51 protein-coding genes and 1 pseudogene are annotated in these 54100 nt (G+C 71.3%); 23 read left to right on the top strand and 29 right to left on the bottom strand.

Annotation, left to right across the window (positions count from 1 at the left end):
• The 4 genes and pseudogenes from ACZ55A_RS30970 to ACZ55A_RS30955 all read right to left on the bottom strand — a co-directional run.
• Positions 1-240, bottom strand: a pseudogene (locus ACZ55A_RS30970) (sugar ABC transporter substrate-binding protein); the annotation flags it as partial.
• 83 nt (positions 241-323) lie between these two features.
• Entirely contained in the window at positions 324-1274 is a 951-nt protein-coding gene (locus ACZ55A_RS30965) for a sugar-binding transcriptional regulator (protein WP_468847023.1), read from the bottom strand.
• Between the two features lie 181 nt (positions 1275-1455).
• On the bottom strand, positions 1456-1638 hold the full coding sequence (locus ACZ55A_RS30960; protein WP_468847021.1) for a hypothetical protein: 183 nt from the start codon (positions 1636-1638) through the stop codon (positions 1456-1458).
• Positions 1638-2081 carry an MFS transporter gene (locus ACZ55A_RS30955; protein ID WP_468847018.1) on the bottom strand — a complete coding sequence of 148 codons (444 nt, stop codon included), beginning with the start codon at positions 2079-2081 and terminating at the stop codon, positions 1638-1640. The genes ACZ55A_RS30960 and ACZ55A_RS30955 overlap by 1 nt, the downstream gene beginning before the upstream one ends.
• Between ACZ55A_RS30955 and ACZ55A_RS30950 the strand changes: the two genes are divergently transcribed.
• The 8 genes from ACZ55A_RS30950 (at position 2019) to ACZ55A_RS30915 (ending at position 13683) form a co-directional block, all read left to right on the top strand.
• Positions 2019-2882 (top strand): DeoR/GlpR family DNA-binding transcription regulator, encoded by an 864-nt coding sequence (locus tag ACZ55A_RS30950; protein WP_468847015.1) that lies wholly within the window; start codon positions 2019-2021, stop codon positions 2880-2882. The two genes, ACZ55A_RS30955 and ACZ55A_RS30950, sit on opposite strands and share 63 nt — an antisense overlap.
• 27 nt (positions 2883-2909) lie before the next feature.
• Positions 2910-3908, top strand: a complete 999-nt coding sequence (locus tag ACZ55A_RS30945) for a zinc-dependent alcohol dehydrogenase family protein (protein WP_468847012.1) — start codon at positions 2910-2912, stop codon at positions 3906-3908.
• Positions 3909-3957: 49 nt separating this feature from the next.
• Positions 3958-5361: a xylulokinase gene (xylB, locus tag ACZ55A_RS30940; RefSeq protein ID WP_468847010.1), complete on the top strand. Its 1404-nt coding sequence runs from the start codon at positions 3958-3960 to the stop codon at positions 5359-5361.
• A gap of 273 nt (positions 5362-5634) precedes the next feature.
• On the top strand, positions 5635-6618 hold the full coding sequence (locus tag ACZ55A_RS30935) for a cyclase family protein (protein ID WP_468847008.1): 984 nt from the start codon (positions 5635-5637) through the stop codon (positions 6616-6618).
• A gap of 254 nt (positions 6619-6872) precedes the next feature.
• Entirely contained in the window at positions 6873-9725 is a 2853-nt protein-coding gene (locus ACZ55A_RS30930) for a SpoIIE family protein phosphatase (RefSeq protein ID WP_468847006.1), read from the top strand.
• A 181-nt stretch (positions 9726-9906) separates the two neighbouring features.
• The gene (locus tag ACZ55A_RS30925) at positions 9907-11436 is read left to right on the top strand and encodes a sugar ABC transporter ATP-binding protein (protein ID WP_468847004.1); all 1530 of its coding nucleotides are present in this window, start codon (positions 9907-9909) and stop codon (positions 11434-11436) included.
• Positions 11433-12485, top strand: coding sequence for an ABC transporter permease (locus tag ACZ55A_RS30920; RefSeq protein WP_468847002.1), 1053 nt, complete (start codon positions 11433-11435; stop codon positions 12483-12485). The genes ACZ55A_RS30925 and ACZ55A_RS30920 overlap by 4 nt, the downstream gene beginning before the upstream one ends.
• A 46-nt stretch (positions 12486-12531) precedes the next feature.
• On the top strand, positions 12532-13683 hold the full coding sequence (locus tag ACZ55A_RS30915) for a substrate-binding domain-containing protein (RefSeq protein ID WP_468846999.1): 1152 nt from the start codon (positions 12532-12534) through the stop codon (positions 13681-13683).
• 11 nt (positions 13684-13694) lie between these two features.
• Here the strand turns inward: ACZ55A_RS30915 and ACZ55A_RS30910 are convergent, their stop codons facing one another.
• From ACZ55A_RS30910 to ACZ55A_RS30895, 4 genes are all read right to left on the bottom strand, one after another.
• On the bottom strand, positions 13695-14405 hold the full coding sequence (locus ACZ55A_RS30910; RefSeq protein ID WP_468846996.1) for a trypsin-like peptidase domain-containing protein: 711 nt from the start codon (positions 14403-14405) through the stop codon (positions 13695-13697).
• A 246-nt stretch (positions 14406-14651) separates the two neighbouring features.
• A complete protein-coding gene (locus tag ACZ55A_RS30905) occupies positions 14652-15377 on the bottom strand; it encodes a hypothetical protein (RefSeq protein WP_468846994.1) in 726 nt (241 codons plus the stop codon).
• A 65-nt stretch (positions 15378-15442) separates the two neighbouring features.
• A complete protein-coding gene (locus ACZ55A_RS30900; protein WP_468846991.1) occupies positions 15443-16555 on the bottom strand; it encodes an NAD(P)/FAD-dependent oxidoreductase in 1113 nt (370 codons plus the stop codon).
• Positions 16552-18570 (bottom strand): LodA/GoxA family CTQ-dependent oxidase, encoded by a 2019-nt coding sequence (locus ACZ55A_RS30895; protein ID WP_468846988.1) that lies wholly within the window; start codon positions 18568-18570, stop codon positions 16552-16554. The genes ACZ55A_RS30900 and ACZ55A_RS30895 overlap by 4 nt, the downstream gene beginning before the upstream one ends.
• A 275-nt stretch (positions 18571-18845) precedes the next feature.
• Here ACZ55A_RS30895 and ACZ55A_RS30890 point away from each other — a divergent pair, with 275 nt between their 5' ends.
• The 3 genes from ACZ55A_RS30890 (at position 18846) to ACZ55A_RS30880 (ending at position 22651) form a co-directional block, all read left to right on the top strand.
• On the top strand, positions 18846-19853 hold the full coding sequence (locus ACZ55A_RS30890; protein ID WP_468846986.1) for a DUF2278 family protein: 1008 nt from the start codon (positions 18846-18848) through the stop codon (positions 19851-19853).
• A 604-nt stretch (positions 19854-20457) separates the two neighbouring features.
• A complete protein-coding gene (locus tag ACZ55A_RS30885; protein WP_468846984.1) occupies positions 20458-21210 on the top strand; it encodes an IPT/TIG domain-containing protein in 753 nt (250 codons plus the stop codon).
• 133 nt (positions 21211-21343) lie between these two features.
• Positions 21344-22651: an IPT/TIG domain-containing protein gene (locus tag ACZ55A_RS30880; RefSeq protein WP_468846981.1), complete on the top strand. Its 1308-nt coding sequence runs from the start codon at positions 21344-21346 to the stop codon at positions 22649-22651.
• A gap of 41 nt (positions 22652-22692) precedes the next feature.
• Here ACZ55A_RS30880 and ACZ55A_RS30875 read toward each other — a convergent pair whose 3' ends face one another.
• On the bottom strand, positions 22693-23889 hold the full coding sequence (locus tag ACZ55A_RS30875) for an MFS transporter (RefSeq protein WP_468846979.1): 1197 nt from the start codon (positions 23887-23889) through the stop codon (positions 22693-22695).
• Between the two features lie 74 nt (positions 23890-23963).
• Between ACZ55A_RS30875 and ACZ55A_RS30870 the strand changes: the two genes are divergently transcribed.
• Positions 23964-24722: a DeoR/GlpR family DNA-binding transcription regulator gene (locus ACZ55A_RS30870; protein WP_468846976.1), complete on the top strand. Its 759-nt coding sequence runs from the start codon at positions 23964-23966 to the stop codon at positions 24720-24722.
• A gap of 58 nt (positions 24723-24780) precedes the next feature.
• Here the strand turns inward: ACZ55A_RS30870 and ACZ55A_RS30865 are convergent, their stop codons facing one another.
• Positions 24781-25350: a TetR/AcrR family transcriptional regulator gene (locus tag ACZ55A_RS30865; protein ID WP_468846974.1), complete on the bottom strand. Its 570-nt coding sequence runs from the start codon at positions 25348-25350 to the stop codon at positions 24781-24783.
• A 146-nt stretch (positions 25351-25496) separates the two neighbouring features.
• Between ACZ55A_RS30865 and ACZ55A_RS30860 the strand changes: the two genes are divergently transcribed.
• Positions 25497-26450, top strand: a complete 954-nt coding sequence (locus ACZ55A_RS30860) for an MBL fold metallo-hydrolase (RefSeq protein WP_468846971.1) — start codon at positions 25497-25499, stop codon at positions 26448-26450.
• Positions 26451-26467: 17 nt separating this feature from the next.
• Here the strand turns inward: ACZ55A_RS30860 and ACZ55A_RS30855 are convergent, their stop codons facing one another.
• Entirely contained in the window at positions 26468-28252 is a 1785-nt protein-coding gene (locus tag ACZ55A_RS30855) for an alkaline phosphatase family protein (protein WP_468846968.1), read from the bottom strand.
• Positions 28253-28612: 360 nt separating this feature from the next.
• Here ACZ55A_RS30855 and ACZ55A_RS30850 point away from each other — a divergent pair, with 360 nt between their 5' ends.
• On the top strand, positions 28613-29695 hold the full coding sequence (locus tag ACZ55A_RS30850) for a S1 family peptidase (RefSeq protein ID WP_468846965.1): 1083 nt from the start codon (positions 28613-28615) through the stop codon (positions 29693-29695).
• Between the two features lie 42 nt (positions 29696-29737).
• Here the strand turns inward: ACZ55A_RS30850 and ACZ55A_RS30845 are convergent, their stop codons facing one another.
• The 4 genes from ACZ55A_RS30845 to ACZ55A_RS30830 all read right to left on the bottom strand — a co-directional run bounded on the left by ACZ55A_RS30845 (position 29738) and on the right by ACZ55A_RS30830 (position 32691).
• A complete protein-coding gene (locus ACZ55A_RS30845) occupies positions 29738-30259 on the bottom strand; it encodes a SixA phosphatase family protein (protein WP_468846963.1) in 522 nt (173 codons plus the stop codon).
• 218 nt (positions 30260-30477) lie between these two features.
• A complete protein-coding gene (locus tag ACZ55A_RS30840; protein ID WP_468846961.1) occupies positions 30478-31479 on the bottom strand; it encodes an Acg family FMN-binding oxidoreductase in 1002 nt (333 codons plus the stop codon).
• A gap of 219 nt (positions 31480-31698) precedes the next feature.
• Positions 31699-32175, bottom strand: a complete 477-nt coding sequence (locus ACZ55A_RS30835) for a CBS domain-containing protein (RefSeq protein ID WP_468846958.1) — start codon at positions 32173-32175, stop codon at positions 31699-31701.
• A gap of 54 nt (positions 32176-32229) precedes the next feature.
• Positions 32230-32691: a cyclic nucleotide-binding domain-containing protein gene (locus ACZ55A_RS30830; RefSeq protein ID WP_468846956.1), complete on the bottom strand. Its 462-nt coding sequence runs from the start codon at positions 32689-32691 to the stop codon at positions 32230-32232.
• Positions 32692-32994: 303 nt separating this feature from the next.
• Here ACZ55A_RS30830 and ACZ55A_RS30825 point away from each other — a divergent pair, with 303 nt between their 5' ends.
• Positions 32995-33813, top strand: coding sequence for a universal stress protein (locus ACZ55A_RS30825; protein ID WP_468846953.1), 819 nt, complete (start codon positions 32995-32997; stop codon positions 33811-33813).
• Between the two features lie 66 nt (positions 33814-33879).
• Here ACZ55A_RS30825 and ACZ55A_RS30820 read toward each other — a convergent pair whose 3' ends face one another.
• Both ACZ55A_RS30820 and ACZ55A_RS30815 read right to left on the bottom strand, forming a co-directional pair.
• Positions 33880-34776 (bottom strand): universal stress protein, encoded by an 897-nt coding sequence (locus ACZ55A_RS30820; protein ID WP_468846951.1) that lies wholly within the window; start codon positions 34774-34776, stop codon positions 33880-33882.
• A 79-nt stretch (positions 34777-34855) separates the two neighbouring features.
• Entirely contained in the window at positions 34856-35284 is a 429-nt protein-coding gene (locus ACZ55A_RS30815; protein WP_468846949.1) for an Hsp20/alpha crystallin family protein, read from the bottom strand.
• A gap of 224 nt (positions 35285-35508) precedes the next feature.
• Here ACZ55A_RS30815 and ACZ55A_RS30810 point away from each other — a divergent pair, with 224 nt between their 5' ends.
• Positions 35509-37215 carry a sensor histidine kinase gene (locus tag ACZ55A_RS30810; RefSeq protein ID WP_468846946.1) on the top strand — a complete coding sequence of 569 codons (1707 nt, stop codon included), beginning with the start codon at positions 35509-35511 and terminating at the stop codon, positions 37213-37215.
• A gap of 61 nt (positions 37216-37276) precedes the next feature.
• On the opposite strand, the gene ACZ55A_RS30805 is transcribed toward ACZ55A_RS30810, so the two are convergent.
• Positions 37277-37984, bottom strand: coding sequence for a response regulator (locus ACZ55A_RS30805; RefSeq protein ID WP_468846944.1), 708 nt, complete (start codon positions 37982-37984; stop codon positions 37277-37279).
• Positions 37985-38173: 189 nt separating this feature from the next.
• Between ACZ55A_RS30805 and ACZ55A_RS30800 the strand changes: the two genes are divergently transcribed.
• Entirely contained in the window at positions 38174-38749 is a 576-nt protein-coding gene (locus ACZ55A_RS30800) for an Rv1733c family protein (RefSeq protein ID WP_468846941.1), read from the top strand.
• 93 nt (positions 38750-38842) lie between these two features.
• Here ACZ55A_RS30800 and ACZ55A_RS30795 read toward each other — a convergent pair whose 3' ends face one another.
• Both ACZ55A_RS30795 and ACZ55A_RS30790 read right to left on the bottom strand, forming a co-directional pair.
• On the bottom strand, positions 38843-39460 hold the full coding sequence (locus tag ACZ55A_RS30795) for a CBS domain-containing protein (protein WP_468846939.1): 618 nt from the start codon (positions 39458-39460) through the stop codon (positions 38843-38845).
• Positions 39461-39485: 25 nt separating this feature from the next.
• Positions 39486-40172, bottom strand: coding sequence for a CBS domain-containing protein (locus ACZ55A_RS30790; RefSeq protein WP_468846937.1), 687 nt, complete (start codon positions 40170-40172; stop codon positions 39486-39488).
• Positions 40173-40379: 207 nt separating this feature from the next.
• Between ACZ55A_RS30790 and ppk2 the strand changes: the two genes are divergently transcribed.
• A complete protein-coding gene (ppk2, locus tag ACZ55A_RS30785) occupies positions 40380-41198 on the top strand; it encodes a polyphosphate kinase 2 (RefSeq protein WP_468846935.1) in 819 nt (272 codons plus the stop codon).
• Positions 41199-41205: 7 nt separating this feature from the next.
• On the opposite strand, the gene ACZ55A_RS30780 is transcribed toward ppk2, so the two are convergent.
• The 6 genes from ACZ55A_RS30780 to ACZ55A_RS30755 all read right to left on the bottom strand — a co-directional run bounded on the left by ACZ55A_RS30780 (position 41206) and on the right by ACZ55A_RS30755 (position 45887).
• Positions 41206-41889: a CBS domain-containing protein gene (locus ACZ55A_RS30780; protein ID WP_468846932.1), complete on the bottom strand. Its 684-nt coding sequence runs from the start codon at positions 41887-41889 to the stop codon at positions 41206-41208.
• Positions 41890-42006: 117 nt separating this feature from the next.
• Entirely contained in the window at positions 42007-43293 is a 1287-nt protein-coding gene (locus tag ACZ55A_RS30775; RefSeq protein ID WP_468846929.1) for an ATP-binding protein, read from the bottom strand.
• Between the two features lie 18 nt (positions 43294-43311).
• The gene (locus tag ACZ55A_RS30770; protein ID WP_468846926.1) at positions 43312-43608 is read right to left on the bottom strand and encodes an SHOCT domain-containing protein; all 297 of its coding nucleotides are present in this window, start codon (positions 43606-43608) and stop codon (positions 43312-43314) included.
• Positions 43609-43659: 51 nt separating this feature from the next.
• Positions 43660-44583 (bottom strand): SDR family oxidoreductase, encoded by a 924-nt coding sequence (locus ACZ55A_RS30765; RefSeq protein WP_468846924.1) that lies wholly within the window; start codon positions 44581-44583, stop codon positions 43660-43662.
• A 16-nt stretch (positions 44584-44599) separates the two neighbouring features.
• Positions 44600-45490 carry an SDR family oxidoreductase gene (locus ACZ55A_RS30760; RefSeq protein ID WP_468846921.1) on the bottom strand — a complete coding sequence of 297 codons (891 nt, stop codon included), beginning with the start codon at positions 45488-45490 and terminating at the stop codon, positions 44600-44602.
• A gap of 25 nt (positions 45491-45515) precedes the next feature.
• A complete protein-coding gene (locus ACZ55A_RS30755) occupies positions 45516-45887 on the bottom strand; it encodes a hypothetical protein (RefSeq protein ID WP_468846918.1) in 372 nt (123 codons plus the stop codon).
• Positions 45888-46198: 311 nt separating this feature from the next.
• On the opposite strand from ACZ55A_RS30755, the gene ACZ55A_RS30750 reads away from it, so the two are divergent.
• The 4 genes from ACZ55A_RS30750 (at position 46199) to ACZ55A_RS30735 (ending at position 48946) form a co-directional block, all read left to right on the top strand.
• Complete coding sequence (locus tag ACZ55A_RS30750) at positions 46199-46879, top strand: HemK2/MTQ2 family protein methyltransferase (protein ID WP_468846915.1); 681 nt, start codon at positions 46199-46201, stop codon at positions 46877-46879.
• Entirely contained in the window at positions 46863-47114 is a 252-nt protein-coding gene (locus ACZ55A_RS30745) for a CDGSH iron-sulfur domain-containing protein (protein ID WP_468846913.1), read from the top strand. Before ACZ55A_RS30750 ends, ACZ55A_RS30745 begins: the two co-directional genes overlap by 17 nt.
• Positions 47111-48130 (top strand): iron-containing redox enzyme family protein, encoded by a 1020-nt coding sequence (locus ACZ55A_RS30740; protein WP_468846910.1) that lies wholly within the window; start codon positions 47111-47113, stop codon positions 48128-48130. The genes ACZ55A_RS30745 and ACZ55A_RS30740 overlap by 4 nt, the downstream gene beginning before the upstream one ends.
• Before the next feature lie 63 nt (positions 48131-48193).
• Positions 48194-48946: a 2OG-Fe dioxygenase family protein gene (locus ACZ55A_RS30735; RefSeq protein WP_468846907.1), complete on the top strand. Its 753-nt coding sequence runs from the start codon at positions 48194-48196 to the stop codon at positions 48944-48946.
• Between the two features lie 4 nt (positions 48947-48950).
• Here the strand turns inward: ACZ55A_RS30735 and ACZ55A_RS30730 are convergent, their stop codons facing one another.
• Positions 48951-49844 (bottom strand): SigB/SigF/SigG family RNA polymerase sigma factor, encoded by an 894-nt coding sequence (locus tag ACZ55A_RS30730; RefSeq protein WP_468846904.1) that lies wholly within the window; start codon positions 49842-49844, stop codon positions 48951-48953.
• A gap of 356 nt (positions 49845-50200) precedes the next feature.
• Between ACZ55A_RS30730 and qcrB the strand changes: the two genes are divergently transcribed.
• Positions 50201-51838 carry a cytochrome bc1 complex cytochrome b subunit gene (gene qcrB, locus ACZ55A_RS30725; protein WP_468846901.1) on the top strand — a complete coding sequence of 546 codons (1638 nt, stop codon included), beginning with the start codon at positions 50201-50203 and terminating at the stop codon, positions 51836-51838.
• Positions 51839-51840: 2 nt separating this feature from the next.
• Here the strand turns inward: qcrB and ctaF are convergent, their stop codons facing one another.
• Positions 51841-52233 (bottom strand): aa3-type cytochrome oxidase subunit IV, encoded by a 393-nt coding sequence (gene ctaF / locus ACZ55A_RS30720; protein WP_468846898.1) that lies wholly within the window; start codon positions 52231-52233, stop codon positions 51841-51843.
• 4 nt (positions 52234-52237) lie between these two features.
• Positions 52238-53962, bottom strand: a complete 1725-nt coding sequence (ctaD, locus tag ACZ55A_RS30715) for an aa3-type cytochrome oxidase subunit I (RefSeq protein WP_468846895.1) — start codon at positions 53960-53962, stop codon at positions 52238-52240.
• Positions 53963-54100 lie beyond the last annotated feature (138 nt).

Raw genomic sequence — 54100 nt, 5'->3', positions numbered from 1 at the left:
GAAATTCACCTTGATACCGGTCTCCTTGGTGAAATGCTCCGCGGTCAGCCGCTGAAGATCCACCATCTGCGGATTGTTGACCATCAGCACATTGAGGGTGTTCTTTCCGCTGCGGCCGATATCGCCGGCACCGTGATAGCACCCACCGGCCGCCAGGGCCATGACCAGGGCGACGGACATCCGGCGAACGGCGCGGCTGGGGCGGCCCCGGGCGGTCTTCCTACGGCGTCGAGCTCTCACAGCTGGCACCTTTCACCACACCCCCGGCGAGAATGCCCGATTCCTTCCGCGCTCCCTCCGATGGAGCAAGGAACCGCGTGGTCTCAGAGCAGGCTCTGGGCAACCCCGGCGTCGGTGACCAGGCCGTTGAAGAGGCCGGTCTTCATGGCCGCCGAGGCAGCCGTGGCCCGTTCGACACCGTCGGCCAGCAGAATCACCTCGGGCACCTTGCGCAATTCGTCAAAGCTGATGGCGATGACCCGTTCGGTGAGTTCGGGGGCGATTTCCCGGCCTTCCGCATCGAGCAACCGGCCGACGACTTCGGCGCACACTCCTCGGCTCCGGTACTCCTCACGTTCGGCCTCGCTGAGCGCGTCGTAGACGGTGGAGAGCCCCGGCCCCCATCCGCCGACGGTGACCACGGCCTTGGTCACCTGGCCGAAGCGGCTGACCGCATCGACGATGCCGGGCTGTTCACGCAGCATCCGGGCCGCCGTGGCATCGGGCAGCAGCAGGGGGGCGTAGATGGGGTGGACCACGCCCCGCGAGACGGTGGCGGCCCGGCGCACCGCCTCCACCGCGGTCTCGTTCACGGGGCGCAGCGGTGTCACGCCGCACAGCTGGACGACCGTGCACCGGGCGAGCGTGGTCAGGCCGAGCCCGACGGCCTCCATCTCCGGACCCCAAACGAGCCCGAGGACGTCGTTCTCGGTGACGATCTCGGCGAGCAGATCGGCCGTGACCGCGCCGAGCCGGCGGGTGGCCTGCACCGTGTCGTTCAGGACCTCCTGCCGCGAGTCGATGACGATGGCGTGTTGGAGGCCGTACCGCGTGCGCAGGGCGTCGGAGAGTCCGGCGTCGAGTTCGGCGGGCAGCCGTATCTCCAGGCGGATCAGGCCGTCGCGGAGGGCGGTCTCCAGGGTCCGGGCCACCTTGAACCGGCTGATACCGAATTCCTCGGCGATCTCCATCTTGGATTTGCCTTCGAGGTAGAACCTCCGGGCCATCGCAGCCGTCTGCACCAGGTACTCCGGCCCGGTGTGGTGTGTGCGCATATCCGCCCTGGCCTTCCTGCCCAGCCGCTGCGATGCAGTGCTCGAATGAGCCGGTACGTCTCATTTGCACCTTTTCTTCATTAAAGCTCCCCGGAGGGTGCTGTCAACGCGCCCACCGCCTGGCGCTCCGGCCGGTGCGCGACGGCGGCGACGGCGGGTTCCGTGTGCGGCTCGGGGGTTTTCATGCACAGCACGAGGACGGTGCTGAGCAGATGCAGGGCGGCGTAGACCACATGACTCCGCCGATGCCGAGCACACCGATGAAGACCGTGCCGATGAGCGGGCCGAAGGCCATGCTGGCGCCGGCGCCCAGCGTGTAGGCCGACATGATCTGCCCCTTGCGCTCCGGATCCTGCGAGGTCATCAGCGGCGGCAAGGGCGCGTACCCGGCCATGCCGACGCCCAGCGCACCCGCGGCGATCGCGACGGCCAGGTAGTCGCGGCCTGCGGTCTCGGGTAGCTGCTGTGCGCGGAAGCCGTGGCGTGGCAGACCGCCCAGCAGGCCGCGCCGGCCATCATCACCCGGCGCGGCCCCCACAGGTCGGAGAGCCCGCCCGCCAGGAAGGCACCCACCGCGGCGGTGACGCCGTACACCGTGAAGATGACGCCGACGCCCGCCTCCGCGAAGCCGAGGTCGATCTTGAATCTCACAGAGAATTTCAAGCACTTCACATAAAGTGTGTGATGTTCTAGGGTGAGAGCACGCCGGAGGACCGTCGCGGAAACGAACGGGGGATGCCCACGATGAGAGCGAGTCGCGGCTCCGAGGCCGAGGTGGAGGAGCGCCGTCAGGCGGTGCTGCGCCATGTCGCCCAGGAAGGCGAGATCCGCATCGCCGACCTCGCGGAGCGCATGCACGTCAGCGTGATGACCATGCACCGGGACCTCGACAACCTCCATGAGCGGCAGCTGCTGCGCAAGGGCCGCGGCGTGGCGACGGCCTTCTCCAACGTCGCCATGGAGAGCGCGCTGCGCTTCCGCGAGAACGCCAACGTCGAGGTCAAGACCGCCATCGCGGACGCCCTCGCGCAAGAGGTCGCCCCCGGGGACACGGTGCTGATCGACTGCGGCTCCACGCTCTTCCCGCTCGCCCGCCGGCTCGCCACCGTCGAGGGAATCCGCGTGATCACCAACTCGCTGCGCATCACCTACCTGCTGGCGGCGTCACCGGCCGAAGTGACGCTGCTGGGCGACCGGTTCTACGAGGACTTCGAGTCCTGCGCCGGCCCGCAGACCCGGCGTCAGCTCCAGGACATCCGCGCCACCGTCGCCTTCGTCACCGCCACCTCGGTCCGCGACGGCCGGCTCTTCCATCCGGTGCGGGAGTACGCGGAGACCAAGCAGGCGTATCTCCAGGCCGCCGACCGCGCCGTACTGGCCGTCGACCACAGCAAGTTCGGCCGCACCGCCACCTACCCCTACGGCGATGTCAGCGGCTACGACCTGCTGGTCACCGACGCCGACACCCCGGAGAGCGAACTCAAGCCCGTCCGGGACCTCGGTGTCGAGGTCCGCACCGTCGATCCCCCACAGCTGAGCCGGCCCGAGCCGGGTCTCCCCGTACCCCGCCCGAGCGCATCCCCGAGCGCATCCCCGAGTGCCCCCTGAGCGCACCCCTGAGAAAGGCCCCGATCCATGCGTGCTGTCGTCATCCACTCCCCCGGGCACTACGAGGTCACCACCGTCGACGACCCCGCCCCGGGCCCCGGCGAGGTCATCGTGGCGCCCGCCGCGGTAGGCATCTGCGGCACCGATGTGCACATCGTCCAGGGGGAGTTCGCGCCCACCCCGTACCCGATCGTTCCCGGTCACGAGTTCACCGGCGAGATCGTCGCGCTGGGGGCGGGGGTCAGTGGTCTGCGCACCGGCGAGCAGGTCGCCGTCGACCCGTCGCTGTTCTGCGGCGCCTGCCACTACTGCTCGATCGGGCACGGCAACCTCTGCGAGAACTGGGGCGCGATCGGCGACACCGTGGACGGCGCGATGGCCGAGTACGTCAAGGTCCCGGCCGCCAACTGCTACCGGCTGCCCGAGAGCGTCGATGTCGCGCAGGGCACGCTGATCGAGCCGCTGTCGTGCGCGATCCGCGGCTTCGACGTCCTGCCGCGCCGTCTCGGCGACCACTACCTCATCTACGGCGCGGGCACCATGGGCCTGATGATGCTCCAGCTCGCCAAGGCCGCCGGCGCGGCATCCCTCTCGGTCGTCGATCTCAACAAGGACCGGCTGGAGATCGCCCGACAGCTCGGCGCGGACGCCACCGCGGTCAGCGCCTCGGCCCTGGACCGGCCGCAGGGCTGGGAGACCGTCATCGACTGCACCGGCGTCATCCACGTCATCGAGGACGGCCTGACCCGGGTGCGCCGCGGTGGCACCTTCCAGCAGTTCGGCGTCGCACCGTCCGCGGCCAAGGCGTCCTTCTCGCCGTTCAGCGTGTACAACGACGAGATCACCATCGTCGGGTCGATGGCCGTCCTGCACAGCTTCGGGCGCGCCGTGGACCTGATGGCGAAGGGGGTCATCGACGCCGACACGATGATCACTCACAGCTTCGGACTGGACGACTTCGGCGCCGCCCTCCAGACGTTCCGGGACGGCTCCGGCCGCAAGATCCAGCTCCGCCCCCAGGCCTGAACTCCCCTGCCCCCTCGTCCCGTTGCACGGAAGCGGAAGCGACATCGTCATGCCCACAGTTGCCGGGGTGGACTCCTCTACCCAGTCCTGCAAGGTCGTCGTCTGCGACGCCGACACCGGTGAAGTCCTGCACCGCGGCCGCGCCGCCCATCCCGAGGGCACCGAGGTCGCCCCCGAGGCCTGGTGGCACGCGCTCCGCGAAGCGGGCAACGGCCTCCTGGAACACGTGGATGCCATTGCGGTCGCGGGTCAGCAGCACGGTCTGGTGGCCCTCGACGCGGCCGGGCAGCCGGTGCGCGACGCGCTGCTGTGGAACGACACCCGTTCCGCGCAGGCCGCGGCGGATCTCGTCGATGAGCTCGGCGGGCCGGAGAAATGGGCCCAGGCGGTCGGCACCGTACCGGTCGCGGCCATCACCGTCGCCAAGCTGCGCTGGCTGGCCGAGCACGAGCCGCGACTCGCGGACCGTACGGACCGGGTACTGCTGCCGCACGACTGGCTGACCTGGCAGTTGTGCGGCGGCACCGGGTCCCGCGCGGAACCGGTCACCGACCGCGGGGACGCCTCCGGTACGGGATACTGGTCGCCGGCCGAGGGCGCCTACCGCCGCGACCTCCTGGCCCTCGCCTTCGGCGACCGCACCCCCGAACTGCCCCGTGTGGCCGGCCCGTACGAGGCGGCCGGCCGTACCCCCTACGGGGCACTGGTGGCACCGGGAACCGGTGACAACATGGGCGCGGCCCTCGGACTGGGCATCCAGCCCGGCGACGTGGTCATCTCCCTCGGGACCAGCGGCACCGCCTTCGCCCTCTCCGAACGCCCCACGGCCGACCCCTCCGGCGCCGTCGCCGGCTTCGCCGACGCCACCGGCCGCTTCCTGCCGCTGGTGTGCACCCTCAACGCCGCCCGGGTCCTCAGCTCCACCGCACGCATGCTCGGCATCGCACTCGACGACCTCGGCCCGCTCGCCCGCGAGGCCGAGCCCGGCGCCGGTGGCCTGGTCCTGCTCCCCTATCTGGGCGGCGAGCGCACCCCCAACCTCCCTGAGGCCGCGGGCAGTCTGATGGGCATGCGCAAGGCGAACATGCACCCGCCGAACTTCGCCCGGGCAGCCGTCGAAGGCATGCTGTGCAACATGGCCGATGCCCTCGACCGGCTGCGCGCCCAGGATGTCAGCGCCCGGCGCGTCCTCATCATCGGAGGGGCGGCCAAGGCACCCGTGGTGGGCGAGATCGCCGCCGAAATCTTCGGCACCCCCGTCACCGTGCCCGAACCCGAGGAGTACGTGGCTCTCGGCGCGGCCCGCCAGGCCGCCTGGGCCCTGACCGGCACTCCCGAGCCACCGCACTGGCCCCTCACCCCGTCACGGCAGATCCCCGTCCCCACCGACAGCTCCACCGGCCACCGCATCCGCGAGGCGTACGCGGACGCCCGCTGGATGGTGTACGGATAGCTCGCCAGGCGCCCGCGGCGCTCCGGCGGACGCGTTTGAGCTCGTTCTGCCGGGGCGTAGGCACGGCGCTACTGCCCGTGATGCCGGCCAGGGAGACCAGAAGAACGGCGCAGATGCATCCGCGGGACGAGAAGCGCACGATGAGGGGAAGGTCCAGCCCCCGGACGACTCGGGATCACCGATGAAACGGCATCAAGAACCTCATCGCGCCCAGGACCATGGTGCGCGGCACGAGGGCGGTGGATGCGGTCGGCAACAAGGGCACGGTGGGCCTTGACGCCACGCAGACCGACCGAACGCCCCGCTGAGGCAGCGGCTCATGCGCCGGGCGTCACCGGAAACGGGCCCGCTGTTTCGCGCCAGGAGTTCGATGCGCTGTTCGCGACGGTCCGTACGTGGGGCCGCTGGACGGCGGCCGACCGCGGGGCCTGGAACCGGGTGACCCCGGAGCACGTACGGCGGGCCACCGCGCTGGTCCGGTCCGGGACGGTGGTGGCGTTGGGGCGGCCCTGGAGCACGGCGGCCGGCCCGGACAACAGCAAGCCCGCCCTGCACTACATGTCCGACCTGGGCGACGTCGAGGCACCTGAACCCTCCACCTACAAGGACTTCATCGCCGTCGACTACCACGCCAAGGCCGTCAGTCATCTGGACGCGCTGGCCCATGTCGCCTACCGCGGTCTCCTCTACGACGGCCGCGTGGCGCATGAGGTCATCGATGCCGGTGGTGCCCGCTTCGGTGCCGTCTCGGCGCTCGGGCCGCTCGTGACCAGAGGCGTGCTGCTGGACCTGCCCGCCGTTTTGGGGTGCGCATGGCTGGAGCCCGGACGGGCTGTGCACGCCGCGGACCTCGTGGCCGCCGAGGAGGCGCTGGGCGTGACGATCGGTGAGGGCGATGCGGTGCTGCTCCGGTCCGGCAGTCTGCGGCGCCGCAGGGAACGGGGCGCCTGGAACCCCGACGCGGCGAGCGCGGGCCTTCATGTGGACGCCATGCCGCTCCTGGCCGAGCGTGGTATTGCCCTGCTCGGCGGCGACGGCGACAGCGACGTACGGCCCTCGCCCGTCGACGGTCTGCATTCGCCGGTGCATGCGCTCGCCCTCGCCGCAATGGGGGTGCCGCTCCTGGACAACCTCGATCTCGAAGCGCTCTCCGCCGCCGGCGCCGAGACGGGCCGTTACGCGTTCCTGCTCCAGGTGGCTCCGCTGGACATCCCCGGCGGCACAGGCTCGCCGGTCAACCCGGTCGCGGTCCTGTGACGGACGGGCCGTACGGAGCGGGAGGCGGCCGCGACACAGGGCTTCGCGGGGCGGTCCCTGGCACCCAGACGTCGGGAAAAGGGCAGGTCACCGGCGTGATCGCGAGGATGCGTGGGCGGCCGGCGGGCAGGGGGAACCTCCGCACCGGACAGTTCCGTTACGTATTCAAAGGCCTACAATTGGATCAAACGGTACAGCTACTCCGACGTACGGGTGGCCATGGGCGGTACGTACGGATAGGGGAAGTGATGTGGATGGGCCTCGCGGGAGAGGGGCTCGGTCCCGCACGCGCCCGTGAGCAGTTCCTTCGCGGTGAGTCGGTGGAGGGGGGCGTGCGGAGCTCGATCCTGAGTTCATGGCAGCGCTCCCGGTCGCTGGGGCTCTCACCGGACGCGTGCGAGCTTCCCTACGACCAGGACCTCGACGTGGACGGCCGGCTCGTCCGCGCCGCCGAGCCCGTACTGGACCGGCTGCGGTCCCGGTTCGACGGCCGGAACATGAACGTGTGCCTCGCCGATGGACACGGGGCGGTGCTGCAACGCCGCTTCGGTGAATCCTCCATGGTCAGAAGCCTGGCCCCGATCCAGGCCGTCCCCGGCTTCGTCTTCGCCGAACAATTCGGCGGGACCAACGGAATCGGGCTGGCGCTGGCGGAGCGAAAGCTGATCAACGTCTACGGTGCCGAGCACTTCGCCGAACGCGCCCAGTCAAATGCCTGTTCGGCAATCCCCGTCCGGGACCTGCTCAGTGGGCGCATAGAAGGCATCCTCTGCTTCGGCTACCCGCTGACCGAGGCGGATGCTGCCCTGGACACCGTGATCAGCCGGGCGGCCCGGGCCATCGAAGGGCGGATGCTGGAGCAGAGTTCGACCAGGGAGCGCGGCCTGCTCCAGGCGTACCTCGATGCCCGGCGCCGCTCGCCGGCCGACGCCGATACCGGCAACGGGCAACTGGGCGCGCTCGCCGAGAGCGGACTGGACTGGCGTGACCAGATGATCCTCAAGGAGCGGGCCACCGAGCTGATCTCCTCGGCCCAACGGGCCGCCGTCGAGGTGCCGTTGCCCGGCGGCCGGCGGGTCACGTTGCTGAGCCACCCGGTGACCAGCCCCTCGGGGGTGGAGGGCATCGTCATCGAAGCGGTCCTGCCCTCCCGGCAGCAACGCCTGACCGTTTACTCCGAAACCGGCGCACCGGGTCCCCCACCGCCGCGGCAGGTACCCGACGCGACCGCCGCGCTGCGCGGGCGGCCGCTCGGACCCGTACCCGTACCCGGCCCGGCAGCCATCACGGCGCGCAGGCCCGCCCCCGCCGGAGACACCGCCGCCGACGGTGCGACCAGCGGACTGGTGCTGGTGGGCGAGCCGGGCGTGGGCAAGTACGCGGTGGCGGCCCGCCGTCGACTGGAGCTGCTGTCCGAGGCCAGCACCCGCATCGGCACCACCCTGGACGTGAGCCGCACCGCCCATGAACTCGCCGAGATGGCCGTCCCGTGCCTGGCCGACTTCGTCACCATCGACCTTCCCGAAGCGGTGCTGCGCGGCGAGGAGCCGACCGATCCGCGCACCGGCCTGTACCGCACGGTGGTGCACGGCTACCGCGACGACTGCCCCTTCTACCCTGCTGGTGAGCCGGTCGACCTTCGTCCCACCACCCCTCAACTCCGTTGTCTGGCCAGTGGACAGCCGGTGCTGGAGCCCGACCTGCGGACCGCTGCGGGCTGGATCTCCCAGGACCCCGTGCACGCCCAGCGCCTCCTCGACCACAACGTCCACTCCCTCATCACCGTCCCCCTGCTCGCCCGCGGCATCGCCCTGGGCGTGGCGAGCTTCTACCGCGCGCGGGATCCCGCCCCGTACGGCGACGACGACCGTTCGCTCGCCCAGGAACTCGCCACCCGCGCCGCCATCTGCATCGACAACGCCCGCAGGTACACCCGCGAACACACCATGGTCGTTGCCCTTCAGCGCAGCCTGCTGCCGCAGAGCTTCCCGGAGCTGAACGCCATCGAGGTCGCCTACCGCTATCTGCCCGCCAAGTCCGGGGTCGGCGGGGACTGGTTCGATGTCATCCCGCTCTCCAGCAGCCGCGTCGCCCTCGTCGTCGGGGATGTCGTCGGCCATGGGCTGCACGCCGCCGCCACCATGGGCCGGCTGCGCACCGCTGCCCGCAACTTCGCCGGACTGGACCTCGCCCCGGACGAAGTCCTCACCCACCTGGACAATCTGGTGGGGCGTCTCGACCGGGACGAGCAGTGCGAGGACCCCGCCGTCGACAGCACCGCGATCATCGGCGCCACATGTCTGTACGCGATCTACGACCCCACCTCACAGCAGTGCGTGATGGCCCGGGCCGGCCACCCGCCGCCCGCGCTGGTGCACCCCGACGGCGTCGTCACCTTCCCCGATCTGCCCGCCGGCCCGCCTCTCGGACTGGGCGGTCTCCCCTTCGAAACCGCCGAGTTCCACCTTCCCGAAGGCAGCCAGCTCGTCCTGTACACCGACGGGGTCATCGAGGACCGCGACCGCGATCTCGACACGGCCCTCGACCAGCTGCGGCAGGCCCTGGCGCACCCGGACCGCCCGCCTGAGGAGACCTGTGAGGCGGTGCTCCGGACCGTGGCGCCCCCGTGCCCCGCGGACGACATCGCGCTGCTCGTCGCCCGCACCCACGCCCTCGATCCCCACCGGATCGCCACCTGGGACCTGCCCGCCGACCCTGCGCTGGTCTCCGGAGTCCGTGCCGCCGTGACCCGCCAGCTGACCGAATGGGGGCTGGACGAGGTCGTCTTCGCCACCGAACTGCTGCTCAGCGAGCTGGTCACCAATGCCATCCGCTACGGCAACGGCCCCATCCAGGTCCGCCTGCTCTACGACCGCACGCTGACCTGCGAGGTCTCCGACACCAGCAGCACCGCCCCGCATCTGCGCCACGCGGCCACCACCGATGAGGGCGGCCGCGGCCTGTTCCTCGTCGCCCAGCTCACCCAGGCCTGGGGCACCCGCTACACCGCCGAGGGCAAGGTCATCTGGGCCGAGTGCGCCCTGGAGGTACCCGGCGGAAAGCCCACCACCGCCGCGATGCATTTCGACGACATTCCCGCCATCTGACGGGCCATCCGGCCTGGAGGACAAAGAGCGCCGTAGCATGCGGAAATGCGACAAAGAGCGCTGATCGTGCCTTGCGGTACCACCCGGCAACGCACCCTCACCGCACTCACACCGCAAAGCGCCCTTGCAGCATCGCCGCTTCCGCCAGAGAGAACCAAGAGGCCGACCCCCGGAGAAGTCTGTGCCTGACGCTCGTGAGACCAGCCCTCCCCCGCGCCACGGCCCAGAACCTCTCGTCCGGATACGCGGTCTCAGCAAGCGGTTCGGCGGCACCCTGGCGCTGGACGCGGTCGACCTCGACATCCACTCCGGCAGCGTCCTCGCGCTGCTGGGGCCGAACGGTGCCGGAAAGTCGACCCTCATCAAGGTGCTCGCGGGCGTCCACCACGCGGACGAGGGGACGGTGACCGTCGCCGGGCACCCGCTCGGCACCGAAGCGGCCGCCCGCACCATGTCCTTCATCCACCAGGACCTGGGCCTGGTCGAGTGGATGACGGTCGCCGAGAACATCGCACTGGTCACCGGCTACCCACGCCGCTCGGGGCTGGTGTCCTGGCGGACCACCCGCAGCCGGTGCGCCGAGGCCCTGGGCATCCTCGCCGCGCACCTGGACCCGGGCGCCACCCTCGGCGACCTCCCGCGAGCCGAACGCTCCCTGGTGGCCATCGCCCGCGCCCTGGCCACCGAGGCCCGACTCATCGTCCTCGACGAGCCGACCGCCAGCCTCCCGGCCGCGGACTGCGCGCGCCTCTTCCACGTCCTGCGCTCCCTGCGCGACCAGGGCCACGCCCTTGTCTTCGTCACCCACCGGCTCGACGAGGTGTACAAGGTCGCCGATGTCTTCGCCGTGCTACGCGACGGCCGCCTGACCAGCCAGGGCCCGCTCGCCGACTACCGCCCTGCCCAGCTGGTGCACGACATCGTCGGCCATGAACCGGGCGGCTACCGGATCGCCCCCGCCACCGGCCCGGCCCTGCTGAGCCTCGACGGCGTACGGACGGCGAACACCGCACCGGTCAGCCTGGAGCTGCGCGCCGGCGAGGTCCTGGGCATGGTGGGCCTGACCGGCGCCGGGCACATGGAACTGGGCCGCGCCCTGGCCGGCTCCGAACCGCTCCTCGGCGGACGGGCACTGCTCGACGGCCGGCCCTACAGGCCGGGCACGGTCGCCGCCGCGGTCGACGCCGGCGTCGGCTTCGTGACCAGCAACCGTCAGGAGGAGGGCTGCGCCGCCGAGCTGACCGTACGGGAGAACTTCCTGGCCAACCCCCGGGCGGACGGTCTGACGGCCCTTCACTGGATCAGCCCCCGGCGCGAACGGGCCGAAGCCACCGCCCTGATGGAGCGGTTCGCGGTGTCTCCCCGGGACAGTGAGGCGCCGCTCTCCACCCTGTCCGGCGGGAACCAGCAGAAGGTCATGGTCGGCCGGGGCCTCCGGACGAGCCGGCGGCTGCTGATCCTCGAAGAGCCGACGGCCGGGGTGGACGTCGGCGCCAAAACGGCGGTCTACCGCCTGCTCCGGGAGGCGCTGGCCGAAGGCCTCGGTGTCCTGCTCCTCTCCACCGACTTCGAGGAGGTCGTCACGGTGTGCCATCGGGCCCTGGTGTTCGTCCGCGGAGTGCAGACGGTGGAGCTGAGCGGGGAAGCCCTCACGGTCACCGGGCTCGCCCGCGCCTCTTCCGCCATGGCCGCTCTCACCGGGACAACATGACGATGACCCGCTCCCCCGCTCCCCGTCCCCCGCTGCGCCGCCGGGCCGGCCACCTCATCGGGCCCTATGGCCTGTTGGCCCTCACGGCCCTGCTGTTCCTGGCGTTCTCCCTCGCGCTGCCGGACACCTTTCCCACCCTGGACAACATCTCGGCGGTGCTGTCCAACCAGTCGATCCCCGCCATCCTCGCGCTCGGCGCCACGATCCCCATCGTCACCGGCAAGTTCGACCTGTCCATCGGCTACGGTCTCGGCCTCGCGCACGTCATGACGATGCAGCTCATCGCCAACGAAGCGTGGCCCTGGCCGCTCGCCTGCCTCGTGGTGGTCGTCGGCGGGGCGGTCTTCGGCACCCTCAACGGTGTCGTCGTCGAGTTCGCGAAGATCGACTCCTTTATCGCCACCCTGGGCACCGGCAGCATCCTGTACGCCCTCACCGGCTGGATCACCAACGGCGCCCGGATCGTCCCCGGCCCGCACGGTCTGCCGGCCGCCTTCACCGACCTCTACGACTCCCGCTTCCTCGGCCTGCCGGTCTCCGCCTTCTACGTCCTCGCCCTCACCGCCGTACTGTGGGTGCTCCTGGAGCGACTGCCGCTCGGCCGGTACCTGTACGTCATCGGCGCCAACCGCCGCGCCGCCGATCTGGTGGGCATCCCCTCCCGGCGCTACGTCATCTACGCCTTCGCCGGTTCGGGTCTGGTCGTCGGTATCGCCGGTGTCCTGCTCGCCGCGCAGCAGCGCATCGGCAACCCCAGTGTGGGGCTGGACTACCTGCTGCCCGCGTTCGTCGGTGCGCTGCTCGGCTCCACCGCGATCAAGCCCGGCCGAGCCAACGCCCTGGGCACCCTGGTCGCCGTCGTCATCCTCGCCATCGGTCTCGCCGGCATCGGCCAGCTCGGCGCCCAGTTCTGGGTCACCCCGCTGTTCAACGGCGCCACGCTGCTGCTCGCCGTCGGCATGGCCGGCTACGCCGCGCGCCGACAGCTGCGCCATCGTCGGACGGAGCCTCCCCGAACACCGCATGACCTGTCCAAAGTCGCCTCGTAGCCCCCGCTGTCCCCCTCGCGCCGTCCCCTCCGCAAGGAAGCGCCCCGTGTACTCGAACCGCAGGACCGTCCTCGGCAGCGCAGCCGTGCTCGCGGTGGCGGCCGCCGTCCTCGCCGGCTGTGAGCGCGGCGCGTCGACCGGCACCGGTCCGTCCTCGGCGAAGCCGGAGCAGCCCGGCTGCCCCGCCGTCCTGGCCGGGGCCAAGGCGGCGGTTCGGCAGGCCGAGAAGACCAACTCCGCATGGCACGGCCCGGTCAGCGGCCCCAAGGCCGCCGCCGGCAAGAGCATCGTCTACGTCGCACAGACCATGACCAACCCCGGCGTCGCAGGCGCCGCCCAGGGCGTGCAGGAGGCCGCGAAGACCATCGGCTGGCACGTCCGGGTGATCGACGGTCAGGGCACCCCCGCCGGTATCCAGGCCGCATTCAGCCAGGCCATCGCCCTCCGGCCGTCGGGCATCGTCATCGGCGGCTTCGACCCCAATCTGACGTCGCAGCAGGTCGCGAAGGCCAACGCGGAACACATCCCGCTCGTCGGCTGGCACGCCGTCGCCTCCCCCGGCCCGAGCAGGAAGCCCGAACTCTTCAGCAATGTCACCACCAGGGTGGAGGACGTCGCGAGGATCAGCGCGCAGTGGATCACCGGGCACTCCAACGGCCGTGCCGGAGTCGTCGTGTTCACGGATGCGTCGATTCCGTTCGCCAGGCACAAGTCCGAACTGATCAAGAAGGCACTTGCCGCCTGTTCCGGTGTGAAGCTGCTGGCGGAGGAGAACATCCCGATCTCGGACACCAGCAGCCGCACCCCGCAGGAGGTCTCCTCACTCCTCTCCCGCTTCCGGGACAGCTGGACGCACTCCGTCGCCATCAACGACGTGTACTTCGCCGATGCCGCACCGGCCCTGCGCGCCGCACGTAAGAAGGGCGGCGCCGCCCCCTTCAACATCGGGGCGGGAGACGGCGATCCCTCCGCCTTCCAGCGCATCAACGGCAGACAGTTCCAGACGGCCACCGTTCCCGAGCCGTTCTCCGAGCAGGGCTGGCAGATCCTCGACGAATTCAACCGCGCCTTCGCCGGCCGGCCCGCCAGCGGCTACGTCGCCCCCGTGCACATCAGCACCGCCGCCAACAGCGGCGGCGCCACGACCTGGGACCCGCCCGGCTACCGGGCCGCGTACCGGAAGATCTGGGGCAGGTAGGCGGTCGTGGTTCAGGTGGCGAGGTGGAAGCCGGCGCCGACTCCGCCGTGGGCGTTCATCTCGTCGATGATGCTCAGGATCGGCGAGCTGTGCTGGGCGCCCCACGCGTTGCCGACCAGCGTCTGACCGGCGACGACGGGGGAACCGGAATCACCGCCGTTGGTCCAGATGAGGTGGGTGAACCAGATGCCGTGGGTGCCGAGTTTGATGCCGCAGGTGAGGCCCGTCCGGTGGCCTTCCTTGCACATGCGGGTCCCGTTGGCGGGCGGGGCTCCGATCGACGTGATGGTCACTCCGCCGACGGTGCTGGTGGGAGCGACCCGGTTCTCGTCGAGGGCGATCACCGCGTAGTCCAGGCCCTTGGGGCCGGTGTTGAGCAGATTGTTGGGCGTACTGACGTAGGTCACCGTGCCGATGGCCCCGGTCTTGAGGTCGGGGCGGCTGTCGGTGAGCGGGGCGGGGGCGGCGGCGGTCCCTGCGGGCGAGCTGTCCAGGTAGACCTTCTCGCCGACCAGCTTCTTGCCCTGCTCGTCGATGAAGCAGTGGGCGTTGGTCAGGCCTACGAGGTTGCCGGCCGCGTCGCGGCCGACCGCGGTGAGGGTGCAGATGTAGTAGCCCTTGGGGTCCTCCGGGCTCGGCTGGAGCCGGAAGATGATGCCGGTGCCTCCTCCGATGGCCGTGCGCGTATCTGCGCTGGCAGAGGGGGCTGTGCCAAGGGACATGGCCGCCAGGAGGAGGACAAGACCAAGGGCGCGGAACACGTGTAACACACGTAACATGCGATCACTTCCCGTGTGAGGCTGGGACGGCCGGAGCGAGGACCGCCGCTCCAGCCGGCCGCCGGATCGGCGTCACGCCTATAGCAGCACAACAGTCCATTAGTGACTATGTGACGTGTGTCACTCAAGACGCGCCCGGCCCGGGCACGACCGTGTCGCGCCCGGGCCGGGTGTGATGGTGACGGGGTGTCAGTTGTTGAGGCTGGTGTGGTTCCACCAGCCCTGGCGGCCGACGGTGAAGTCGACCGTCGCACCTGCCCCGTTGAGCTTGCCCTGGTACTGCTGCCCCGTCTTCAGGGGGCTTTCGACCAGCCTGTCGTGGGCGTCCTTGATCGACTCGATGACGAGGGCCGGGACCTTCTTCAGCATCGTCGGGTCGATGGGCTGCTTGGTGGTGACGGTGACGGCCTCGTCCCAGTTGGGGCGCGCGGCGAGCTGATGTGCGAGGTGGATCTCGTCGCCCTCGCCGAACACCAGGTAGGTCAGGTAGTCGGGGTAGGGGAGGTTCCCCAGCTTGCGGAAGGAGAGCACGTCTTCCTTCTTGCACTCCACCGTGGTCTCGCTCGTCGTCATCTGCTCGAAGGTGCGGCCGCCGTCGGGCTGGACCACGACCCGCTCCAGATGGACGGAGAACTCCTTGCCGTTCTGCAACTCGGGGAGCAGGAAGTGGTGCGGGCAGCGCAGGGAGTAGAAGACCCGCTGGTTCTCGTGCTGCGCCCGGTCCTTGAGGTACATCTCGCGCAGTTCACCGTTGTCCTTGATGGTGAAGCTGAAGACCGCCTGGAAGTCGTGGCCGGACTGCGGGTTGTACAGCGCCAGGTGGTAGAAGAAGAGCTTCTTCTTGCCCAGGATCAGGAAGCGGTGGATGTGCTCGTGCCCGCCGGCGTGGGCGGGTTCGGGGTTGTTGCTGCTCATGGTGGGTCTCGCCTTTCCTCAGTGGGGTGGGGAGTTGGGGGGGTTGGGTGAGGGTGGTACGGGGCTCAGGAAGGGGGCCGCTGTCGTCTGGCCCAGAAGGGGCGGTCGGACCAGCGGGTTTCCTGGGCGTGCACGACGCGGTGGCCGTGCCGGTAGGCGGTACGGGCCGTGGCGACCTTTGTCGCGTAGTCGGCCAGGGCCGCCCGGTCACCGTGCAACCGGGCGTCGACCGCCTGACCCGCGCTCAGCCCGGTGTAGAGGGCGGTGAGGATGCCCTGCGAGCTGAGCGGGTCGAACGCGGCCGCCGCGTCTCCGGCGGCCGTCCAGCCTTCGCCGTGCACCCGGTCCAGATGTGCGCTGTGCGCGGGGGCGCGGCGGGGTGGCCGCACGGTGGTGAGGCCATGCGGGCGGGCCCGGCGGGAGATGTGCCGGGTGGCCAGCAGCCGGTCACGGAACTGCTCGGCGCCGTGTGCGGCGGTGAGCAGGTCGGGGTCGGTGAAGTAGGCGACCAGGCGGTGCCCGGAGGGCAGCAGGGCGGTGTACCACCAGCCGTCCTCATCGGATTCGACCAGGGAGCGGCCGTCGTTGGTGGTCCGCGGGGCCGGGTCGAGGCGGAGGTGGAGGGCGGTCAGCCGGTCTCCGGTGTGCCGCCGGGCGCCGGAGCGGACGGCGATCGCGGCGCCCCGTCCGGTGGCGTCCACCACCCAGCGGCAGCGGACCGTACGCTCCCCGCCCGCGCCGAGGCGTGCGCGCAGGGCGAGCCGCCAGGTGCCGTCCGGCTGCCGGGCGGGGCGCCGGACGGCGGTGTGCTCGGCGACCTCGGCGCCCGCCGCGCGGGCGGCGGCCCGCAGCCGGCGGTCGAAGAGCGGCCGGTCGAGGTGCCAGCCGTGGCCGTAGGGGTCGTTGATGAAGTCCACGGCGTGCAGTTCGGACGAGCCCCAGGCGGACAGATTGCCGTGGCAGGGCAGATGGCCGGTGCCCAGGACCGGCCGGTCGACGCCGAGGTCGGCCAGCAGCAGCCGTCCCGTCGACACCAGTGCCTCGCCCGCTTTGGGCGGGCCGGTGCCGGCGTCGGCCAGCAGCACCGTACGCCCGGCCCGTACGAGGGCGAGCGCGGCGGCGCAGCCGGCCGGGCCACCGCCCGCGACCACGACGTCGTAGGCGGGCGTGGGGCTCACGGGGTGCCGCGGACGGGGTCGAGCTTCTCCAGGTACCCGGCCGCGATCGCCGCCTCGTCCCGGCCGGTCGCCGCCTTGATCTCCTGTACCGCCTGTTGCACGAGGCTCGCCTCGACGGACTCGGCCGAAACGGTTCCGCTCCAGGCGTCGGCCGCGGCGGCGAGTTGAGGCGATCCCGCCTCGGGTACCTGGATGTTGATGAGGTTGGCGTGGTCCGGTGCCGGCGGATACCCGGGCTCGGACTCCACCTGCATGAACCGGGGGAACTTCCCGTCGCCGACCTTGTACTCCTGTGTCTGGACGATGCCGAACTTGTACCAGTCGTCGATCATCTGGCGGCGCTGGACGTTGAAGTCGGTGCCCTTCAGGCCGCGCAGCCACACCGCCCGGTTCTCGAAGGCCTTCTCCCTGGCGCTGTCGTCGCTGCCGGACGGCTTGGTGTTGACGGTCTTGAAGTCGGATTCCTTGAGGACGTGGTTGGGCACCTGGGCGGGCCAGAAGGTCGGCAGATAGGGGCTGTAGCGGGGGCCGAGCCCGGCAATTACCTCATAGCCGGAGCGGCAGCTCGCCGCGTCGCACTGCCAGGGGGCGGCCATCCAGCGGGTGAGGTCGCCCGGCCCCTGTGCGTGCAGCGGACCGTTCTTGCCCAGGGCGTCCTGGACGGTGAGCACCTCGCCGTAGTCGGGTTCCGGGTTCTCCGGCGTGCGGTGCAGGATGCGGAACGGCTCGGAGTACATGGTCTTGTGCCGCACCGGCCAGGTGACCTCGCAGCCGGGATGGAAGGCGTCGGCGGCGCAGTTCTCCAGCGCGGCCCGGTCCAGCAGGCCCGGCTGTTCGGTGACGGGCGCCTTGTCCACGTCGGGGTAGCCGGTGCGGGGCGGGCCGGAGGTGAAGTGGCCGTCGGCCCACAGGGCCAGCATCCGGTCCTGGGCGCCGGAGAGCGTGATGTGCTGCCGTACGGAATTGGGCCTGCTGGACATGGCGTCGCCGTAGAGCCACGGCCAGGGGACCGGGGACATGCCGTCACGGCAGTAGTCACGCATCTGGACGTAGACCTGGCGGCGGAGTTCACGGCTGGCCACGCCCGGGTCGGCGAGCCGTTTGCGCAGGTCCGGGTCGCGGAAGTCGTGCGGTCCTTGCCAGCCGAACTGGGCGGCAAAGCCGTGGTTGACCCACTGCAGATCACAGAACCGGCCCAGCAGCGGTTCGATGTGGTCCGGGTAGGAGACCTGCTGCACGGCCGGCAGCGTCTGCTCGGTGACGAACACGTCGTAAAGCAGGTCGTAGAGGGTGCGGACGGTCTTCACGCCGGGTGCGTAGTGCGGCGGGGCGACCACGACCCAGCCCGGCGTCGCGGCCTTCGTCACGCCCCCGATGGTGACCTCCGCCGTGACCGGGCCGTCGGAGACGTCGTCGTACCAGGTGTCGTTGTTGGTGACGCCGGTGATCGGCTTCTCGGGTGTGGCGTAGGAGGCCGACTTACCGTGACCGCCGACGACCACCAGACGGCCGTCGGCCTGGGTGGCGGCCGAGCCCAGGGCGACCGCCTTGTTCATGATCTTCCCGGCGAAGGTGGCGGTCTCGTGCCGGGAGGCGTGCAGGATCTGGCGGCCGGGATCGATGACGAGTTTCTTCCGGTCCGCTCCCGTGACGTCGAAGTTCCGCCGGCGCAACTGGTTGCCCGGCAGCCCGTGGGCCTCGGGTATGTCGAGCGGGATGTGGAACTGGTACCAGGCGGCCTTCTTGTTGGCCAGGTGTACCGACCACTTGATCTCGGTCACGCCCTCTTCGCCCAGCTTGAGTTCCCTGACGACCTCACCGGCCTTGTTGTAGCCGTAGACCCGGAAGCGGGCGGCCTGACGGATGAGCTTCCCCGAGCCGTCCTTGTAGGACCCGGCCTTCAGGGGCGGCTGGTCCGGTGATTCGGGTCCTATGAAGGGCTGGTCGTCGCTGTTGCCGACCCGGGCTATGCCGATGGCGGGGTGGATCTTCACCTGTACGATCTGCTGGTCCATCGAGGAGCCTTTCCTTGGGCGATACGCAGAGGCCCCCCGACGGCTCGACCGTAGGTTCGCCGTCACTCGTACGGCGACTGCGAGACGTCGCCATGGCCGCAGGATTCACACCTTCGAGTGACCTTCGCCCGCCTCGCCTCTCGCCCCCTGCCGTGCTCGGCGACCATGCACCGCGCGGCGCGCATCCGGCAGTGGCGGTCGGGTGAACTCGGGCTGCTCCCCGTTCGCCCGTGGTTGCCGGGCGGGGATATCCCCGACGAGCCGGAGGATGACAGATGCCCCTGAAGAATTACGGTGTGCTGGCAGCCCGCGCCGTCGCGCGGAAGCGCGAGGGCGGCACCGACACGCCGCACTACGAGATCCATCTGCGCGACAACCGCGGCACCAACTACCGGGCCGCGGTCAACGTCCTGTCGAGCGACGCCCCCGCCGAATTGCTCTACGTGGTGGACGACGACTTCCGCCACCCACTGACGCAGCAGCTCCCGGCGGCCGGCGAGGGATGGCGGGAGCTGCCGCGGCAGGCGGGCGGGGGCGGTCTCGACTTCATCCGCGGCAACCTCTTCGACCCGGCCGCCCTGCGCGTCCTCCCGCCGGATCTTCCCGGCGTCGACAACGACCTCGCCGACCTCTTCGACCATTACGTGCAGCGCGCGATCAGCGATCAGACGACGGGCGTATACGTCTTCGGGGAGCGGTGGGGCCCCAAGCCCCAGGAGGAGGATCCCCTCTTCGGCTTCCGGCCCGGGGACGGCGTCCACGAGATCCATATGAACCAGGGCAACAACGCTCACCACCGTCGCGAGGACGGCGTCTGGCAGGACGGCGGGATGCTCTTCCACCTGCCGGCCGAGTCCCGGTGGATCGCCGTGTTCCTCGCGTTCCAGTCCCAGGTCTGGCACACCGACGACACCACCGGTCACGCCCTCCCCGCCGCGCCGCCCCGGCCCACCGACGGCGCCCGGCCGCTGCGGATCATGGCCGCGATGGTCAATCCCTTCGGCCCGGCACCGGAGGCCGAGACGGTCACGCTGCTCAACACCTCCCCCAGCGCCGTCGACCTCACCGGCTGGCACCTCGGCGACCGGGACCACCACCTGCTCTCCCTGCCCGCCCGACAGCTCGCCCCGGGTGCCACCCTCACCGTCCCCGTGAGCGACGGTTTCCAGCTCGGCAACCGCGGCGGGGCGATCACCCTCCTCGACCCGGCCGGACTGAAGGTCCACGGCGTCGTCTACACCGCGCAGCAGGCCGCTCGTGAGGGCGAGACGATCACCTTCTGAGCGGCGCGGGCCGGCCTCGCGCCCGGCCGCCGTCGGCCGCCGGGTACGGACGGCAGGTGGTGCGACTCCGGATCCACGCGCCCGGCCGTTCGGGTGACGTAGCGTCAATGCCCTTGCTGGTGCGTTCACTCCGATGGGTTACTGACTGCGACCAGTCCGGTGGGCCGCCCGTCCTCTCCGGGGAGTGACGGCCGGCTCGCCGTTCTTCCGGCCTGCGCACGGCGGCGGCTGTGGTGCCGCGGTGGGCTCCCCGTAGAGGATCCGGTATCTGCCCGGCGGTGCCGTGCCCCGGCACACGCCAGTGCGGTGGCTCGCGACCTCACGCAGGAGCGTGTCATGCCAACTGCCCGCAGTGCCCGATTCATGAGCCCGGCCTGTGCTCCGGCCGCGGTGCCGGCCGAGGTACGGCCGCGGCGTGCGCCGGACGACTACGACCCACCGCGCGACGCACCCCGCTCTGCCCGCTGACGGTGCCGCCGCGGGACGGTCACCTGCTTCGCCCGCGGCGGCGACTGTCCCGCGACGACGGTGAACGACCGCCCCGCCCACGGCAGTTCACCTCTCCTCAGCAATCCCGAATCCCACCCCGACAAAGGAAACAGCCATGCCCCTTTCCCCCAATCAAGGATCCACCGGCGGCGGTACCGTCGTCACCATCACCGGTACCAACCTCGGCGGCGCCACCGCCGTGCGCTTCGGGTCCAAGCTCGCCACCATCACGGCCAATACGCCGACCTCGGTCACCGTCATCTCCCCGGCGGGGGTCGGCACGGTCGATGTCACGGTCACCACACCCGGCGGCACCAGCAACCCTGAGTCGTTCTTCTACCTCGGCCCGCCGTTCAAGACCGCGCTGACCCCCACTTCCGGTGCCACCGCCGGCGGCAACACCGTCACCCTCTACGGCACCGGCCTGTCCACGGCCAACACGGTGCGCTTCGGCGCCGCCACCGCCGTGCCGACGGTGGTCAACGACAGCCAGCTGACCGTCACCGTGCCGGCGGGCGCCGCGGCCGGGCCGGTCAGTGTCAGCGTCACCACCGCCGGCGGCACCAACAACGGCCTGACGTACACCTACATCGACGCGCCGACGGTCGACGCGCCGAACCCCGACTCCGGTCCGGCGTCCGGCGGCACCACGGTGACCCTGCGCGGCACCAACCTGCGCACCACGCAGTCGGTCGCCTTCGGTGGGCAGCTGGCGCCGTTCACCGTCGTCGACGACACCACGCTCTCCGCGATCACCCCGCCCACGCCGGACGGCAACGCCGGTCCCGCCACCGTCACCGTCACCACCGCGGGCGGCAGCGCCAGCTCGCCGACCCCGTTCAACTACCTGGCCGGCCCCGGCATCTGACCCGGCATCCGGACCGCCCGCGCGGGTGCGGTGTCGTTTCACCCGCGCGGGCCCCGGCGCCCTCGACGAACCCCGGCCGGCTCTCCCTCTCTTGGCCGCGGCCGGGGCTCACCCCTTTCGGAGGAACCTGACCGTGAACGGATCCGTACCCCCGCCCACCCTCTCTCTCGCCGCCCGGCTGCCGAGCGTCAGCAGCGTCTCCCCGGCCACGGGTCCCAGCTCGGGCGGCACCAGCGTGACGATCTCCGGCAGTGGCTTCACCGGTGCCACCGCCGTGCGCTTCGGTACCGCGACGGCGCCCTCGTTCATGCTCAGCTCCGATACGCAGCTCACCGCCGTCGCGCCTCCCGGAACCGGAACGGTCCAGGTCACCGTCGCCACGCCCGCCGGCACCAGCACCCAGCTCGTCACCTATGCCTACACCCCGGTGTCCGCGACCACGCTGACCGCGGTCAGTCCCCTGTCCGGGCCGGTGACCGGCGGCAACACGGTCACCCTCACCGGTACCGGACTGGCCGCTGTCACGGCGGTGCGGTTCGGCAGCGCGGCGGCGGCCTCGTTCACGATCGTCTCCGACACACAGCTCACCGCCGTCGCCCCGGCCGGTACCGGAACCGTCCAGGTCACCGTCGCGACATCGGCCGGCACCAGCAACGGGCGGCCCTACACCTACGCGACGGCGCCGGCGGTGACCGGGGTGGGCCCCAACCAGGGGCCGCTCGCCGGCGGCAATACCGTCACGGTGAGCGGCACCAATCTGGGCGGTGCCACCGCGGTCACGTTCGGAGGCGCCGCGGCGACCAGCTTCACGGTGGTCTCACCGACCCGGATCACCGCGGTGGTTCCGGCGGGGATCGCCGGTCCGGTGAGCGTCACGGTCACCACGCCCGGCGGCACCCACACCCTCGGGGCCGGCTACTTCTACCTCCACGCGCCGGCCCTCATCAGCGTCAGCCCGAGCGCGGGCCGGCTCTCGGGAGGCAACACGGTCACCCTGACCGGGGCGCGCCTCACCACGGCCACCGCCGTGCGCTTCGGGAACACGCCCGCCGGTTCCTTCACCGTGGTCTCGGACACCCAGCTCACCGCGGTCGCCCCGCCCGGAGGCGCGGGCCCCGTGCAGCTCACCGTCACCACCCCCGGGGGGACCAGCGGTCCGGTCACCTACACCTACGTAGGGGCCCCCACCCTGACCGCTCTCAGTCCCGGCCAGGGGGCCATCTACGGCGGGAACACCGTCACCCTGACCGGCACCGGCCTCGCCCGGGCGACCGCGGTGCTGTTCGGGACGGCGCCCGCCGCCTTCACCATCATCTCCGACACCCAACTCGCCACCGTGACCCCGCCCGGCACCGCGGGACCGGTCGGCGTCACGGTCGTCGGCCCCGGCGGCACCAGCGCCCCCGTGACCTACACCCGCCTCGACCCACCCGCCATCTGAGGTCCGGCCACCCACGGGCTGGGGTGACTGCGTTACGTCGGTCAGACGGTCTCTGCCTCCAGAGGGGTGGGGGCGGGGCGGCGGGACCGCAGGATGCCTGCCGTGCAGGCGGCGGTGAGACAGCACGCGACGGGCAGGAGGAACGTGAGGTTGAGCGGGACGAAGTGGGTCAGCGGACCGATGACGGCGGGACCGGCGAGCATGCCGAGGTAGCCGAGACCGGCGACGCGCGACACATTGGCGCCGGCAGCGTCCTGGTCGATGTGGCCCGCGGCGCTGAAGAGTTGGGGGATGCAGCCGGACAGCCCGGCCCCGAACAGGGCCCAGCCGAGCAGGGCCGGCGCGGCCCACGGGGAGAGCGCGGCCAGCGTCAGGCCGAGCCCGGCCAGGGACGCGCCGTGCCGCAGGATCGCGACCGGGCCGAAGCGCGCGGCCATCCGGTCGGTCAGCAGCCGGCCGACGGTCATGGCGGTGGCGAAGGCACCGTAGGCGAGCGCGGCGGTGGCGGCGGGCGCGCCCAGTACCTCCCGCAGGTGGAGCACGCTCCAGTCGTTGGCGACGCCTTCGCACAGCATGAGCATCAGGGCCAGCACGGCCAGCATCCAGATGCGCCGGGGCGTCCGGCGCCGGGTCTGCGCCGCGGCGGGGGTCCCGGTGGTGCGGGCGGGGTCGGGCCGCAGCAGGGCGGGGACGATCAGTGCGCTGACGACGAGGCCGAGGAGTGCGACCGCGCCGAGGGTCACCGCCGGGCTCCAGCCACGGTCGAGGGTGCGCGCGCCGGTCAGTGCGGCAAGGACGCCACCGATGGAGAAGGTGGCGTGGAAGGCGGACATGACGGGCCGTTGGTAGCCGCGCTCCACCTGGACGGCGTGGGCGTTCATGCTGACGTCCAGGCAGCCGTTGCCGAACCCGAGCACCAGCAGGGCGGCCCCCAGCGTCCAGCCGTTCGTGGCCAGGCCCGGCAGGACGAGCGCGGCGCTGCACAGCGCCGCACCGGCCGGGACGACGGTGCGGGCTCCGAAACGGTCGGTGAGCGGGCCGACGAGTTGCATACCGGCGAACGCCCCCGCGCCGAGCAGCAGCAGGAGCCAGCCGAGCACGGCATGGCTGATCTGGGCACGGTGCTCGACGGCGGGCAGGTGGACGACCCACATCCCCATCAGGAAGCCGTTCAGGGCAAAGCAGGCAAAGGTGGCCAGCCGGCCGGCCCGCAGCGGGTTCTCTCTGTGAACAAACATGGAAAAGAACATAGCGAACATGATTGATGTTCGTAAGCTTGCTATTCGAGCGCCTTCGATGTTCAATCTGGGGCATGGCGAGCACTGACCGACTGAGGCAGATCACCGACGCCGTGCGCGCGGCGGGCCGTATCGGCGTGGCGGAACTGGCCACCCTCACCGGCGCGTCGGAGATGACCATCCGCCGCGACCTGGAGGTACTGGCCGAACAGGGGGTGCTGGAGCGCTACCGCGGCGGGGCCAGAAGCCTGCTGCTGCGCGGCGCGGAGCCGCCCTTCGCCCTGCGGGAGCAGGACGGCCAGGAGGCCAAGCGGCGGATCGCGGCCGAGGTCGCCGGGCTGATCGCCGACGGCGAGTCGGTCGTCCTCGACAGCGGCACCACCTGCCTGGAAGTGGCCCGCGCGCTGGAACACCGCCGGCTGACCGTGATGCCGCTCTCGCTGCATGCCGCGAACGCACTGGCCGCGGCACCGCAACTGACCCTCCTGGTACCCGGCGGCCGGCCGCGCCCGGGCGAACTGGCCCTGACCGGCCCGCTGACCGCGGCCTCGCTGAGCGCGCTGCGCTTCGACACGGCCGTCATCGGATGCTGCGGGGTCAACGCGTCGGACGGCCTGACCGCGTACGACCTGGACGACGCGGCCGTCAAACGCGCCGCGATCGCCTCCTCCCGCCGCATCATCGCCGTCGCCGAGGCCCCGAAGCTCTCCCGTACCGCGCTGGCCTTCGTCACCCCCGCCTCCACACTGCACGCCCTGGTCACCGACGCCACCGCCCCGGCGGAGGAGACCGATGCGCTGGCCGCCGCGGGTGTGACCGTACGGACGGTGTGAGGCGGGCGGCGGCCCGGTGGCCGGCCGCCGCGCGATGGTCGGCCCATGCCGGGGCTTGTCAGGCCGGCGGCGGCGCGGCGAGGACGGCTTGGACGAGATGGTCGGCGTACGCAGGGGTGAGGTGGGCCGGGCGGAAGAGGATGCGGTACATCATCGGTGCCACGACATGGTCGATGACCGCTTCGGCAGTGGGGCCGGTCTCGCCGCGGGCGGTGGCACGGGCGAGGATGGCCTCGATCTGGTCGGCGGCGTAGTCCGAGCACCGGCCGGCGTTGCTGCCGTCGGGGTCGCCGAGCAGCGCGTCGCGGATGTAGGCGCGCCCCGGCCCGGAGGCCATCTCGTCGAGGAAGTGCCGGGCCCACGAGGTCAGGTCGGCGCGGAGGCTTCCGTGGTCGTCCGGCTGCTGGTCGGGGCGCAGCCGCTCGACCGCCACGTCGGAGAGCAGTTCATGGAGGTCGCCCCAGCGGCGGTAGACCGTCGACGGGGTGACACCTGCGCGGGCCGCAATGGCCGGCACGGTCAGCGCGGCGCGGCCCCGCTCGGCCTCCAGTTCCCGTACGGCGGCGTGCACGGAGGCCTGGACGCGGGCGCTGCGACCTCCGGGGCGGGCCATGGGTTTGGGGGGCATGGCACCACCTTAAGGCAAATTCGTTGCTTCTAGCGCGGGAGGGGCGCCGGGGCGGGGGCCGTAAAAGCTAAATAGTTGCTTTAACCAGGGCCAGGTCCTAGGCTGCCGTTAACGCGAATGAATTGCTTTAACGGAGGAGACTTCGGATGGACCGCCCCGCGCATGCCTCACCAACCGCACCGGCCCCCGCCTGGACCGTGGGGGAGATCACCGTCCAGCGCATCGACGAGGTGGCCCTGCCCCCGGAGACCGGCCCCTGGCTGCTTCCGGACGCGACGCCGGAGCTGGTGACCCAAGTGCCCTGGCTGCGGCCCGACTTCGTCGAGGGCTCTGGGGTGCTGCGGCTGGCCAGCCACACCTTCGCATGCTCGGTGGACGGCCTGCGGGTCCTCGTCGACACCGGGATCGGCAACGGCAAACCGCGCGCCAACCCCGCGTGGCACGACCTGAACAGCGACTACCTCGAGCGGCTCACCGCGGCGGGCTTCGCCCCGGAGACCGTCGACCTGGTCCTGCTCACCCACCTCCACACCGACCACGTCGGGTGGAACACCCGGGCGGACGGCGGGAGCTGGCACCCCACCTTCCCCAACGCCCGCTATCTGACCGCCCGAACGGAGTGGGACCACTGGGCGACGACGGAACTGGACGAGGCGCGGAGGCAGATGTTCCGGGACTCGGTCCATCCGGTCAGGGAGGCCGGCCTGCTCGACCTCATCGACGTCCCGGACGAGGGGGTCGGTGTCGCCCCCGGCATCCGCCTGCTCCCCACCCCCGGACACACCCCGGGCCACGTCGCCGTGCAGCTCCGCAGCCAGGGCGCCACCGCCCTGATCACCGGCGACTGCCTCCACCACCCCGTACAGGTGGCCCGTCCCGGCCTCAACAGCTGTGCGGACACCGACCCCCGCCAGGCGGCCGCCACCCGGCGCCGGCTGCTCGCCTCGCTGGCCGACACCGGCACCCTGGTCCTCGGCACCCACTTCCCGGCGCCCACCGGCGGTCTGGTGACGTCCCGGGGCGGCTCGTACCGGTTCACGCCGCTCCCGCAGCACACCATGGGACGTCCGGAACCGCGTACGTCGACTTCCGGTGCATAGCCGACCGGCTCCTGGCGTCAGTTACGGGTGGCGCCGGGGTGCGGGCCGTAGGCGGTCAGAAAGCGGTCGCGGAAGGTGTCCATCCGCCAGACCGGGGCCTTGCGGCCGGGCTTGAGGCCTTGCTGCCAGCCCCAGCCGGAGATCCGGTCCAGCACGGCCTGGTCGTGGGCGACGATCGCGACCGGCACATCGCGGCTCGCGTGCTCGCCGGTGACGGCCGGGACCGGCTGGTGGTCGCCCAGGAAGACCAGCACGGTGTTCTTCGTGCCGTACTTCTCCACGTAGGAGATGAGGCTGCGCAACGAGTACTGGATGGACCGCGCGTACTCGGTACGCACCTGGGCGGGGTCCTCCCAGACGTCCTTGGGGTCCTTGCCCGCCTTCTCGATGGCGTTGTAGACCGAACCGTCACCGATCCGGTCCCAGTCGATCAGCTTGGGCAGCGGCGCCCAGGGATTGTGACTGGAGGTCAGGATGATCTCCGACATCAGCGGCTTGCTGCCGGAACTGCGGTGCCGGAGACGTTCGAAGGCTGCCAGGCTGTACTGGTCGGGCATCCGCGACCAGCTGAACTTCGGCCCCCGGTAGCCCAGGTGCCAGGCATCGTGGACGCTGTCGAGACCGTAGAACTTCGCCTCCGGCCAGGACCGGCTGACGCCCGGCATGATGCCGACCGTGCGCCAGGCTCCGGTCCGCCGGAAGGCGCCGGTGAGGCTCAGCCGGTCGCTGGAGGTGACGGTGCGGTAGCGCTGCTGGTTGGTGATCCACAGGCCCGACATGAAGGTGGAGTGCGCCAGCCAGCTGCCGCCGCCCGCCGTCGACGAGGTGAGGTAGGCGCTCTGCGAGCGGAACCCGGCCTTGCGCAGCCGGCGGGTCCCGTCGGCGAGTACCGCGTCGACCTGGGCGGCCATCCGCGGATCCTCGACGGCGCTGCGCCCGTAGCTCTCGATGAAGGTGAAGAGGACGTCCTTGCCGCGCAGTCCGGTCAGCAGCCGGTCGGCCGGGGCGTCGCGGAAGGTGTCACCGGCCGCCTCCTTGGCGAACACCTGCTCGTCGTGGAGGGTCGTACGCACCTGGTGGGCACGGCCCTGCACGATCTGGGCCACGCTCATGGCGGAGACCGGATCCGCGCCGAGCTGCGCACCGAGTGCGGCACAGGTGATCCAGACGGTCCCGACGACGAAGGTGGTGCGGGTCGCGGCGGCGCTGTGCCGGGCTATGAGGCGGCTCAGCCGGACGACCGCCAGCATCATGAGGACGAACAGGGCGACAACGAGGACCACCACCCCGATCACCGCTCCGGTGGCGCCCGCCCCGCCCAGCGAATCGCGGAGGAACGAGGTGGCGTCGCCGAACAGACTCCAGTCCAGCACCGGGTCGAACGGCCGGGCGAGGACTGCGTAGAAGCCCATGTCGAGGCAGTTGAGGACGGTCGCCGTACCGAGGACGGCCCCGCCGAGCAGCGCCGCCACCCGCCGCGGCCTCGGCGGCAGGACGAGCAGCAGGGCCGCGCCGAGGATCCCCTCCACCGGGATGCGCAGAAATGCGCCGGGCGTGAGGCGGGTGAGCTGGTTGGGGAGGAGGAGGGCCACGAGGACGAGCAGGGCGGACAGGATGGTGGCCGCGACGGCCGCGGCCCGTGCCACGGTGGGGTGCCACCTGGGCTGCCACCTCCACCGGCGCGGGCCGGCGGGGGCCGCGTCCGGCACACGTTGCGCGGGGATGCCCGAGGACAGGTCGTCGTCCTCCGCGGCCGCCCGGTCCGTGTCCGGCAGCTGGCGTGAGCGCGTGAAGAGCAGCACCCGAAGGTCCTTCCGTACGAAGCCCGGTGGTGACACGGCGGACCAGGCCCGGGAGACCGCCGCCGCGGTTATCTGTACGGCCTGGCGACCGCGTCCGTTCAACGGCCGGGAAGATCGGCGGCGGTCCCCGCAGCGGGGCGTACGACGCCGGGCCGGCCGAGGGCGCCACCGGCCGTCCAGGTGATTCCTGCGCGGCTCCGGCCGGGCGGGTGTAGGGCGCGGCAGGAGCAGGAAAGGAATAGGGAACCCCTGAGCGAAGGACGTGGCCTGGTGCGACGTCGGTGAGAAGGGGACTGCCCTGCCTCCTACGGGGCCGGCTCACCCCCCGGCCGGCCCGAACCCCCCAGCAGAGGTTCTGAGTTGACGAACACGCGCGTATCCACGCCCCGCACCGCCCTCGCCGGTGCCGGTGCCGGTGCGGTGGTTCTGATCACCGCCGCCCTAGCCCTGCCGAGCGCCGGCGCCACCCCCCGCCCGGCCCCTGACCCCCCGTCGGCCGCCACCGCCGCCCAGCGCGCCAGGGAGATCGGCTCCCGACTCGGTGACCAGGCGGCGGGGTCGTACTACGACGCCGCCCACCACAAGCTCATCGTGAACGTGACGAACGAGTCCGCCGCGGCCAAGGTGCGCGGCGCCGGAGCCGAGGTCAGGATCGTCAAGCACTCCCTGACCTCGCTGAACGCCGCCCGAGCCACCCTCAAGGAGCAGGCCTCGATCCCCGGGACCTCCTGGGCGGTGGATCCGCGGGCCAACAAGGTGGTCATCACCGCTGACCGCACGGTCCAGGGCGAGGGCCTGCAACGGCTCAGGGCCGTCACCTCCGCGCTCGGTGACCGCGTCGCGCTCCGGCGGTCGGCGGGCACGCTCCGGCCGCTGATCGCCGGGGGCGACGCCATCTGGGGCGGCGCGACCCGCTGCTCGCTCGCCTTCAACGTCACCAAGGACGGGCAGCCGTACTTCCTGACGGCCGGGCACTGCACCGGCGCGGTACGGAGCTGGTCCGCGACGCACGGAGGCCCCGAGATCGCCGTGTCCGAGACCAGCAAGTTCCCCGGTGACGATTTCGGCATCGCGAGGTACACCGCCGACGACATCGCGCACCCCAGCGCGGTGGACCTCTACGACGGCAGCACGCAGCCCATCACCACCGCGGCCGAGGCGATCGTGGGCCAGACGGTCCGGCGCAGCGGCAGCACCACACAGGTCCACGACGGTGAGGTGCTCGCCGTCGAGGTGACGGCCAATTACCAGCAGGGGCCGGTCGACGATCTGATCCAGACCAACATCTGCGCGGAGCCCGGCGACAGCGGCGGGGCGCTCTTCGACGACACCGCCGCGGTCGGCGTGACCTCCGGCGGCCGCGGTGACTGCTCCTCGGGGGGCGAGACCTACTACCAGCCGGTGCGAGAGGCCCTGGAGAAGACCGGAACACGGCTCGGCTGACGGCGGTACGGCGCGGCCCGGGTGGGGCCGCGCCGTCGGCCGTCAGTCGTCCGGTCCGCGGGCCACCGCGAGGTCGGTGAGGAGGGCTCCTCGTGCGGTGGCTCTGGGCCAGGGGCCGTGCTGGGCGAGTACGGCCAGGGCGCAGGTGGGGAACTTCTCCCGGGTACGTTCCAGGGCGTCGCTCAGCGCTTCTTCGGCGAGCAGCAGGACGAGGTCCTGGACCGCGGGGTTGTGACCGACCAGCAGCAAGGTGCGTACGGTGTCCGGGGTTTCGTGTGCGACGCTGAGCAGGTCGGTGACGTCCGCGTCGTAGAGGCGTACGTCGTGGCGGACCGGGGGCAGCACGGGAAGCTGTGCGGCGGCGAGTTCCCAGGTCTGGCGCGCCCGAGTGGCGGTGGAGCAGAGGACCAGGTCCGGGATGCAGTCGGCGTCCCGCAGCCACCGGCCGGCGGCGGGGGCGTCCCGCCGTCCGCGGGCGGCGAGCGGCCGGTCATGGTCCTCCACGTCCGGCGGCCGGGCGGACTTCGCGTGGCGCAGGACGACGAGTCGGCGCACTCCTGTCACGGGGCCTCCACATAGCGTCGACGGCACGGGTCTGACGTCCGTCCGCAAGCTTCACACCCCGGGAGCGGTCCGCGAAACCGCACTGCGGCAGTTACCCCACATGGCCTCCGTGAACGCCACCCGGCGACACAGCTCGCCGCGGGAGCGTGGGCCGGGCCCTGGACCGCGGACGCCAAAGCACCGCGCCATGGGCCGCGTTCATGTGCCACGGGCCCGGGTCACGGCCTGATCGTCAGTACCTCGTCCACCGGCCGACGGGGGGTGCGGGGCCCCTGCGGGCCGTAGCCCAGGCGCATGATCATCTGGACATGGCCGGTTCCGGAGACCGGATCGCGCAGGATCCAGCGCAGGTCGGGCCATTCGAGGGGCTGGGTGGCGAAGGACGCGGCAAGCCCCTCCAGGGTGGCCAGCAGCAGGACGTGTTGCAGGGCCTGGCCGGCGCGCAGCCAGTCGGCCGGTCCGTCACCGGGGGTGCTCAGCGAGGCCAGCTGGGGGTGCTTTTCGAAGTCGGCGAAGATGCGGTGCGGCAGTGCGTGCCGGCCGGCGAAGTCGCGGACGGGGGCGGTGCCGCCCTGCTTGACGGGCCCGAAGGCGTAGTCCGGGATGCCGTCGGCGGGCGAGGGCTCGGGCGCCTCGGCGGAGGTGTCGTGGGTCCAGCGACGCTGTTCGGCGTCCCGCTGGGCGTCCATGCGGTTGTAGCCCTCGGCGTGTGTGATCAGGTCGAGGACGGTCTCGCGGTGCGCGGTGGTCAGGAACCTCAGCTCGGCGCCTTCCCGGGCGGCGGCCTCTGCGAGGACGGCGCGAAGGGTGTCCGGGATGCGGCGTTCCGAGAAGGGGACCCGGCTGGTGTGGCGGGCGCGGAGGGCGGGGTGGAGGGCCGGCAGGGGCTCGTCCAGGGGCGTGTGCGGCGGGTCCAGTCGCAGCGTGGCCAGCAGCGCCGGGTCGGCGGGGTCGGGCAGGAGGGTCGTCGCGGTCCGGTGGCCGACGTGCTCCGCGGCCACCCGCAGGTTCAGCAGCGCGGCTCCACAGCCCAGGTGCAGGGCGCGGGTGGTGGGGTCGGCGTGCGGCATCGCGCGCTCGGCGTCCGCGGAGAGCGTGAAGGTACGGCTGTGGCGGGTGTAGGTGAAGCGCCAGGGCTGGGCGTTGTGCATGGACGGCGCGGAGGCCGCGTCGGCGACGAGGGACTTCACCAGGGTGTCGTCGAGGATCTGGGTGAACACCGGGAGCCTCCGGGGGGCGCCGGACGGCGGGTCACGGACAGCGGATCCGTGGTGCCGGCCGGCATCGGTGGGTGTGCGGACAGCGTCGTGGTTCTCTCCAGCGTGCGGCGGCGGCGCCGGGGGCGTCAGGGGCCATAGGTCCCTTCCCGCAGGCCACTCGGGCCGCACAGGGGCTGCGAGGCGTACCGCCCTGGGGGCGGCGGCCCGACGTCGGCACGCTCAGAGCCCGGGTGCCCGGTCGCGCGGAGCCGCGCCGTCTGCCGCGTGCGGTGGCCCGGGCGGCTCGGCCAGTGCGCACCACGACAGCGGCTCCAGCAGTTCGCCGAGCCGGTGTGCGACGTCCATGAGCAGGTCGTCCAGCGCCACCAGGCCCGTCAGCCGGTCCCCGTCCACCACCGGAAGCCGGCGAACGCCCGCCCGGCGCATGGTGTGGTACGCCAGGTCCACATCGTCATCCGCCCGGACGGTGATGGCCGGTGCCGTCATCACGTCGGCGACCGGAGCGGTCGCGCTCACCCCCGTGGCGAGCCCGCGCACCGTCAAGTCGCGGTCGGTGACCACGCCTTGGATCGCCGCACCGGACATCACCACGAGGTATCCGACGGTGCGCTCCGCCATCCGCTGTGCGGATTCGGCCAGTGTGGTGCCGGGCGCGACCGTCACCACCGGTGTGCGCATCACCTCGCGTATCCGCATGAGTGGTCCTCCCTCTGAGCACCGCGCCGAACGGCGCACCGGCCGACCGCGCCGTCACGGCGGGGCCGGCATGGTGCTGATCCGTGAGCCGCATATGTCGAGCAACCGGAACCGGGTGGCCTGGAGACGGCGGGCGACCACATCGAGGACCCGGTGGGTGACGGCGAGGCCGAGCGCCGGGTCCGCCTCGCACAGCGCGCGTACCGCGGTCGCGTCGAACTCATGGGCCCGTACGGGGGTGGCGGCCTCGGCGCCCATCCGCCAGGCGTACGGCGGTACGAGCCATGACCAGCCCAGCAGATCACCGTGCTCGAGCGTCTCGACGACGGCCGGGCGGCGCTCCGCCACGTGGATGTCGAGGTTGACCGAGCCGGTGCGGATGATCCAGAAGCGGTCGGCGGGTTCTCGCTCTTCGAAGATCCGCGCCCCCGCGGGGAACGACACCTCGTGCGCGAACCGCATCAGGCGTTCGCGTCCTTGGGCGGGCAGGACGTTGAGCAGTGGCGTAGTGGTCATGGCGCTTCTCCCAGGGGACGGGGTGGTGGGCCAAAGGCCCCCGGGGCCGCCGGACCCCGGGGGCCACCCCGTTGGACCCACGCCCTCCTCGTCGCCCCCAGTGAAGCGCGCGGCGTGCGGCGTCGAGGAGATCCGGTCGGGCCGTGGCGAGGGGCCGACCGGCCCCATGTTCCGGCCGGGCACGGCACGGCGATCAGGCCCCCCGACTCACGGGGAGGGCCCGCTCGGCCCAAGACCCGCCGGCGCAATGCGGGGATGCTGGAGTGAGGGTGGTCCATAGCCCTGACCCCGCGGAGGTACGTCATGGGCGGCTCTGTTCTCGTAGGACTCGACGGCACCGTGAGCAGCGAGCCGGCGGTGCGCTGGGGCGCCGAGGAGGCAGCGGCCCGGGGCCTGCCGCTCCACCTGCTGCACTCCTCGGTCTCCCAGGGGCAGGCCGTCCCCCCTGCGCTGGAGACGGCCGCCAAGCGGCAGCGTTTCGGTGCCGATGTGCTCGGCGCGGCCGAAGAGACGGCGCATGCGCTGCACCCGGAGCTCGAGGTGTCGACCGAGGAGGTCGCGGACCAGGCGGTGGACGCTTTGCTGGACCGCGGCCGGCGGGCCACGATGACGGTGCTCGGCTCGCGTGCCCACGGCGCGGTCGCCGGTTTCCTGCTCGGCTCGGTGAGCCTGCATGTGCTCGGTCGCGCGGAGTGCGCGGTGGTCACGGTGCGCGAGGAGGAGCTGGCCGCCGCCGCTACCCAGCCGGAGATCGTGGTCGGCGTGCAGGAGGCGGCGCCGGAGGACGAGGCGGTGCTGGACTTCGCGTTCACGGCCGCCGATGCCCATGGCGCGCCGCTGCGTGCCGTGCGGGCGTATGCGATGCAGGCGGCGGACATTCCTGCCGGTGGGCAGCCGCTCGGCGAGGCCCTGGGGCCCTGGCGGGCGAAGTACCCGGCGGTCGAGGTGATCGAGGATGTGCAGCGCGGCCGGGTGGTGCCCACGCTGCTGGGGGCCTGCTCACGGTCCGCTCTGCTGGTGATCGGGCGCCGGTTCCAGCGCTCGCCGATGCTGCTCGGCCCCGTTGTGCTCGCCGTGCTGCACCATGCCCGCTGTCCGGTGGCGGTCGTACCACGGATCTGAGCCCGTACGGCACCCGTACGGCACTGCTGACCCCGTACCGGCGAGCCGGGCCCGCAAGGGCCGCCCTCAGTCGTGCGGGACCACGGCGACCGGGCAGGTCACATGGTGGATCGCGGCATGGGCCACCGGGCCGACGCGGGGGGCGAGGAACGGGCGGTGCCGCCGGCGGCCGACCGCCAGGAGTTCGGCGCCCGGAACCGTCTGGACCATGGCCCGGGTGGGGCTTTCCGGCAGCACGGTCGGCTCCACCGCCACCTCGGGGTAGCGCTCGCACCACGGCCGGAGGGCGTCGCGCAGTTCACCGTCCGCCTCCTTGGTGATCTCCGCGACCGCGTCGGGGTCGACGCCCCAGGGTGCGTATGCGTGGCCAGGGAGCGGGCGGCCGTGTACGGCCTGCAACGGGAGGCCACGGGTCGCCGCGGCGTCGAAGGCGAAGTCGAGCAGGCGGTCACAGGGGGCGTGGAGGCTCACCCCGACAACAATCCGCGCCGGTGGGGCAGTTGCGGTGGCGTCCGCGGTGTCCGCGGGGGGTGGGCCGCCCGGCCCGCCGCCCCGGACGAGGACGACCGGGCCCTCGGCCTGGCCCACCACGTCGAGGCTGATGTCACCGAGCACAAAGCTCTCCCACATCCCGAGCGCGCGGGAGCCGAGCACGACCATCCGTGAGTCGTCCGCCGCGCGCAGCAGCGCCGGTTTGGCCTCCGAGCCCACCAGCTCCTCGACGATCTGTAGCCGGGGGTGGCGTTCGAGGACGGCGTCCCGGGCCGCGTGCACGATCTGCCGGGCGTTGGCGTTCTGGTCGCGCTCGGGGGGCGTATCGGGCGCTTCGGCGGCGAGCAGTATCCAGGCGTGCAGCAGCCGCAGCACCGCCTGCCGGCGGTCCGCTTCGTCGGCGGCCCACTGCGCGGCCGCCATGCTCTCCGGCGAACCGTCGAGCCCGGCCGTGATGATTTCCGGCTCCATGGCTGTCCTTACTTCCGGAACTTCCGGGGGACCAGGGCGTGGGTGCGCCGGTGAGGGAGCACGCACGCCCGGACCGGAGTCATCCCTCCGATTTGCTGCGCTTGACAGTGATCTTCGTGGTTTCGTCCGTCCTGCCGCTCCGCGGCACCCGAACGGTCAGAATGCCGGCGGTGTAGTCCGCGGTCGCCTTGTCACCCTGCGCTCCGGCCGGCAGTTGCACGGTGCGGGCGAAGGCGCCGTAGTGGAATTCGGACGTTCCCTTGTGTTCCGTGCGCTCGGCGCGTTCGCCACGAATGGTGAGCGCGTCTCCGGTCGCTTCGACCTCGAGGTCCTTGCCCGGATCGAGTCCGGGAAGTTCGGCCTTGAGCTCGTAGGCGTCCTCGTCCACCTGCTCCTCGATGCGGATACCGTGCATTCCGCTGCGCGTGAGCAGTCCGGTTTCGATCCGGTCGAATACGTCCTGGACCGACGGCATCCGTCCGGGATGGCGTTGCAGTACGTTGCCCATCGTTGCTCCTCATCGGCGTTGCATCGGCATTGCCTGGGGCCGGGCGGCAACGCCCGCCCCCTGTTATCGAGCTTGCGGGATGCCCGGCATGCCCACAAATGAGCCGATGGGCGCCGGGCCGGGGCCGAACGGCCCTCCGTGCTCCGACCTGCACAGTCGCGCCCGCGGCGACTAGCGTGGGGGGTGGGCCCGCGCCCTGAGCGCCGGGCACATCGGAGGGCGCCGTGGATGACGAGCGACGGACCGGGACCGCCCGGCTGCGCCTGGACGCACTCCCCGGCGACCTGCAAGAACGCCTCTGCTCGGTGGAACGGACCACGGGCCCCTCGCTCCGCCCCCTCCTCGAAGCCGTGCTGTCGGTGGGCAAGGAACTGGAGCTGCGGCAGGTACTGCGCCGGATCGTCGAGGCCGCGGTGGTGCTGGTGGACGCCGAATACGGCGCGCTCGGGGTGATCGGCGAGGGCACCCGGCTCTCCCAGTTCATCCCGGTAGGGGTCGACGAGGAGCAGGTCGCACGCATCGGGCCGCTGCCGTCCGGCCATGGAATTCTCGGCGAGCTGATCCGCCACCCCACTCCGCTGCGGGTGACCGAACTCGGCGAACACCCTTCGTCTTACGGATTCCCGCCGCATCACCCGCCGATGCGCTCATTTCTCGGGGTACCGATCCGGGTCCGCGACGAGGTGTTCGGCAATCTCTATCTCACCGAGAAACGCGGCGGCGGGGAATTCGACGCCGATGACGAGACGGTGCTGTCGACACTGGCAGTGGCAGCCGGGGTCGCCATCGAGAATGCCCGGTTGTACGAGGAGGCCCGCTATCGGCAGCAGTGGCTGGCGGCCAACGGAGAGATCGTCGCCGGGCTGTTGTCGGGTGCGGACGAGCGGGGCGTCCTCGAAACCATCGTCGAGCATGCCGTGCGCATCCTCTCCGCGGATCTCGGAGTGCTGGCGCTGCCCGTCGCGGGGGACAGCCTGCGGGTGGAGCTCGCCACCGGTGTGGATGCCGAGGCGCACCGCGGTCTGGTCCTCCCCCGCCACGGCTCGTTCGCCGGGGCGGCGCTGGCCGTCGGGGAGCCGTTGATCAGCCTCGATATCGAGCACGACCAGAGGGTGACCGCCGGCCCACCGCGCTGGATGGGCCTGGGGCCCGCCGTCGCGGTGCCGATGCTCGCCCGCGAGCGGGCGCGCGGTGTGCTGGTGCTGGCCCGGCTGCACGGCCGCCCTCCGTTCACCGAGCCGGAGACCGCGCCGCTGCCGACCTTCGCCGGCCAGGCGGCACTGGCGCTGGAGCTGTCCGAGCAGCGCGCGGCCACCGAGCAGGTCACACTGCTCAAGGAGCGCGAGCGGATCGCCCGCGATCTGCACGATCTGGCGATCCAACGGCTCTTCGCCACCGGTATGACGTTGCAGAGCGCGGTGCGCTTCGTGGACCATCCCGAGGCGAGCGAGCGGCTGCTGCGCGCGGTGGACGATCTGGACGAGACGATCAAGATCATCAGGTCCACCATCTTCGGTCTCCGCGCCCACGAGCCCGGCCGCGGCCGCCACGGCCTGCGGGTGCGTACGGTCACCGCGGTGGAGCAGGAGGCCCGGGCGCTGGAGTTCACCCCGTCCCTGCACATGGAGGGGCTGGTCGACACCGAGGTACCGGCCGAGGTCGCCGAGCAGGTGCCGGCGGTGCTCGGTGAGGCGCTGAGCAATGTCGCACGGCACGCACGGGCGAGCGCGGCGGATGTCTCCCTGGTCGTCGGCGACCGGAGGCTGACGGTGACGGTGCGGGACAACGGCGTCGGCATCCCCGAAGGTGGCCGGCGCAGCGGACTGCACAATCTGGCCAGGCGGGCCGAGAGCGCGGGCGGCGGGATGACCGTCGAATCGCCGCCCGAGGGCGGGACCCGGCTGGTGTGGTGGGTGCCGCTGCCGGGGTGAACGTGCCGCAGGACCGAGGTACTTACGGGGTTACGTATGCGCGGGGCAGGCGCACCCCGGGTCATGTGCTCCCGGGCCGCGGCCCCGGTTCGGGCGCCGAGGTGGCCTGGGTGGCGAGGACCGCCGCCTGGATGCGTCGCTCCACACCGAGTTTGGCCAGCAGACGGGAGATGTGGTTCTTGATGGTCTTCTCGGAGAGGTAGAGCCGTTGGCCGATCTGACGGTTCGTCATCCCCTCGCCGATCAGCCCCAGGATCTCCCGCTCCCGCGGGGAGAGCCCGGCGAGCGCATCCGCCTCGGGCTCGGCCTCGGACTCCTCGCCCCGCAGCGTGTTCATCAGCCGGGCCGTCGTCGCCGGGTCGAGCATCGAGCGTCCGGAGGCCACCGTCCGTACGGCGGCGACGAGATCGGCCCCCTTGATCTCCTTCAGCACATAGCCGGCCGCACCGGCCATGATCGCGTCGAGCAGCGCATCGTCGTCGTCGAACGAGGTGAGCATCAGACAGGCCAGCCCCGGCATCCGCGACCGCAGCTCCCGGCAGACCGAGACCCCGTCGCCGTCCGGCAGCCGCACGTCCAGCACCGCGACATCCGGCCGGAGCGCGGGGCCGCGGGCCAGCGCATGGTCCGCCGTACCGGCGTCGCCGACCACCTCGATGTCGGGCTCGGCGTCGAGCAGGTCCTGTACCCCACGGCGGACGACCTCATGGTCGTCGAGGAGGAAGACCCGGATGGGCCGCTGGGGGGAGAATGCTGCTGCGTCGCTCATGACGCGCCTCCGACTCGGTACGACGTCCGCCCCGCCTGTCCCCCATCGTGACCCCGATCGCGGGGGCCTGCCAGGGCGGTCCCGCCTCGCGCGGGCCGACGGTCCGGCGGTCTCCTCTGGGGCCGTTCGGCCCCTCACGTCCGCGCGCCGGGCGTGCCAGGGTCGAAGGACAGGCGAAAGGGGTGCGCGATGCCTCTCCGGAAGATCTGCCTGCCGTGGCAGCACAGCCCGCTCAAGCGCGGCACGGATGTCGCGGAGTCCTGGATGATCCTGGTCACCGGCGTGCTGATCGCCGTACTGGCGCCGGCCGCCGGGGTGACGGCCGCGAGCGCGGTGGACGCCGCGGCCCAGCGGCAGAGCCAGGGGTGGCACAGTGTCTCCGCCGTGCTGACCGCGGACCCGCCGGCGCGCATCGGCGTCGATTCCTCGAACGGCACGGCGGGCCGGCTCCACGCGACGGTGCGGTGGACCGCCGCGGACGGCACGCCGCGGACCGGGGAGACGACCGTGGCACCGGGCCTGCGGGCGGGTGACCGGACCACCGCCTGGCTCGACCGGCACGGCAAGCTGGTACGCAACCCGCTCACCCCGGCGGACGCCCTGGCCCAGAGCATCGCGGTCGGCACCGTGGCCGCGTCCAGCACCGGACTGCTGCTCTTCGGTGCCGAGAAGGCCGGGGCCGCGCTGCTGAACCGGCGGCGCGCCGCCCAGTGGGAGAAGGAGTGGGCGGAGGCGGACGCCGAGTGGCCGCACCGCCAGATGTGAAGCCCGGGTCCACGAGGTGCGGAGCCTGGACCGGCCGGGTGCCGATCCGGGCCCGATGCCTGCCCACCGGCTGCCGCCGGGGCCTCGCGAGGTCTACGCCGGCTGCTGGAAGGGGGCCTCGCGCCGGTAGGTGAGGCGGTTGACGACCGCGGTGACGCCGTCGACCTGCCGGGTCATCCGTACCGCGATGGCGACCTGTCCGCTGCTCTCCAGGGAGCCGCCCAGGGTCACCACCCCGTCGTGGACGGAGACCTGCACATTCTCCGGGCTCAGCCACAGCGCCCGCACCACGATCTCGTCGGTCACTTCCTCCAGGATGTCGGAGTCCGGGCGGGCGAAGATCTGGAGCACATCACGCCGGGTGACCATGCCGACCAGCCGGGCCTCCTCGTCCACCACCGGCAGCCGCTCGATACCGCCGGTGCTCATCAGGCGGGCCGCCCGGACGACGGAGTCGTCGGCGCGGACCGTACGGGCCGGGGCGGACATCACCGCACCGGCGGTGAGGTCGTCGCCCCGGGCCGGGCTGCGTGCCGCCCGGGCCAGATCGGTGGCCGAGACGACCCCGATCACCTTGTCGTCGGCGTCCACCACAGGCAGGCCGTTGATGTCGTACTCCGCCAGCCACCGCACCAGTTGACCGGCCGGTGTCCCGCTCCGTGCCCGGACGACATCAACGGTCATGACGCTTCCGACCCGTCGGGGCTTCATGTCGGGGCCTCCCTCGGTGCGTTGCTCAGGTCCGTGGTCCGGTCGTCGGCGCTTCGCTGCGGGCCGGCGCCGGTCCGGTGATGTCGAACGTCACGTCCACCACGCCCTCGACCGCCCGGACCAGACGGGCCGTGACGGCGAGGAGCGAGCTGTCGCCGAGCGGCCCGCCGAGGGTGACGACGCCGTCGGTGACACGGACCGTCACCGCCTCCGGGAAGTCCGGGAAGAGCCGGTCGACGATCTCCGTGCGTACCTCGGCCGCCAGGTCCTCGTCCGGACGCAGGAACACTTTCAGCAGGTCGGAGCGGCTGACGATGCCTTGCAGCATCCCCTCCGCGTCGACCACCGGAAGCCGCTTGACGGACATGTGCGCCATCGTCCGCGCCGCCTGGGCGAGGGTGTCGTCGGCATGCGCCGTCAGCGCGGGGGCGCTCATCAGCTCACCCGCGGTCAGCGCACCGGCCTTACGGACGTCGTCCAGCCGGTGCAGCTGGTCCAGCCGGCTGGCCAGCGGCTCCCGGAACTCCTCCTTGGGCAGCAGATCGGCCTCGGAGACCACTCCGATCACCCGCCCTTCCCCGGCCAGCACCGGCAGCGCGCTGACCCTCCACCGTTCCATGGTCTCGACGATCTCCTTGAAGCGTGCTTCCTGGCCGACCGCGACCACGGCCCGGGTCATCACCTCGCGGACGGTGTGCGGAGTGTGCTCCATGACGCCTCCTCGCTGAGCACCGGCGTCGCACGAGCCGTGGCGACATCTCCAGCCTGCGTCCGGCGGCGCGTACCGGGGAGGGGCCGTCCGGCCCCCGTCGCGCGTCGTTCGGCACACGGCGGGCCGGCGAGCACGCCGGTCCCCCGTTCGGCGGCGGCGCGGGCCCGCTCCTGAGCCGGGTGCGGGGTTTCTTCGTACGGTCGACGCATGGCGAAGGACGGCGGCCAGGGCCGCGGAAAGCTGTCGCGGCCGGTGTACGAGCGCGAGCTCTACCGGCTCCAGACGGAGCTCGTGAAGCTCCAGGAGTGGGTGCGCACCGAGGGCGCCCGGCTCGTCGTGGTCTTCGAGGGCCGCGATGCGGCGGGCAAGGGCAGCACCATCAAGCGCGTCACCGAGTACCTCAACCCCCGGGTGGCGCGGATCGTGGCGCTGCCGCGGCCGACCGAGCGCGAGCGCACCCAGTGGTACTTCCAGCGCTATGCGGAGCATCTGCCCGCGGCGGGCGAGATGGTGCTGTTCGACCGCAGCTGGTACAACCGGGCCGGCGTCGAGCGGGTCATGGGTTTCTGCACCCCCGCCGAGCTCCAGCTGTTTCTGCGGCAGTGCCCGGTCTTCGAGCGGATGCTGGTGGAGGACGGGATCCTGTTGCGCAAGTACTGGTTCTCGGTGAGCGACGAGGTCCAGGAGCAGCGGTTCCGGCGCCGGCTGAAGGACCCGACGCGGCGCTGGAAGCTCTCCGCCATGGACCTGGAGTCGATCACCCGCTGGGAGGAGTACTCACGGGCGAAGGACGAGATGTTCGTGCACACGGACATCGCGGAGGCACCGTGGTACGTCGTCGAGAGCGACGACAAGCGCCGGGCCCGGCTGAACATGATCGCCCATCTGCTGTCGACCATGCCGTACCACGACGTCGTCCCGCCGGAGTTCGAACTGCCGCCCCGGCCACCGGCCACCGGCTACCGGCGGCCACCCCGGGATCTCCAGACGTACGTGCCCGATCACTCGGCCGGACTGGATGAGTAGCGGGGCGTCAGATCCTGGGGTCCGCCGCGGACGACTCCGGGCGTACGGACGCCGGCCCGGTCACATCGAACTCCACGTCCACCACGCCCTCGACCGCCCGCACCAGGCGTGCGGCCACCGGCACGAGCGAGGTGTCCCGCACCCGGCCGCTCAGCGTGACCACCCCGTCGACGACGCTGACCCGCAGATCTCTGGCCGGGGCCGCGAAGAGTTCGGCGAGGTCCCTGCGGACCTCCTGCGCCAGTTCCTCGTCCGAGCGCAGAAACACCTTCAGCAGGTCGGCGCGGCTGACGATGCCCTTGAGCATTCCGTGGGCATCCACCACCGGAAGCCGCTTGACGGACTCGCGGGCCATCTTCCGCGCCGCCTGGGAGAGCGTGGCATCGGCCCGTACGGTGTGGGCGGGGCTGGTCATCAGCTCCCCGGCCGTGATCGCCTCCGCCCTGCGTACGTCGTCGACCCGTCGCAGCCGCTCCAGACGGTCGGGGTCCGACTCCCGGAACTCCTCCTTGGGCAGCAGATCGGCCTCGGAGACCACGCCGACCACCCGGCCCTCCCCGGCCAGCACCGGCAGCGCGCTGACCTGCCAGCGTTCCATGGTCTCGACGATCTCCTTGAACCGCGCGTGCCGGTCGACGGCGGCCACGGTCCGGGTCATCACCTCACTGACGATGTGCGGGGTGTTGTGCATGGTGCCTGCCTCCTCCTCCATGGCCGGGCCAGTGCCGCGTGGCGGTCGTGACACCTCCAGCGTGAGCGGCGAAGGGGCCGGCAGGCCAGGGGCCGTCCGGCCCTTCGCCGCGCCCGCTCACAGCCGCGCCGCGGACCTGAGGTCGTGGTCGAAGGCGCGGATGTCCTCTTCACTGAGCGAGGTGCGGGTGCCGGCGATCGCCCGCAGATAGTCGCCGGTCAGCTCGGTACGGTCCCTGGATTCCTGCGCGCCCGCGGTCAGATGCCGCTCGAAGGCGCGCTGCGCGGCGGTGCGGGCCGCGTACTCGATGTCCGCCGGGGTGAACCGGTCGCTGGCCTCGACCAGCGCCGGAAGGTCGATATCGGCGACCCGGTCCGGTCCGATGTACCGGGTCCAGATGGCCCTGCGGGCCTCGGCGTCCGGCGGGCCGACCGGGATCAGATAGTCGAACCGTCCCGGCCGCAGGAACGCCGGGTCCAGGGAGCGTACGGCGTTGATCGCGCAGATCAGCAGTCGGCGCTTGCCGCGCCGGAACTCCGGGATGAGTTTGAGGAGTTCATTGGTCACACGGTGGGCCAGCGAGGTGGGGTCCTGCCGTTCGGAGGCGATCTCCTCGGCCTCGTCGAAGAACAGCACGACCTGGTCCAGATGCTCCACCCGCGCGAACAGCCGCCGCAGACCGGCCGCCACCCCGTGCGCGTCGTCGGCGAGCTGGTAGGGGAACACCTCCAGGAACGGCCAGCGCAGCCGGGAGGCCACCGCCCGCGCGAAGGTGGTCTTGCCGGTGCCCGGCGGCCCGAAGAGCACCACGGCACGGGGCGGAGTGAGCTGATAGCTCTCCGCGACCTCGGGGTGCTCCAGCGGCATCACCAGCCGGCGTTCGATCAGCGTCTTCTCCTCGGTCATACCCGCGATCTGCTTCCACAGCCCGGCGTCCGGCACCGTGGCGCCGAGCTGGTCGAGCAGAGTGGTCTCGGCGGAGTCCGCGGTCAGCAGCTTCTCGAAGTAGTTCAGACCGGGCCGGCCGGTGTACCCGGAGTTCTTGAAGGCCTGCTCGCCGACCTCGCCCTCGGGCAGCAGCGCCCCGATGCGACGCACACCGGCCCCCGCCAGGCGGTCCTCCAGAGCGGCCAGCAGCGCCGAGCCGATGCCGTGCCGGCGCCACTGGCGGGCGATGGCCAGCCGGAGCACCCAGGCCCGCTCCTGTGCCGTGGAGGACACCGCGGCGCCAACGACCTGTTCCCCCACCACCGCCACCACGGCGGGGGTGCCGGCCCTGAGGGCGCTCACCACCTCGGCGAGGCTCACCGCGGGGTGGGCGCTGGTGTCCCGTGACTCCTCCCAGATGCGCACCACCTGGTCGAGGTCGCCCTCCTCCAGACTGCGGACCCGCCACGGCGCCATCACGCCACACCTCCCGGTTCAGGGTTCCGCCGGCCCTCTTGCCGAGGTGCGGAGGGTGGCCAGCCGCCGCTGGTACTCCTCGTCCTCGATCTCGCCCCGCGCGTACCGCTCGGCGAGGATCTGCTCCGGGCCGGGCCCGCCGGGCGGTGGACCGACGTGCCGGCCGGTGCCGTCACCGCGGGGTGAGGCCGAGCGGGAGAGGTACCGGAAGAGCAGCACACCGACCGTGATCACCAGGGCCCAGAAAAGGATCATCCCGATGGTCATCGCGAACCAGCCCCATGCACCGCCATGGTGGTCGTACCAGAACAACATCGCGCTTCACTTCCCAGCTCGGACGGGTCCTGCCCGTCGTCCGCGGGTCACTCACCCCGATTCTCGCGCGCCGCCCCCGCCCTGCGAGAGGGGCCGGACGGCCCTACGTCGTACCGCCTCCCGTGCCGCCTCATCGGCGCGGCCCCCGGCCCCGATCAAGCCGGTGTCCTCGGCGGCGCTGTGGATCTCCAGGCTCGGCAGCTTGGTGCGGAAGAGGCGGGTGACGAGGGCCGGCAGGCCGGCCCGGACCGCCTGGGTGGTGCGCACCCAGGGCTGAGCGTAGATCGCCGGAGCACGCCGTTCCACGCCGCGGACCAGGCGTTCCGCGACCTCCTGCGGCTCGTGGATATGCGCCATCGGCCACGGGAGCCGCGCCCGCAACTCCCGTAGCACGGTCGCGTGGATCATGTCGGTGTCGGCCCAGCTGAGGTAGGCCACGCCGACGTCCACACCGCGGTGGGCCAGCTCGGCGCGCAGCGCATGGGCGAACGCCTCGGCGCCCGACTTGGAGGCGCAGTACGCCGACATCATGGGCACCGCAACGATGCCGGCGAGCGAGGCCATCTGGAGGAAGTAACCGCCCGTGGCGAGCAGTCCGGGCAGGAAGGCACGCGCGGTGAGCGCACTGCCGATCAGATTGACCTCGATGACCCGGCGCCAGACGGCCGGATCGGCATCCAGGAAGGAACCGGCAGCAGCGACACCGGCGTTGGCGACCACCACGGACGGCGGGCCCAGCCGCCGCTGCACCCGCTCCGCGGCCTCCGTCAGCGCCTCCTCGTCGGTGACATCGGCGCACCAGTAGTGGGCCCGTCCGGGGAACGACGCCGCGACGCGGGCGAGTTCGGGCCCTTCGAGTCCGACCAGCGCCACCGTCGCCCCGCGGTGCACCAGACTCCGCGTCATGCACTCCCCCAGCCCGCGGGCGGCACCGGTGACCACCACGGTCCGGCCCGAGAGCGGCTGACGGGTCATGGCCTCGGCTCCCCTCTCACGGCAACGGGGTTCCGCCGGTGGCGTTGACGATCTCGGCGGTGATGTAGCTGGCCTGCGGGGAGGCGAGGAAGACGTACGCGGGCGCCATCTCCGCGGGCTGGGCCGGACGGCCGAGGGGGGACTGTTTGCCGAACGTGGTGGTGTCCGGCAGCGTGGCCGGGATCAGCGGTGTCCAGACCGGCCCGGGCGCCACCGCATTGACCCGGATCCCGTCGGAGGCCAGCATCTGTGCCAGCCCCTGGGTGAAGGTGACGATGGCTCCCTTGGTGGTCGCGTAGTCGAGCAGATGCGGGCTGGGTTTGTAGGCCTGCACCGAGGCGGAATTGATGATGGATCCGCCGGGCGGGATGTGCGGCAGCGCGCTCTTGCAGAGCCAGAACATGCCGTAGAGGTTGGTGCGCATCACCCGGTCGAACTGCTCGGTGGTGATGGCCTGGATGCCGTCCGGCTGCGACATCTGGTAGGCCGCGTTGTTCACCAGGACGTCGATCCTGCCGAACTCCTTCACCGCGCGGTCGACGAGCAGCCGGCACTGCTCCTCCTCGCGGATGTCGCAGGCGATCGGTATGGCGGTGCGCCCGGCGTCGGTGACGAGCCGGGTGGTCTCCGCCGCCTCGTCCTCCTCCGCGGGCAGGAAGGTGAACAGCACGTCCGCACCCTCCCGCGCGAAGGCCAGCGCCACGGCCCGCCCGATGCCGGAATCGCCTCCGGTCACCAGCGTCTTACGCCCTTCCAGGAGCCCGCAGCCCCGGTACGACTCCTCGCCGTGGTCGGGGGGCGGGTCCATCGGCCCGGTCCAACCGGGGTGCGGCTGGTCCTGCTGCCGGAATTCGGGCCGTGGATGCTTGGTGACGGGATTGCGCGGGGCCTGTTCTTCCCCTGCCATCGAGAACCTCCGCCCACTGGGGGTGTCAGGGGTTCTGCGGATCGACGCCGGTGTGCGCATCGGCGTCCCGTCCGCCACTGGGGCGGCGCGAACGGCCCTTCGTCCCCTTGTCCCGCATGCCCTTCTCCTCGGTCTTGTCGGCGCGCCGTTCGCCGCTGCGGGTCTCGCTGCCGACTTCGCTCGCCGGCGGCACCTTCTCCCGCCCGGCGGACTCGTCGCCGCTCCCCCGCTCCTCCTTCGGCGCGTACCGCTCGGGGTGGAAGGACCGGTGCGCGCTCTCGTTGGCCCGCTGCTCGGCGTCGTCCACGTCGGGCGACCAGCCGTGCTGCTTGCCTCCCTTGTGCATGCTGTGGCCTTCGCCCATCTTCGGGTGTGAGGACTTCCGGTGTGCAGTCACGTCTGCTCCCTCATCTGATCACCGACGGACGGCGCGCACCGCGCCCGGTACCGGGAGCGGCGAGCCGTCGCGCCGCACCACGCTTGCCCCCGGGGCAGCCGTGCTCATGCCGCCTCGGTCTCGTATCCCCTACCTCCAGGCTGAGGGCCAACCGGACCGTCCGCACCTCAGCCCGGGAAACACGGCGGGGGGCTGCCGCGGGCCGCCCGGCACCGCCGCTCAGGTGGTGGCTCCGCCGGATCGCCACGACGCTGGTAAGGAGGCTCCGGCCCTCGGACGATGGCGCTCGCTTCATGGGAGGGAGGGGCCGTATGGGCGCAGGGACGGCCGTGCTCTCCCGGCCACGGCCGCTGGTGGCACTGCCGGGTGTCTACCCTCCCCAGGAGGACACCCGGCTGCTGCTGCGCGCGCTGTACCGGGAGGACATCGGCCCCGGCGCCGAGCTGCTGGACCTCGGTTCGGGCAGCGGAGCCCTCGCGGTGCGGGCCGCGCGCCAAGGGGCCAGGGTGACCGCCGTCGACATCTCGTGGCATGCGGTGCTGGCCACGCAGGTCAACGCGTGGCTCGCCCGGCAGCACATCACCGTCCGCCACAGCGATCTGCTGACGGCGCTGCGCGGCCGCTCCTTCGACCTGCTCCTCAGCAACCCGCCGTACGTACCGGCGCCCGGCGCCCGCCCGCCCCGGGGGCCGGCCCGCGCCTGGGACGCCGGACGCGACGGACGGCTGCTGATCGACCGCATCTGTGACGCCGCGCCCGGGGCACTGCGCCCCGGCGGGGTCCTGCTGATGGTCCACTCCGTGCTGTGCGGCGCCGACGACACCCTGGAGCGGCTGTCCCGCGCGGGGCTGCGGGCCGCGGTCAGCGACCGTGCGCTGGTCCCGTTCGGCCCGGTGCTGCGCTCCCGGCTGCCGTGGCTGCGCAGTCAGGGCTTCCTCGACGACGGCCAGGACAAAGAGGAACTGGTGATCATCCGTGCCGAGCACTCCTGAGCGCCCCCGGCGCATCACCCTCACCCGTGGCGGCCCGCTCCTGGTGGAGGGGCCGGTGGAAGTGGTCGGTGAGGACGGCACGGTGACCGTCTCCCGGCGCTTCGTCGTGGCGATCTGTACCTGCCGGCGCAGCCGCAGCTACCCCTGGTGCGACACCAGCCACCGGCGGCGCGCACGGCCGCCCGGCGCCGCCCGCTGCCCGGCGGCGGACCGGGACCCGGAGGAGGAGCGATGAAGACCGGCCTGGTGACCGCCCGGCCGGCCCGGCCGCGGCTGCCGCAACCGCGCGGGCCGCTGTCGGACGCCGTGACCGGCTGGCTGTGCAGCGCCACAGGGCCGCTGCCCGCCGGGGAAGAGGTCCGGCGCTCCGGCCCGTACGGAGCTGATCTCCAGCTCGCCCTGTATGTGCTGTACGAGCTGCACTATCAGGGCTTCGACGGCGTGCCCGACGACCGGGAGTGGGATCCGGCGGCACTGTCGGTGCGGCGCCTGCTGGAGGAACGCTTCCTGGGGGCGCTGCGTACGGACGTTCCGGCGGTCGGCGTCGAGGAGGCGATGGCCGGTCTGCTGACCGAGCCCGCGGACGACGACGGCACCGGCGTCAGCCATTACTTGAAGCGCGAGGGGCAGCTGTGGCAGCTGCGGGAGTACGCGGCGGTCCGCTCGCTCTACCACCTGAAGGAGGCGGACCCGCACGCCTGGGTCCTCCCCCGGCTGCGGGGCCGCGCCAAGGCCGGGATGGCCGCCGTCGAATGCGACGAGTTCGGCGCCGGACGCGCGGAGGACGTCCACGCCCGGCTCTTCGCCGACCTGATGGCGGACCTCGGGCTGGACCCCACGTACGGCCGCTACCTCGACCTGGCGCCCGCCGAAGCCCTCGCCACCGTCAATGTGATGTCTCTGCTGGGTCTGCACCGGTCCTTGCGCGGGGCGCTGATCGGTCATTTCGCGGCGGTCGAGGTGACCTCGTCGCCCGCGTCGGGACGGCTCGCCGAGGCGATGCGCCGCACCGGCGCCGGGCCCGCGGCGGAGCGTTTCTACGACGAACACGTCGAGGCCGACGCGGTCCACGAACAGGTGGTCCGCCGGGACGTGGTCGGCGGCCTGCTGACCGACGAACCGGAACTGGCCGCCGATGTCGCCTTCGGCATCGGTGTCACCACGCACCTCGAAGACCGGCTCGCCGGGTGTCTCCTGGCGGCCTGGCGCGAGGAACGCAGCGCGCTCCGGGCGCCGTTGACCGAACTCTGAGGCCGGGCCGGGGCCGCGGCCCGGCCGTCACGACACTGCCGGCGGAAGACAGGAGGCACCCTCATGGACGAGACCACCGCCCGCCCCACCGTCGATCCGGGTACCCCGCCCGCCGTGGCGCCGGTGCGGGCGTCCTTGGCCCGCACCGGTGTCCACCTCATGCCGTCGGCCGCCGTACGGGCGCATCTGCCCACCGGTGCGCGGGGCTGGGCGCGCTTCGCCGCGCACTGGGAGGACCTGCCCCTGGACCGGTACGCGTCCGCACAGGGCACCCACCGTCGGCGCCGCTACGGACAGTTCTCCCTCACTCCCGCGACCGGTGAACTGCGCCGGCTGCCGCATCTCCCGTTCGTCCAGCCGGAGAAGAGCAACCCGCTGTATGTGGGGGTCGACCGGCACTTCGCCCCGCTGACCGACGCTTTCGTGGCGGACCCCGTACTGCACGCGGTGCTGTCGCTGCTGGGGCAGCTCGCGGGCGCCCTGGACCCGGCCGCCCGCTGGAATGCGAAGGTCCACCCCTTCCGGGTCGTCGCCACGGCCCACGGCGAGGGCAGGCCCACACCGGAGGGCCGGCATCGCGACGGGGTGACACTGGTCTCGTCGCTGCTCGTCGGCCGGAGCAACGCGTCCGGCGGCAGCAGCACCGTCTTCGCTCCCGACGGCCGCGAGCTGCTGACCGTCACCCTGGACGAGCCCGCGAGTCTGCTGCTGTCGGACGACCGCAGCACGCTGCACGGCGTTTCACCGATCCACCCCCTGGACCCGGCCCGGCCCGCCCACCGGGACGTCCTGGTCACCACCCTCACCCCGGCCTGACCGCTCACTCCTCGGCGAGGAGCCCGTCGCGCAGTTTGCTGCACACACGGTTCAGCAGCCGGGAGATATGCATCTGGGAGAGGTTGAGTTCCCGGCCGATCTCGGCCTGGGTCATCTCGGCCCCGAAACGCATCTGCAGGAGGGCGCGTTCGCGCTCGTCGAGCCGCGCCAGGTGCGGTTTGAGGGCCTGGACGTTCTCCGCGAGGTCGAGGGCGGGATCGTCGTTCCCCATCAGGTCGGCGACGAGCCCGGTCCGCTGCTTGGCGCCGGCCTGGATGGGCCGGTCGATGGAGTCGGTGTCGTAACCGTTGCAGGCGATCAGCCCTTCCCGCACCTCGTCCTCACCCCGCCCCAGATGCGTGGCGAGGTCCTGCGCGGTGGGGTCGTGGGTGCCCTGGGCCTCCAGGTCCTCGAAGGCGCGGGCGAGGTCGATACGGAGTTCCTGCAACCGGCGGGGTACATGCACGGACCAGGTGGCGTCACGGAAGAACCGCCTGATCTCACCGCGGATGTAGGGGACGGCCAGGGTGGTGAACTCCACGTCCCGGTAGAAGTCGTAGCGGTCGATGGCCTTGATCAGGCCGATGGTGCCGACCTGTAGGACGTCCTCGGTGCTCTCGCTGCGGCTCCGGAAGCGCCGCGCCACGTAGCGCACGAGCGACAGGTTCATCTCGATCAGAGTGTTGCGCACATAGCAGTACTCCGGTGCGTCCTCGTCCACGGCGGCCAGCCGTTCGAAGAACGGCCGCGATAACTCCCGGGCGTCTTCGGGAGCGAGGCGCCGTGGCTCCTCGACCGGCGGCAGAGGCACCGTGGGAGCCGGAGCGGCACACCCCTTGGAGGTGTCCATGGTGAGGGTGTCGGCGGTCCGTGCTGTCACGGTGCCATTGCTGGTCATGCGGTGGCTCCTCAGTATGTGACTGCGTCCCTCCTCGCACGGCCCCTACCCGGCGACACCTCTGCCATGTACGGGCTGAGCCAACTCCTCCGTTTGCGCCGGGTGTTGACGCGATCCGTGGGGTGGGAGCCCTGGCCGTACGGGAGGCCGCCGGTCCCACGCCCGGCCTGTCCTTCCGGACGTAGGGCGCCGCCACCGGCCCCCGTACGGGTACGGGTACGGGTTGAAGCGCGGGGAGAGCGGTTAGTCATAGCCACCGCATGGCCGAACAGCGAAAGAGGCGCCGCACAGAACGTGACACCTGAGGAGTGCACGGAGCCGGTGGTGGCGCGTGGAGGCGTGAGGGAGCGCGGGGCATGTCCTTCCGGAACCGCACAGAGCGAGGCCGTCTCCGCCTGGAGCGCGCGGCGGAGAAGAGCTTCCACCGGCTGGATGAACGCCTCCCGGCCGCCTCGGCCGGAAAACTGCTGCGCAAGGCCTTTCCGGACCACTGGGCCTTTCTGCTGGGCGAGCTGGCGCTCTACAGCCTCATCGTGCTGGTGCTCACCGGCGTCTTTCTGGCTCTCTTCTTCGACCCGGGGATGACCAAGAGCGTCTACCACGGCTCCTACGCCCCGCTGCGGGGCACCTGGGTGACCGCCGCGTACGCCTCCACCCTCGCCATCAGCTTCGACGTACGGGGCGGACTCCTCCTCCGGCAGATCCACCACTGGGCGGCGCTCACGTTCCTGGCCGCCATCGGGGTGCATATGCTGCGGATCTTCTTCACCGGAGCCTTCCGGCGCCCCCGCGAGGGGAACTGGATGATCGGCCTGACGCTCTTTCTGCTGGCGTTGCTGGAGGGATTCTGCGGCTATTCGCTACCGGACGACCTGCTGTCCGGAACCGGGCTGCGGACCGCGGACACCATCATCGGGTCCATTCCCGTCGTGGGAACCTATCTCGCGTTCTTCGCCTTCGGCGGCGAGTTCCCCGGCCACGAAATCATCCCCCGTCTCTACGCCCTGCACATCCTGCTGATCCCCGGCATCCTGATCGCTCTTGTCACGGTGCACCTCATTCTCGTGGTGCACCTCAAGCACACCCAGTGGCGGGGCCCCGGAAAGACCAACAAGAACGTCATCGGCCAGCCGATGTTCCCGCAGTGGCTCACCAAGTCCACCGGACTCTTCATCGTGCTGACCGCCGTCTTCGCCGTCCTCGGGGCGCTCGGCCAGATCAACCCGGTGTGGGACTACGGCCCGTTCCAGGCCGACCAGGTGTCCACCAATGCCCAGCCCGACTGGTACGTGGGGTTCCTCGAAGGCGCGCTGCGGCTAATGCCGCCCTGGGAGACCAACCTGTGGGGCCACACCATCATGTGGAACGTCTTCATCCCCGCGGTCGCCCTGCCGGGGCTGCTCTTCGCGCTCCTCTACGCGTACCCGTTCTTCGAGAGATGGGTGAGCACGGAACGCGCCGAACTGCATCTGTGCGACCGGCCGCGGGAACAGCACACCCGCACCGCACTCGGAGTGGCGGGCATCTCCTTTTACGCGGTGCTCCTCCTCGCCGGCGGAAATGACGTCATTGCCTTTGTGTTCGGCCTGTCGCTCAATACCCTCACCTGGGTTCTGCGGGTGGCGGTGATCGTCGTCCCGCTGCTGGCTTTCCTGGTCACCAAGTGGCTCTGCCTGGCCCTCCAGCACCGTGACCGGGACCGTCTGGTCGAGGGGGACGAAACCGGTCAGGTCGAACAGAGCGTCTACGGCGATCTGAGTGAAGGTCATCAGCCGCTGTCGTCCGTCGAGCGCTATACGCTGCTGGCCCGTCGGACCCCGCGCCCGTTCGAAGCACCTCCGGGAGAGCCCGTCGGAACGCTCTCCCTGCGCCGGCGGTTGCGGCTGGCGCTGAGCCGCTGGTACTACCGCGACCAGGTGGAATTGCCCACCGCCGGGCAGCAGAAGCAACAGTTCGCCGCGGTGACGGAACGCTCCGGGACCGAGGGTCCGTAATCTCAGCTCTCGCGGTCCACGTACTGGAAGGCGAAGCCGAAGACGCCACCGGCCAGCAGACCCACGCCGATCAGGAAGAGCCATAGGCCGTAGATGACGCCCAGCGCAGTCACGGAATAGCCGACGGCGGTCAGGACCGGATAGATGCTGCGCGCCGGGAAGAAGTCCAACGGCCCTGAGCGCTGTTTGATTTCGGCACTCTTGTGGTCCTCCGGCCGGCTCCCGCGCTTGTGCCGCTGCACGCCGAAGAAGAGGAAGACCAGGGCCGACATCAGGAAGGACACGATGAGCGCGGCGGTGCCGGCCGGTTCCAGGTCGGACCACCAGGCATAGCCGGTGGCGGTCACGGCGAAGAACAAGGCGACGCCGCCGAAGAGGAGCGCTTCGATTTTCATGCGGTCACTCGGTCGCGGTGTCGGGGGTGGGGGTGCCGTTCTGGCCTGGACCGGATCCAGGGCCGGGGGCGGCGGGGACCGGGACGGCCTCACCCACCTCGGGATGGTGCAGGTCGAATGCGGGTGAGTCGGAGCGGACCCGCGGCAGCGTATGGAAGTTGTGGCGCGGCGGCGGGCACGAGGTCGCCCACTCCAGGGACCGGCCGAATCCCCAGGGGTCGTCCATCCGCACCTTGGGCGCAAAGCGGGTGGTGCGCCAGACGTTGTAGAGGAACGGCAGCGTGGAGGCGCCCAGCAGGAAGGAGCTCACCGAGGAGATGGTGTTCAGGAGGGTGAAACCGTCGGCCGCCAGATAGTTGGCGTACCGCCGTGGCATCCCGCTCTCGCCCAGCCAGTGCTGCACCAGAAAGGTTCCCTGGAAGCCGAGGAACAGCGTCCAGAAATGGATTTTCCCAAGCCTTTCGTCGAGCATTTTCCCGGTCAATTTGGGCCACCAGAAGTAGAACCCGGCAAACATCGCGAAGACGACCGTGCCGAACAGCACATAGTGCAGGTGCGCCACGATGAAGTACGTATCCGTCACCTGGAAATCCAACGGCGGGGAGGCGATCAGCACACCGCTCAGCCCGCCGAGCAGAAACGACACAAGAAATCCCACGCTCCACAGCATCGGCGTCTCGAACGAGAGGCTGCCATGCCACATGGTGCCGATCCAGTTGAAGAACTTCACACCGGTCGGCACCGCGATAAGAAAGGAAAGCACCGAGAAGAAGGGCAGTAGCACCGCTCCGGTGGCAAACATATGGTGGGCCCACACCGAGGCGGACAGCATGGTGATGCCGATCGTGGCACCGACCATCCCGACGTATCCGAACATCGGCTTACGACTGAAGACCGGAATGATTTCGGAGACCACCCCGAAAAAGGGCAGTGCCACGATATAGACCTCCGGATGCCCGAAAAACCAGAACATATGCTGCCATAGGATTGCGCCGCCATTTGTGGCGTCGAAGACATGCGCACCGAATTTCCGGTCGGCTTCCAGGCAGAGCAGCGCCGCGGTGAGCACGGGAAAAGCGAGCAGCGCGAGGATGGAGGTGAACAGAACATTCCAGGTGAAGATCGGCATACGGAACATCGTCATGCCTGGCGCCCGCAGGCACACGATCGTGGCGATGAAGTTCACCGCCCCCAAAATCGTGCTGAGACCGGCTACGACCAGCCCCATCGTCCAGAGATCCCCGCCTTTCCCCGGCGAGAAGACCGGTCCGTTGAGCGGTGCATAGGCGAACCAGCCGAACGAGGCGGCGCCGCCGGGAATGATGAATCCGGAGATCACCATGAGGCCGCCCAGCAGGAAGATCCAGTACGTAAAGGCGTTCAGCCGCGGGAACGCGACATCCGGGGAACCGATCTGGAGCGGCATGATCGCATTCGAGAATCCCGCGAACATGGGGGTTGCGAAGAGCAGCATCATAATGGTGCCGTGAATGGTGAAGAGCTGGTTGTACTGCTCATTCGAGAACAGCTGAAGACCGGGGCGGAGCAGTTCTGCCCGCATCAGCATGGCGAGCACCCCGGCCAGCAGGAAAAACCCGAAGGCAGTGACCATATAGAGATTCCCGATCACCTTGTGATCGGTCGTGGTAATCCACCCCAGCACGACCCGTCCAGGCCGTGACCGGTCCTTTTCCGAGCCCGGCCGCTCCACCGCCGCAACGTCCGTCATACGAGCTCTGCCCCTTCGCTCTGCGTGGGATCGAAAACAGCTTCCGAGGACCACCACTCCGACCTATTTTCATTTCATTCACCGTGGCCTCCGTGGAAATTCCGATTCCCCTCGCCATCATGGACGCTGGCGGCCGCG

The sequence above is a fragment of the Streptomyces sp. NPDC034111 genome (assembly GCF_055575375.1).
This window is presented reverse-complemented; position numbering and strand designations above follow the sequence as displayed.

Coding starts and splice junctions, on each gene's coding strand:
- ACZ55A_RS30965 (WP_468847023.1), bottom strand. CDS start 1,274: ATGCGCACACACCACACCGGGCCGGAGTACCTGGTGCAGACGGCTGCG.
- ACZ55A_RS30960 (WP_468847021.1), bottom strand. CDS start 1,638: ATGACCTCGCAGGATCCGGAGCGCAAGGGGCAGATCATGTCGGCCTAC.
- ACZ55A_RS30950 (WP_468847015.1), top strand. CDS start 2,019: ATGAGAGCGAGTCGCGGCTCCGAGGCCGAGGTGGAGGAGCGCCGTCAG.
- ACZ55A_RS30955 (WP_468847018.1), bottom strand. CDS start 2,081: ATGGCGCAGCACCGCCTGACGGCGCTCCTCCACCTCGGCCTCGGAGCC.
- ACZ55A_RS30945 (WP_468847012.1), top strand. CDS start 2,910: ATGCGTGCTGTCGTCATCCACTCCCCCGGGCACTACGAGGTCACCACC.
- xylB (WP_468847010.1), top strand. CDS start 3,958: ATGCCCACAGTTGCCGGGGTGGACTCCTCTACCCAGTCCTGCAAGGTC.
- ACZ55A_RS30930 (WP_468847006.1), top strand. CDS start 6,873: ATGGGCCTCGCGGGAGAGGGGCTCGGTCCCGCACGCGCCCGTGAGCAG.
- ACZ55A_RS30920 (WP_468847002.1), top strand. CDS start 11,433: ATGACGATGACCCGCTCCCCCGCTCCCCGTCCCCCGCTGCGCCGCCGG.
- ACZ55A_RS30910 (WP_468846996.1), bottom strand. CDS start 14,405: ATGTCCCTTGGCACAGCCCCCTCTGCCAGCGCAGATACGCGCACGGCC.
- ACZ55A_RS30905 (WP_468846994.1), bottom strand. CDS start 15,377: ATGAGCAGCAACAACCCCGAACCCGCCCACGCCGGCGGGCACGAGCAC.
- ACZ55A_RS30895 (WP_468846988.1), bottom strand. CDS start 18,570: ATGGACCAGCAGATCGTACAGGTGAAGATCCACCCCGCCATCGGCATA.
- ACZ55A_RS30890 (WP_468846986.1), top strand. CDS start 18,846: ATGCCCCTGAAGAATTACGGTGTGCTGGCAGCCCGCGCCGTCGCGCGG.
- ACZ55A_RS30885 (WP_468846984.1), top strand. CDS start 20,458: ATGCCCCTTTCCCCCAATCAAGGATCCACCGGCGGCGGTACCGTCGTC.
- ACZ55A_RS30875 (WP_468846979.1), bottom strand. CDS start 23,889: ATGTTTGTTCACAGAGAGAACCCGCTGCGGGCCGGCCGGCTGGCCACC.
- ACZ55A_RS30870 (WP_468846976.1), top strand. CDS start 23,964: ATGGCGAGCACTGACCGACTGAGGCAGATCACCGACGCCGTGCGCGCG.
- ACZ55A_RS30865 (WP_468846974.1), bottom strand. CDS start 25,350: ATGCCCCCCAAACCCATGGCCCGCCCCGGAGGTCGCAGCGCCCGCGTC.
- ACZ55A_RS30860 (WP_468846971.1), top strand. CDS start 25,497: ATGGACCGCCCCGCGCATGCCTCACCAACCGCACCGGCCCCCGCCTGG.
- ACZ55A_RS30835 (WP_468846958.1), bottom strand. CDS start 32,175: ATGCGGATACGCGAGGTGATGCGCACACCGGTGGTGACGGTCGCGCCC.
- ACZ55A_RS30830 (WP_468846956.1), bottom strand. CDS start 32,691: ATGACCACTACGCCACTGCTCAACGTCCTGCCCGCCCAAGGACGCGAA.
- ACZ55A_RS30825 (WP_468846953.1), top strand. CDS start 32,995: ATGGGCGGCTCTGTTCTCGTAGGACTCGACGGCACCGTGAGCAGCGAG.
- ACZ55A_RS30820 (WP_468846951.1), bottom strand. CDS start 34,776: ATGGAGCCGGAAATCATCACGGCCGGGCTCGACGGTTCGCCGGAGAGC.
- ACZ55A_RS30815 (WP_468846949.1), bottom strand. CDS start 35,284: ATGGGCAACGTACTGCAACGCCATCCCGGACGGATGCCGTCGGTCCAG.
- ACZ55A_RS30805 (WP_468846944.1), bottom strand. CDS start 37,984: ATGAGCGACGCAGCAGCATTCTCCCCCCAGCGGCCCATCCGGGTCTTC.
- ACZ55A_RS30800 (WP_468846941.1), top strand. CDS start 38,174: ATGCCTCTCCGGAAGATCTGCCTGCCGTGGCAGCACAGCCCGCTCAAG.
- ACZ55A_RS30795 (WP_468846939.1), bottom strand. CDS start 39,460: ATGAAGCCCCGACGGGTCGGAAGCGTCATGACCGTTGATGTCGTCCGG.
- ACZ55A_RS30790 (WP_468846937.1), bottom strand. CDS start 40,172: ATGGAGCACACTCCGCACACCGTCCGCGAGGTGATGACCCGGGCCGTG.
- ppk2 (WP_468846935.1), top strand. CDS start 40,380: ATGGCGAAGGACGGCGGCCAGGGCCGCGGAAAGCTGTCGCGGCCGGTG.
- ACZ55A_RS30780 (WP_468846932.1), bottom strand. CDS start 41,889: ATGCACAACACCCCGCACATCGTCAGTGAGGTGATGACCCGGACCGTG.
- ACZ55A_RS30775 (WP_468846929.1), bottom strand. CDS start 43,293: ATGGCGCCGTGGCGGGTCCGCAGTCTGGAGGAGGGCGACCTCGACCAG.
- ACZ55A_RS30770 (WP_468846926.1), bottom strand. CDS start 43,608: ATGTTGTTCTGGTACGACCACCATGGCGGTGCATGGGGCTGGTTCGCG.
- ACZ55A_RS30765 (WP_468846924.1), bottom strand. CDS start 44,583: ATGACCCGTCAGCCGCTCTCGGGCCGGACCGTGGTGGTCACCGGTGCC.
- ACZ55A_RS30760 (WP_468846921.1), bottom strand. CDS start 45,490: ATGGCAGGGGAAGAACAGGCCCCGCGCAATCCCGTCACCAAGCATCCA.
- ACZ55A_RS30750 (WP_468846915.1), top strand. CDS start 46,199: ATGGGCGCAGGGACGGCCGTGCTCTCCCGGCCACGGCCGCTGGTGGCA.
- ACZ55A_RS30740 (WP_468846910.1), top strand. CDS start 47,111: ATGAAGACCGGCCTGGTGACCGCCCGGCCGGCCCGGCCGCGGCTGCCG.
- ACZ55A_RS30735 (WP_468846907.1), top strand. CDS start 48,194: ATGGACGAGACCACCGCCCGCCCCACCGTCGATCCGGGTACCCCGCCC.
- ACZ55A_RS30730 (WP_468846904.1), bottom strand. CDS start 49,844: ATGACCAGCAATGGCACCGTGACAGCACGGACCGCCGACACCCTCACC.
- qcrB (WP_468846901.1), top strand. CDS start 50,201: ATGTCCTTCCGGAACCGCACAGAGCGAGGCCGTCTCCGCCTGGAGCGC.
- ctaF (WP_468846898.1), bottom strand. CDS start 52,233: ATGAAAATCGAAGCGCTCCTCTTCGGCGGCGTCGCCTTGTTCTTCGCC.
- ctaD (WP_468846895.1), bottom strand. CDS start 53,962: ATGACGGACGTTGCGGCGGTGGAGCGGCCGGGCTCGGAAAAGGACCGG.